48 protein-coding genes are annotated in these 51,033 nt (G+C 67.2%); 22 read left to right on the forward strand and 26 right to left on the reverse strand.

What is annotated here, in order from left to right; genetic code table 11:
- Positions 1-175: 175 nt before the first annotated feature.
- Positions 176-3,433, reverse strand: a complete 3,258-nt coding sequence (locus G4G00_RS18690) for an Rne/Rng family ribonuclease (protein ID WP_164275672.1) — start codon at positions 3,431-3,433, stop codon at positions 176-178.
- Positions 3,434-3,841: 408 nt separating this feature from the next.
- Between G4G00_RS18690 and G4G00_RS18695 the strand changes: the two genes are divergently transcribed.
- The gene (locus G4G00_RS18695; protein ID WP_164275675.1) at positions 3,842-4,816 is read left to right on the forward strand and encodes an RluA family pseudouridine synthase; all 975 of its coding nucleotides are present in this window, start codon (positions 3,842-3,844) and stop codon (positions 4,814-4,816) included.
- Positions 4,817-4,945: 129 nt separating this feature from the next.
- Here the strand turns inward: G4G00_RS18695 and zupT are convergent, their stop codons facing one another.
- The 3 genes from zupT to G4G00_RS18710 form a co-directional block, all read right to left on the reverse strand.
- Positions 4,946-5,755, reverse strand: a complete 810-nt coding sequence (zupT, locus tag G4G00_RS18700) for a zinc transporter ZupT (RefSeq protein ID WP_108750087.1) — start codon at positions 5,753-5,755, stop codon at positions 4,946-4,948.
- A 98-nt stretch (positions 5,756-5,853) separates the two neighbouring features.
- The gene (locus G4G00_RS18705; protein WP_164275677.1) at positions 5,854-6,270 is read right to left on the reverse strand and encodes an energy transducer TonB; all 417 of its coding nucleotides are present in this window, start codon (positions 6,268-6,270) and stop codon (positions 5,854-5,856) included.
- Positions 6,270-6,617, reverse strand: a complete 348-nt coding sequence (locus G4G00_RS18710; protein WP_108750085.1) for a 4a-hydroxytetrahydrobiopterin dehydratase — start codon at positions 6,615-6,617, stop codon at positions 6,270-6,272. The genes G4G00_RS18705 and G4G00_RS18710 overlap by 1 nt, the downstream gene beginning before the upstream one ends.
- A gap of 90 nt (positions 6,618-6,707) precedes the next feature.
- On the opposite strand from G4G00_RS18710, the gene G4G00_RS18715 reads away from it, so the two are divergent.
- Entirely contained in the window at positions 6,708-7,307 is a 600-nt protein-coding gene (locus G4G00_RS18715; RefSeq protein ID WP_108753590.1) for an NfuA family Fe-S biogenesis protein, read from the forward strand.
- A gap of 10 nt (positions 7,308-7,317) precedes the next feature.
- Entirely contained in the window at positions 7,318-9,096 is a 1,779-nt protein-coding gene (locus G4G00_RS18720; protein ID WP_164275680.1) for a hypothetical protein, read from the forward strand.
- A 65-nt stretch (positions 9,097-9,161) separates the two neighbouring features.
- Here G4G00_RS18720 and G4G00_RS18725 read toward each other — a convergent pair whose 3' ends face one another.
- Positions 9,162-9,575 (reverse strand): barstar family protein, encoded by a 414-nt coding sequence (locus tag G4G00_RS18725; protein ID WP_164275683.1) that lies wholly within the window; start codon positions 9,573-9,575, stop codon positions 9,162-9,164.
- Positions 9,572-10,021: a ribonuclease domain-containing protein gene (locus tag G4G00_RS18730; RefSeq protein WP_108753587.1), complete on the reverse strand. Its 450-nt coding sequence runs from the start codon at positions 10,019-10,021 to the stop codon at positions 9,572-9,574. Before G4G00_RS18730 ends, G4G00_RS18725 begins: the two co-directional genes overlap by 4 nt.
- Positions 10,022-10,243: 222 nt before the next feature.
- On the opposite strand from G4G00_RS18730, the gene G4G00_RS18735 reads away from it, so the two are divergent.
- Positions 10,244-10,855 (forward strand): superoxide dismutase, encoded by a 612-nt coding sequence (locus G4G00_RS18735; RefSeq protein ID WP_108750080.1) that lies wholly within the window; start codon positions 10,244-10,246, stop codon positions 10,853-10,855.
- Positions 10,856-10,934: 79 nt separating this feature from the next.
- Here G4G00_RS18735 and G4G00_RS18740 read toward each other — a convergent pair whose 3' ends face one another.
- Positions 10,935-11,783, reverse strand: coding sequence for an endonuclease/exonuclease/phosphatase family protein (locus G4G00_RS18740; protein ID WP_108753586.1), 849 nt, complete (start codon positions 11,781-11,783; stop codon positions 10,935-10,937).
- 162 nt (positions 11,784-11,945) lie between these two features.
- Here G4G00_RS18740 and G4G00_RS18745 point away from each other — a divergent pair, with 162 nt between their 5' ends.
- Together G4G00_RS18745 and G4G00_RS18750 are read left to right on the forward strand one after the other, a co-directional pair.
- Positions 11,946-13,511 carry an oligopeptide:H+ symporter gene (locus G4G00_RS18745; RefSeq protein ID WP_108753585.1) on the forward strand — a complete coding sequence of 522 codons (1,566 nt, stop codon included), beginning with the start codon at positions 11,946-11,948 and terminating at the stop codon, positions 13,509-13,511.
- A gap of 12 nt (positions 13,512-13,523) precedes the next feature.
- Complete coding sequence (locus tag G4G00_RS18750; RefSeq protein ID WP_108750077.1) at positions 13,524-14,147, forward strand: rhomboid family intramembrane serine protease; 624 nt, start codon at positions 13,524-13,526, stop codon at positions 14,145-14,147.
- 49 nt (positions 14,148-14,196) lie between these two features.
- On the opposite strand, the gene G4G00_RS21855 is transcribed toward G4G00_RS18750, so the two are convergent.
- Complete coding sequence (locus G4G00_RS21855) at positions 14,197-14,358, reverse strand: hypothetical protein (RefSeq protein ID WP_199911370.1); 162 nt, start codon at positions 14,356-14,358, stop codon at positions 14,197-14,199.
- 210 nt (positions 14,359-14,568) lie between these two features.
- Here G4G00_RS21855 and G4G00_RS18755 point away from each other — a divergent pair, with 210 nt between their 5' ends.
- The 3 genes from G4G00_RS18755 to cfa are packed head-to-tail and all read left to right on the forward strand — an operon-like array spanning position 14,569 to position 16,933.
- A complete protein-coding gene (locus G4G00_RS18755; protein ID WP_108750076.1) occupies positions 14,569-14,871 on the forward strand; it encodes a GNAT family N-acetyltransferase in 303 nt (100 codons plus the stop codon).
- A gap of 36 nt (positions 14,872-14,907) precedes the next feature.
- Positions 14,908-15,795: a DUF3298 and DUF4163 domain-containing protein gene (locus tag G4G00_RS18760; protein WP_164275686.1), complete on the forward strand. Its 888-nt coding sequence runs from the start codon at positions 14,908-14,910 to the stop codon at positions 15,793-15,795.
- Positions 15,796-15,814: 19 nt separating this feature from the next.
- Positions 15,815-16,933, forward strand: a complete 1,119-nt coding sequence (gene cfa, locus G4G00_RS18765) for a cyclopropane fatty acyl phospholipid synthase (RefSeq protein WP_164275689.1) — start codon at positions 15,815-15,817, stop codon at positions 16,931-16,933.
- Between the two features lie 163 nt (positions 16,934-17,096).
- Here the strand turns inward: cfa and G4G00_RS18770 are convergent, their stop codons facing one another.
- A complete protein-coding gene (locus G4G00_RS18770; RefSeq protein WP_164275692.1) occupies positions 17,097-19,265 on the reverse strand; it encodes a M3 family metallopeptidase in 2,169 nt (722 codons plus the stop codon).
- A gap of 140 nt (positions 19,266-19,405) precedes the next feature.
- Here G4G00_RS18770 and G4G00_RS18775 point away from each other — a divergent pair, with 140 nt between their 5' ends.
- The gene (locus tag G4G00_RS18775; RefSeq protein ID WP_164275695.1) at positions 19,406-19,885 is read left to right on the forward strand and encodes a glutathione peroxidase; all 480 of its coding nucleotides are present in this window, start codon (positions 19,406-19,408) and stop codon (positions 19,883-19,885) included.
- A 36-nt stretch (positions 19,886-19,921) separates the two neighbouring features.
- On the opposite strand, the gene G4G00_RS18780 is transcribed toward G4G00_RS18775, so the two are convergent.
- From G4G00_RS18780 to G4G00_RS18800, 5 genes are all read right to left on the reverse strand, one after another.
- Positions 19,922-20,488 (reverse strand): TlpA disulfide reductase family protein, encoded by a 567-nt coding sequence (locus tag G4G00_RS18780; RefSeq protein WP_240336189.1) that lies wholly within the window; start codon positions 20,486-20,488, stop codon positions 19,922-19,924.
- A gap of 84 nt (positions 20,489-20,572) precedes the next feature.
- Positions 20,573-21,352 carry a ferredoxin--NADP reductase gene (locus G4G00_RS18785; RefSeq protein WP_108753581.1) on the reverse strand — a complete coding sequence of 260 codons (780 nt, stop codon included), beginning with the start codon at positions 21,350-21,352 and terminating at the stop codon, positions 20,573-20,575.
- Between the two features lie 100 nt (positions 21,353-21,452).
- Positions 21,453-23,306, reverse strand: coding sequence for an ABC transporter ATP-binding protein (locus G4G00_RS18790; protein WP_164275697.1), 1,854 nt, complete (start codon positions 23,304-23,306; stop codon positions 21,453-21,455).
- Between the two features lie 217 nt (positions 23,307-23,523).
- Complete coding sequence (locus G4G00_RS18795; RefSeq protein WP_053443831.1) at positions 23,524-23,973, reverse strand: carboxymuconolactone decarboxylase family protein; 450 nt, start codon at positions 23,971-23,973, stop codon at positions 23,524-23,526.
- Positions 23,974-24,009: 36 nt separating this feature from the next.
- On the reverse strand, positions 24,010-24,906 hold the full coding sequence (locus G4G00_RS18800) for an RNA polymerase sigma-70 factor (RefSeq protein WP_108753579.1): 897 nt from the start codon (positions 24,904-24,906) through the stop codon (positions 24,010-24,012).
- Positions 24,907-25,065: 159 nt separating this feature from the next.
- Between G4G00_RS18800 and G4G00_RS18805 the strand changes: the two genes are divergently transcribed.
- The gene (locus tag G4G00_RS18805; RefSeq protein WP_164275700.1) at positions 25,066-26,583 is read left to right on the forward strand and encodes a fumarate hydratase; all 1,518 of its coding nucleotides are present in this window, start codon (positions 25,066-25,068) and stop codon (positions 26,581-26,583) included.
- A 220-nt stretch (positions 26,584-26,803) separates the two neighbouring features.
- Here G4G00_RS18805 and arsC read toward each other — a convergent pair whose 3' ends face one another.
- The 3 genes from arsC to G4G00_RS18820 all read right to left on the reverse strand — a co-directional run bounded on the left by arsC (position 26,804) and on the right by G4G00_RS18820 (position 28,905).
- The gene (gene arsC, locus G4G00_RS18810) at positions 26,804-27,145 is read right to left on the reverse strand and encodes an arsenate reductase (glutaredoxin) (protein ID WP_164275703.1); all 342 of its coding nucleotides are present in this window, start codon (positions 27,143-27,145) and stop codon (positions 26,804-26,806) included.
- Positions 27,145-28,299, reverse strand: a complete 1,155-nt coding sequence (locus G4G00_RS18815) for a phospholipase A (protein ID WP_164275706.1) — start codon at positions 28,297-28,299, stop codon at positions 27,145-27,147. Before G4G00_RS18815 ends, arsC begins: the two co-directional genes overlap by 1 nt.
- Before the next feature lie 120 nt (positions 28,300-28,419).
- The gene (locus G4G00_RS18820; protein WP_164275709.1) at positions 28,420-28,905 is read right to left on the reverse strand and encodes a DUF456 domain-containing protein; all 486 of its coding nucleotides are present in this window, start codon (positions 28,903-28,905) and stop codon (positions 28,420-28,422) included.
- A gap of 237 nt (positions 28,906-29,142) precedes the next feature.
- Here G4G00_RS18820 and G4G00_RS18825 point away from each other — a divergent pair, with 237 nt between their 5' ends.
- A complete protein-coding gene (locus tag G4G00_RS18825) occupies positions 29,143-29,352 on the forward strand; it encodes a cold-shock protein (protein WP_065197592.1) in 210 nt (69 codons plus the stop codon).
- Between the two features lie 73 nt (positions 29,353-29,425).
- On the opposite strand, the gene G4G00_RS18830 is transcribed toward G4G00_RS18825, so the two are convergent.
- Positions 29,426-29,920 (reverse strand): glycine zipper 2TM domain-containing protein, encoded by a 495-nt coding sequence (locus G4G00_RS18830; RefSeq protein ID WP_164275712.1) that lies wholly within the window; start codon positions 29,918-29,920, stop codon positions 29,426-29,428.
- Positions 29,921-30,048: 128 nt separating this feature from the next.
- Complete coding sequence (locus G4G00_RS18835) at positions 30,049-30,483, reverse strand: cytochrome c (protein WP_164275714.1); 435 nt, start codon at positions 30,481-30,483, stop codon at positions 30,049-30,051.
- Between the two features lie 79 nt (positions 30,484-30,562).
- Here G4G00_RS18835 and G4G00_RS18840 point away from each other — a divergent pair, with 79 nt between their 5' ends.
- Positions 30,563-31,378, forward strand: coding sequence for a tRNA threonylcarbamoyladenosine dehydratase (locus tag G4G00_RS18840; RefSeq protein ID WP_164275719.1), 816 nt, complete (start codon positions 30,563-30,565; stop codon positions 31,376-31,378).
- 33 nt (positions 31,379-31,411) lie between these two features.
- On the opposite strand, the gene G4G00_RS18845 is transcribed toward G4G00_RS18840, so the two are convergent.
- Together G4G00_RS18845 and G4G00_RS18850 are read right to left on the reverse strand one after the other, a co-directional pair.
- On the reverse strand, positions 31,412-32,185 hold the full coding sequence (locus G4G00_RS18845; protein WP_164275722.1) for a TatD family hydrolase: 774 nt from the start codon (positions 32,183-32,185) through the stop codon (positions 31,412-31,414).
- The gene (locus tag G4G00_RS18850; protein WP_108753571.1) at positions 32,182-32,397 is read right to left on the reverse strand and encodes a DUF6116 family protein; all 216 of its coding nucleotides are present in this window, start codon (positions 32,395-32,397) and stop codon (positions 32,182-32,184) included. The genes G4G00_RS18845 and G4G00_RS18850 overlap by 4 nt, the downstream gene beginning before the upstream one ends.
- Before the next feature lie 163 nt (positions 32,398-32,560).
- On the opposite strand from G4G00_RS18850, the gene G4G00_RS18855 reads away from it, so the two are divergent.
- The 9 genes from G4G00_RS18855 to G4G00_RS18895 all read left to right on the forward strand — a co-directional run bounded on the left by G4G00_RS18855 (position 32,561) and on the right by G4G00_RS18895 (position 42,101).
- Positions 32,561-33,400: a glycine zipper 2TM domain-containing protein gene (locus tag G4G00_RS18855; protein ID WP_108753570.1), complete on the forward strand. Its 840-nt coding sequence runs from the start codon at positions 32,561-32,563 to the stop codon at positions 33,398-33,400.
- Between the two features lie 120 nt (positions 33,401-33,520).
- Positions 33,521-34,063 carry a GNAT family N-acetyltransferase gene (locus tag G4G00_RS18860; protein ID WP_108753569.1) on the forward strand — a complete coding sequence of 181 codons (543 nt, stop codon included), beginning with the start codon at positions 33,521-33,523 and terminating at the stop codon, positions 34,061-34,063.
- 107 nt (positions 34,064-34,170) lie between these two features.
- Positions 34,171-34,830: a glutathione S-transferase family protein gene (locus G4G00_RS18865; protein WP_164275725.1), complete on the forward strand. Its 660-nt coding sequence runs from the start codon at positions 34,171-34,173 to the stop codon at positions 34,828-34,830.
- Positions 34,831-34,940: 110 nt separating this feature from the next.
- Entirely contained in the window at positions 34,941-37,220 is a 2,280-nt protein-coding gene (locus tag G4G00_RS18870) for a thiamine pyrophosphate-dependent enzyme (protein WP_108753567.1), read from the forward strand.
- Positions 37,221-37,223: 3 nt separating this feature from the next.
- Positions 37,224-39,167 (forward strand): asparagine synthase (glutamine-hydrolyzing), encoded by a 1,944-nt coding sequence (asnB, locus tag G4G00_RS18875; RefSeq protein WP_108753566.1) that lies wholly within the window; start codon positions 37,224-37,226, stop codon positions 39,165-39,167.
- A gap of 64 nt (positions 39,168-39,231) precedes the next feature.
- Positions 39,232-39,792 (forward strand): NADPH-dependent FMN reductase, encoded by a 561-nt coding sequence (locus tag G4G00_RS18880; RefSeq protein WP_108753565.1) that lies wholly within the window; start codon positions 39,232-39,234, stop codon positions 39,790-39,792.
- A 249-nt stretch (positions 39,793-40,041) separates the two neighbouring features.
- A complete protein-coding gene (locus G4G00_RS18885) occupies positions 40,042-41,472 on the forward strand; it encodes a replicative DNA helicase (RefSeq protein WP_108753564.1) in 1,431 nt (476 codons plus the stop codon).
- A gap of 156 nt (positions 41,473-41,628) precedes the next feature.
- Positions 41,629-41,841 carry a hypothetical protein gene (locus G4G00_RS18890; protein ID WP_108753563.1) on the forward strand — a complete coding sequence of 71 codons (213 nt, stop codon included), beginning with the start codon at positions 41,629-41,631 and terminating at the stop codon, positions 41,839-41,841.
- A complete protein-coding gene (locus tag G4G00_RS18895) occupies positions 41,838-42,101 on the forward strand; it encodes a hypothetical protein (RefSeq protein ID WP_164275727.1) in 264 nt (87 codons plus the stop codon). Before G4G00_RS18890 ends, G4G00_RS18895 begins: the two co-directional genes overlap by 4 nt.
- Positions 42,102-42,220: 119 nt before the next feature.
- On the opposite strand, the gene lpdA is transcribed toward G4G00_RS18895, so the two are convergent.
- From lpdA to G4G00_RS18920, 5 genes are all read right to left on the reverse strand, one after another.
- Positions 42,221-43,657 carry a dihydrolipoyl dehydrogenase gene (gene lpdA, locus G4G00_RS18900; protein ID WP_108753561.1) on the reverse strand — a complete coding sequence of 479 codons (1,437 nt, stop codon included), beginning with the start codon at positions 43,655-43,657 and terminating at the stop codon, positions 42,221-42,223.
- A gap of 63 nt (positions 43,658-43,720) precedes the next feature.
- The gene (gene sucB, locus G4G00_RS18905; RefSeq protein ID WP_164275729.1) at positions 43,721-44,923 is read right to left on the reverse strand and encodes a dihydrolipoyllysine-residue succinyltransferase; all 1,203 of its coding nucleotides are present in this window, start codon (positions 44,921-44,923) and stop codon (positions 43,721-43,723) included.
- A gap of 41 nt (positions 44,924-44,964) precedes the next feature.
- Positions 44,965-47,796 (reverse strand): 2-oxoglutarate dehydrogenase E1 component, encoded by a 2,832-nt coding sequence (locus tag G4G00_RS18910; RefSeq protein WP_108753560.1) that lies wholly within the window; start codon positions 47,794-47,796, stop codon positions 44,965-44,967.
- 186 nt (positions 47,797-47,982) lie between these two features.
- Entirely contained in the window at positions 47,983-48,879 is an 897-nt protein-coding gene (locus G4G00_RS18915; protein WP_164275732.1) for a GNAT family N-acetyltransferase, read from the reverse strand.
- Positions 48,880-48,888: 9 nt separating this feature from the next.
- Positions 48,889-50,307, reverse strand: a complete 1,419-nt coding sequence (locus G4G00_RS18920; protein WP_108753559.1) for a cupin domain-containing protein — start codon at positions 50,305-50,307, stop codon at positions 48,889-48,891.
- Positions 50,308-51,033 lie beyond the last annotated feature (726 nt).

The raw sequence follows: 51,033 nt of genomic DNA on the forward strand, positions 1-51,033 counted from the left end.
GAATCAAAGTGCCAACCAAGGTTGGCACCTACCAAGCAAGCACGGACGCACCTGCGCGCGGTGAAGCAAAGTGCCAATCACGGTTGGCAGCGACCAAGGCCGTACGGGCCGCACAAACAAAAACGGCGGGGATCATCGATCCCCGCCGTTTCGCTTTCACGCGATCAAACAACGATCAGTTCGCCGGCGGCGTGCGCTTGGCGGCTTCTTCGTCTTCGTCCGACGCCGGGGCCTCGGCAGCCTGGCTGGCCGAATCGGCGTGGCCATCGGCCACCGGGTCGATCGACGGCGTCACCACGGCTTCGACCGGCGCGGCGGCTTCGACCGGAGCGGCCTCCAGCACGACCGGGGCGACCGGCTGTTCAACAACCGGCTGAACGTCCACGACCGGCGCAGCTTCAACGACCGGAGTAGCGATCGGGGCGGCTTCGACAACCGGAGTCGGTTCAACGACCACCGGGGTGGCGGCGGTCACGACCGGAGCGGCTTCCACCACCGGAGCGGCTTCAACCACGGCCGGGGCCGCTTGGGCCACCGGGGTGGCTTCAACCACGACCGGCTTCACCTCGGCCACGGGGGCGGCGGCGACCGGCTGCACCGGGGTGGCCGCATCGATGGCATCCAGCATGCTGGTCTGCACCGGGGTCGGCTTCGCCTGTTCCGGCTGCGGGGCGGCTTCGCGGGCCACCGGCACGTCCACGGACTGCACTTCGGTAACGGCTTCCAGTACGGCGCTGCTGACCGCAGCCACCGGTGCGGCAGCGGCAACAGCGGCCGGTGCGCGCGCGGGCTTTTCGGCCTCTACGCTGGCCGGCTCGATCTCATCGTCGAAATCGAACTCGGGCTGCGAACGCGCCGGCTGCTGGGTAGCCACCGCAGCGGGCGCGCTGCTGTCGCGGTTCGGTTCGACCACGTCCTGGTCTTCGCCTTCGTCACCTTCGTCCTGGTCATCGCCCAGCACGTCGGCGCCATTGGCGTTCTCGGCGCCACCGCGACGACGACGACGGCCACCGCGACGGCCGCGGCGACGGCGGGTTGCGCCTTCGCCGGCCTGCTCGCCGTTGGCCGCATCGGCTGCATCGGCCGTAGCGTCTTCATCGCCGGCAACCACGCCTTCGGCCTCAACGGCCGGGGTCGGGGTCGTGTCAGCGGGGGGCGCGACCTGCGCTGCCGGAGCGGCAACCGGGGTCGCCACCGGTGCGGTGGCTTCCTGCGCGGTGACCACGTTGGCGGCCACGGCAGTGGCGGCGACCGCGGCGGCCGGCACGGCGTCCACGGCCTCTTCGGCGGCGTTGCGCTGCGGCTTGTCGGTCGGCTTCTCGCCATCCTGCGGACGCGGCTGGCGCGGCTGCTTCAGCTTCGGCTGCTGCTGGCCCTGGCCCGGGTTGGGGTTCTGGCCCTGCTGCTCGTTGCGCGGCTTGTTCTGCTGCGGCTGCTGCGGCTGGGCAGCGTCCTTCTGCTGCTTGCCCTGCTGCGGCTGCTGCGCGTTGCCGTTGTTGTTGTTGTTGTTGCGGCCGTCCTTGCGCTGTTCGTTGCGGTCCTTGCGGTTGCCGCCATCCTTCTGCGCGTTGCCATTGCCGCCGTTGCCACGGTTCTCGTCGCGACGGTCCTTGTTACGGTCCTTGTTGCGATCCTTGTTACGGTCCTTGCGCTGGCCGCCGTCGTGTTGCGGCTGGCGCGCGGCCGGGGCCGGGGCAGCGGCCGGGGCCGGTTCGCCACCAAAGATGCGCTTGAGCCAACCGACCACGCCGCCGCTGGCAGCGGCCGGGGCAGCCGCAGCCACCGGGGCCAGGGCCGGCGCAGCGGCCGGTTCGGCTTCGGCACGCACCGGGGCCGGCGCAGTGTGCTTGACCTGAGTGACCGCCGGCGGCGGGATGTTCAGCTGGCCCTTGGTGAGGGCATGCACCGGCAGCTTGCGCGGGGTGCCGCGCTGATAGCTGGGCTTGTTGCTCTCTTCACCCAGCTCGTTCTCGCGCAGGCGGGTAACGGTGTAGTGCGGGGTGTGCAGCTGCTCGTCGGCAACGATCACGATCGGCGCTTCGTGGCGGCGTTCGATCTCGCGCAGCGCGCTGCGCTTCTCGTTCAGCAGGTAATTGGCGATCTCCACCGGGGCCTGGACCAGCACCTGCCCGGTGTTCTCCTTCATCGCATGCTCTTCGGCCACGCGGATGATCGACAGCGACAGCGACTCGACGCTGCGCATGCGGCCATGGCCATCGCAGCGCGGGCAGACGATCTGGCTGGATTCGCCCAGGCTCGGGCGCAGGCGCTGGCGGCTCATTTCAAGCAGGCCGAAGCGCGAGATGCGGCCGACCTGCACGCGCGCACGGTCGTACTTCAGCGCGTTGGCCAGGCGGTTCTCGACCTCGCGCTGGTGCTTGTTGGACGCCATGTCGATGAAATCGATCACCACCAGGCCGCCCAGGTCGCGCAGGCGCAGCTGGCGGGCCACTTCCTCGGCCGCTTCCAGGTTGGTCTGGAAGGCGGTGTCTTCGATGTCGCTGCCCTTGGTAGCGCGCGAGGAGTTCACGTCCACGGCGGTCAGCGCTTCGGTCTGGTCGACCACGATCGAGCCGCCCGACGGCAGGCGCACGTTGCGCTCGTAGGCACCTTCGATCTGCGATTCGATCTGGAAGCGGTTGAACAGCGGGATGTCGTCCTTGTAGTGCTTGAGCTTGCGCAGGGTCTGCGGCATCACCTGCTGCATGAACTCCTTGGCGTGCTCGTACATCTCCTCGGTGTCCACCAGGATCTCGCCGATGTCGGCGCGCAGGTAGTCACGCAGGGCGCGCACGATCAGGCGCGATTCCTGGTAGATCAGGAACGGGGCCGGCTTGCTCAGGGCGGCTTCGGCAATGGCGCGCCAGACGCTCAGCAGGTAGTCCAGGTCCCACTGCAGCTCTTCGGCATCGCGGCCGACGCCGGCGGTGCGGATGATCACGCCCATGTCGTCGGGGATGTTCAGCTTGTCCAGGGCGTCTTTCAACGCGGCCCGGTCTTCGCCCTCGATGCGACGGGAGACACCGCCGGCGCTGGGCGAATTGGGCATCAGCACCATGTAGCGGCCGGCCAGGGAGATGAACGTGGTCAGGGCGGCGCCCTTGTTGCCACGCTCTTCCTTGTCGACCTGCACGACCACTTCCTGGCCTTCCTTCAGCAGTTCGCGGATGCCGGCCTTGTTGTGGTCGACGCCGGCCTGGAAGTAGTCGCGGGAGATTTCCTTCAGCGGCAGGAAGCCATGGCGACCGCCGCCGTATTCGACGAAGGCCGCTTCCAGCGAGGGCTCGATGCGGAAGATCCGGCCCTTGTAGATGTTGGACTTCTTCTGTTCCTTGGACGGCTGCTCGATATCGATGTCATACAACGACTGGCCATCGACGATGGCAACACGCAGCTCTTCGGCCTGCGTGGCGTTGATCAGCATTCGCTTCATTCTTGCGTTCCTCGCAAGCGGCTACCGCGCGGAACGCCATGGGGTTTCGCCTCTGGATACGGCTCGCCGCCCATTCGCGCATGCGCGGGGAGGGCAGCTTCGGTTTCCAGCGCTACGACACCACGGCAGGCCGCGGGAGCGCTTCACTCTTATGGGTTTTGGGGTGTTGCAGGGCCGCAGGCAGCTGTCAGCCAGGCTGGAGCGCCACGCGGGACATGTTCAGCTCGGTTGCGTGTCAGGCATCCGGCGATGGCCGGGAAGGCCGGTGAGCCGCTAACATGGCCGCCCCGCGGGCGGTGGTCGCGCACTGTGCCGGATTCGTCGGAAGCTGGGCTTCTGGCCCTGAGTAACTTCCAACGAAATCAATCCCTTATCTCGCCCCCCGAGTGTAACAGAATAAACAGCCCGATGACTGCATCAGACCCCACCAAGCCGGCCGGCGACAAGCCTTCCGTGCGCATGATCACCGTTCCCGAGGACCGCGCCGGCCAGCGGCTGGACAACTTCCTGCTGGGCCAGCTGAAGGGCGCCCCGCGCAGCCTGGTCTACAAGCTGGTGCGCAGCGGCCAGGTGCGTGTGAATGGCGGCCGCGCCAAGGCCGAACGCAAGCTGGAGGCGGGCGACGAGGTGCGTGTGCCACCGGTTCGTCTCACCGAGGAAGGAGACAAGGCCGGCCCGCCCGAGGCGTTCATGCGCCGGCTGGAGCAGGCGATCGTGTTCGAGGACGCGCGCCTGCTGGCCCTGAACAAGCCCACCGGCGTGGCCAGCCACGGCGGCAGCGGCATCAGCTTCGGCGCCATTGAAACCCTGCGTGCGCTGCGCCCGGGGCAGAGCCTGGAGCTGGTCCACCGGTTGGATCGCGACACGTCGGGCCTGCTGATCGTGGCCAAGAAGCGTTCGGCGCTGAGCGAGCTGCAGGCCCTGCTGCGTGAAGACCACGGTGCCGGCATCCGCAAGCGCTACCTGACCCTGCTGGCCGGGCGCATGCCCGACGGTGTGATGACGGTGGACGCCCCGCTGCACGTGGGCCTGCGCCAGGGCGGCGAGCGCCATGTGCAGGTGAACGCGATCGGCAAGGAATCGATCAGCCACTTCCGCGTTCTTGAACGGCGCGGTGGGCACTCCTACTGCGAGGTGCGCATCGAAACCGGCCGTACCCACCAGATCCGCGTGCATGCCCAGCACCTGGGGCACCCGGTGGCTGGTGACGATAAGTACGGCGATCCTGCCGTCAACAAGCGGCTTCGTGAGCAGATTGGGCTGAAGCGCCTGTTCCTGCACGCGGCCTCGCTGGAGTTTGCGCTGGACGCGGGCAAAACCCCGTACGTGCTGAACGCGCCGCTGGCCGAAGAACTGGTGGAAGCGCTGGACCGCCTGAAGTAGCCCGTGTAGCGTCGAGCCATGCTCGACGGCTCTTCGGCCGGTTGCGCGGCAAGCCAGTCGAGCAAGCTCGACGCTACGGGGCCGGGGCGGTAGATCCACGCCATGCGTGGATGCGCCGTGCGGAGGCCGTCACCACTTGAACAGCACCAGGCTGATCGCCAGCGTGCCCATGCCGGCCACCAGCCCGTACACGGTCTCGTGGCCCTTGGCATAGCGTTTGGCCGCCGGCAGCAGCTCGTCCAGCGCCAGGAACACCATCACCCCGGCAATCAGGCCGAACACCCAGCCGAACGTGGCGTGCGACAGCGCGCCCTTCAGCAGGAAATAACCGATCACCGCACCCACCGGCTCGGCCAGGCCCGACAGCAGGCTGGCGGCGAAGGCGTGCAGCTTGTTCTGCGTGGCGAAGTACACCGGCACCGCGATCGCGATGCCTTCGGGAATGTTGTGGATGGCGATGGCAAACGCCAGCGGCATGCCCACCGACGGGCTTTCCAGGGTGGCAAAGAACGTGGCCAGCCCTTCCGGGAAGTTGTGCGCGGTGATGGCGATGGCCGTCAGCAGGCCGACCCGCTTGATATACGCCTTGTTGTTGTCGCGGAACGCCGGGTCCTGCTTGTCCAGCGTCTCATGCGGGTTGGGGATCAAGTGGTCGATCACCACGATCGCCAGCATGCCCAGCAGGAAGGCTGCCGTGCCGTAGGTGAAGCCGCTGCGCTCGCCGTAGGCCAGCGAGAACGAGTCGATGGCCTTGTTCAGGATTTCCGACAGCGAGACATAGACCATCGCGCCGCCGGCGAAGGCCAGGCCGAAGGCCAGCAGGCGCGGGTTGGGCCGGCGCGAGAACAGCACCAGCAGGCTGCCGATGGCCGTGGCCAAGCCGGCCGCCAGGGTGACGGCCAGCGCCATCCAGATGTTTTCAGGGGGGATCTGCAGCATGTGCCGACGCGTTCCAGGGGGTCAGTCGACCGCCCCGGCACGGGCCGGGGCGGCAGGGGCGAGGCGGGCGTCGGCTGGCCTCGTCGCAGTCAGCGCGATCAGCCGCCGCGGCGGGCGCGCTCTTCAATGGCAAAGCACTGGTCGGGCTTGGGCTGCGGCGGGTTGAAGCTGACCGGCACCTGGATCGTGGCCGGCACCGCCGCGCCATTGCGGGTGGCGGCCTTGAACTGCCAGCCCTGCACGGCGGTGCGGGCCAGTTCGTCCAGCTGCGGGTTGCCCGCGCCGGTCAGCAGGGCCACGTCGCTGGGCTTGCCGTCGGTGCCGATCACTACCCTGAAGGTGCTGGTGCCGCCCACGCCCAGGCAGGCCAGTTCCAGCGGGTACTGCGGCGGCGGCGTCTTCACCGCGGCCACTTCGGTGGGCGGCGCGGCCGGCGCCGCCGGCGGTTCTGCGCCGCCGCAGCCGGCCAGGCCGGTGGCAGCCAACAGGGAAAGGGTCAGCAGTCGCACATTCATCACTTTTGCTCCGTCAGGGCCGAAGTCTTGGCCGCGCAGATGAAGTCGTTTTCGCTCAGACCGCCCACGTCGTGGGTGGAATAGCGCACGACGGCACGGTCGTAGTGCACGCCCAGGTCCGGGTGGTGGTCCTCGTGGTGGGCGATCCAGGCCAGCGCGTTCACGAAGGCCATGGTTTCGTAGTAGTTCTTGAAGCGGAAGGTACGCAGCAGGGCCTGGCCGGCCTCGGCCAGCTCCCAGCCCGGCACCTGCGGCAGCAGCTCGGCCAGGCGGGCCTCGCCCAGCTTGTGGTCGCTGCCCTTTCGCGGCACGCAGTGCGCCTGTGCCAGCGGAATCAGGTCGGACATGGGTTCCTCCACCTCGTGTTGACTGAACAATGCGCCGGACAGTGTATAAATCGAATGAGCGGCCGACGCTGACTTGGCTAGAATAGCCTGATGATCCAGATCTCCGACACTGCCCAGACCCATTTCCGCAAGCTGATCGAACGTGAGGGCGTGCCCGGCATGGGCGTGCGCCTGAGCGCCGTCGATCCCGGCACCCCGCGCGCCGATGCGCGCCTGGAGTTCGCCGAGCCGACCGATCTGCTGGGCGACGAATGGGCCGTGGATTGCGACGGCTTCACTCTGTACGTCGACGCCACCAGCGTCGGCTGGCTCGATGGCGCGGAAATCGACATCGTGCCCGGCACCGCCGGTACCCAGCAGCTGACCATCAAGGCGCCGCGCATCAAGGGCGAAGCGCCCGGCGAAGCGGCTTCGCTGGTGGAGCGCGTGCATTGGGTGGTGGAAAACGAGGTGAACCCGCAGCTGGCCTCGCACGGCGGCAAGGTGGCCGTGCAGGAAGTTTCGGCCGACGGCGTGGTGCTGCTGCGCTTCGGTGGCGGCTGCCAGGGCTGCGGTATGGCCGATGTCACCCTGAAGCAGGGCATTGAAAAGACCCTGATGGGCCGGGTGCCGGGCGTGACGGCGGTGCGTGACGCCACCGACCACGACAGCGGCCACGCGCCGTACATTCCCCGCGGCAACGCCGCCTGACCGGCACCGCGTGCCTCTGCCCAGGGCTGAGCAACTTGTCGATGTGCTGCTGGCACGCCAGCAGCAGCGTCTCATTCTCGAAAAGCACACCCGCCTGCCGTATGGCTGGGCGATCTGGCTGCGCTCGCTGAAACCCCTGCCACGCCTGTTCCATGCCCGCGATGTGATTGCGGTGCTGCTGCCGCGGCCGCTGCCGGGGCGTCCGGGACGACTGCCGGCACTGTCGCCGTGGAATGCGGCGCGCCGCCTGTTCTGGCAGGACTGGGAGCCGGCGCCGCGTGACCAGCGCTGGATGCGCTGGACCTCGGCCGTGCTCAGTGCCTTGCTGCACCTGCTGTTCTTCCTGCTGCTGCTGTGGGTGGCGGTGATCCGCACCACCGAGCCCGATGCGGACGGCGCCGAAGGCGAGCGGGTACGGATTGAATTCATCGGTGCCGGCGCGCAGGAGGGCGGTGGCGACCAGGCCGGTGCCGAAGCCGCCGCTGCGGCAGCGCCAGCCGGTTCCAGCGCCGCCAGCGGTGCGCCCGGCGGTGCTGCCACTGCACCGCAGCCGCAACCGCAGCCCGTTCCGCCCGCACCTGCAACGCCCGCCGCGGCGGCTGCGGCGAGTGCGCCGCCGGTGGCAGAGCCGGCGCCCGCGGTAGAGACCGCGCCGCCGCCTTCACCGGTGCAGGCCACCGAGGTCGCTGAGGTCACGTCCGATTTCGTGGTGCCGCCAGTGACCGTGCCGCGTACCGAAGTGAGCGTGGTGCCGCGCAGTGTCACCCCCAGCGTGACCGAGCGCAGCGTGCCGCTGCTGCAGGCGCCGGCCACCCCTACGCCCGTGGCACCGACGCAGGTGGTGGTGCAGACGCCTGCACCGCGCGATATCCAGGTGCGCGAGCGCGAAGTGGCCGTGGTGGATGCACCCGTGCTGTCGCCGCAGCCGATGCGCAGCGTGGAAGTGCCGGTGTCGATGCCGCAGCGCGAAGTGCAGGTGCGCGAACGCGAAGTGCAGGCGGTAGTTGATCCGCAGGTGCGCATGGCGACCGTGGCCGGCCGCGAGCCGACCGTGCGTGCGCCACAGGGCCGTGACGTGCAGGTGCGCGAGCGTGCGGTCGCCCCGGCACCGGCTGCCGCGCCGTCGTCGGCCACCGGTAGTGGCGCTGCGCAGGCCGCGGCAGACTCAGCCCAGAGCGCGGCGGCGCAGAGCGCGGCCAGCACGGCGGCCAATGCTGCGCCCGCTGCCGCAGCGAAACCGGCACAGTCCGGTGCGCGGCCGGCGCCGACACCGGGCAACTGGGCCACGCCGGCGCGCGGCGACGATTGGGGTGCATCCAGCCGCAATCGTGACGGTGCCACGCAGGGCAGCAGCCAGGCCAGCCGCAGTGGCCAGGGCGAGGGCCTGTTCAACGCCGACGGCAGCGTGCGCGTGCCCGGCCAGGAGGGCACGGGCGCGGCCGAGCGCGGCGCCCCGGGCGGGGCCAATGATGGTTGGAGCAAGGAGCGCATCGCCCAGTCCGGCACCTGGCTCAAGCGGCCGCCGTACGACTACACGCCCACCTCGTTCGACAAGTACTGGGTGCCGCAGGAATCACTGCTGGCCGAATGGGTGCGCAAGGGCATCAAGGCCATGGAGATTCCATTGCCGGGCACCAGCACGAAGATTTCCTGCGTGATCTCGATCCTGCAGGCCGGTGGCGGCTGCGGCCTGAGCGACCCGAACATGCAGGACCAGCCGGCGATCGCGCGACCGCCGCCGGATATCCCGTTCAAGAAAGAACTACAGGAAGATAACGGCAGCCGGTAACGGGGCTGCCGCGCTGGTAGATCCACGCCATGCGTGGATGACTCGCCGAGGCCGCTGCGTGACCCTCACTCGCTCTGCGAGAGAAACACCCAGAACGGCACATCACGCCCGACCCAGTCGCGGCAGGCTTCATCCATCACGTCCAGCAGCGTGTCGAACTCCTTGCCCGCCTCGGCACGCAGGGTATCCACGTCGGCCAGGAACAGTGCATAGCCCGGCGCCGGCAGCCACTGCAGGTCGCGCAGATTGTCCGAAAGGGCATCCCAGTTGCCACCGAAACCGGCGGGGAAGTCGAGCTGCGCCGACAGCCGTGCCAGCAGCGTGCGCTTGTCGGCCACGCCCTGCAGGTCGATGCGGATCACCTTCAGCTGCGCATCGCGCATGGCAGCCGACAGTGCGGCGATATCGCCGGTGTCGATGGCATAGACGCCAGCATTGTTGATGTCGTGCAGGCCGAGGCCGAAATCATCGTGGCTCATGGGCGGTCTCCGGAAGCGGGTACGGTGAAACTGCGGAACGATTCGTAGTGGTCATCGGTGTAGTACCAGGCCTGGGCCGGGTCGCCGCCGGTAACGATGCGGCGCGCACCGCGGTTGCGGGCGCCCGGAGTGTCGACGGTGTATTCGCGGTAATAGCCACGGTCACGCGGCGGCAGCCGCTGTTCGCGGTTGCCGAAGGTGCTGCCATCCTGGCGGTGCGGGAACGGGCCGCCGCGCTGGATGAGGGCGATGGTCTGCCGCGCCTCGGCCGGCAGGAAGGTGGGCAGGGCATCGTTGCGGGCGCTGGCCGTGGGTGCTGCCACGGCCGGTTGGCCGGCAAGGCTGGGCGCGAACTGTGGCGGCGCCGGCCGCTGCAGGAAATGGTTGGCCAGCAGGCCCAGCAACAGCAGGGCGATGGCGGTGATCAGCAGCCGGGGGTTGCGCATGGGCGGGCGGGGCAGGGAAGGTGCATGCACTGTAGCGCCTGCGCGCTGCATCGCGCATGAGGACAGCGGCAGCGTCACCGCTGCGTAACAATTGCCGGAGGGCTCACGGGCAGGACGCAATTTCCTTTACATCCCCCTTGGTAATCTTCGCGTCTGTCCCCATCATTCAACGCGCACTGCCCGGCGACACCGCCGGGTGCCCTCGCTATCAGGAGATGCATCATGGCCTACACCCTGCCCAAGCTGTCCTACGCCTACGACGCTCTGGAACCGCATATCGATGCGGCGACGATGGAAATCCATCACACCAAGCACCACCAGACCTACATCAACAACGTCAACGCAGCGCTGGAAGGCACCGAGTACGCCGACCTGCCGGTGGACGAACTGGTGAAGAAGCTGAAGTCGCTGCCGGAAAACCTGCAGGGTCCGGTGCGCAACAACGGTGGTGGCCATGCCAACCACTCGCTGTTCTGGACCGTGATGGCCCCCAACGCCGGCGGCAACCCGGTGGGCGACGTGGCCAAGGCCATCGACAAGGACCTGGGCGGCTTCGACAAGTTCAAGGATGCCTTCACCAAGGCTGCGCTGACCCGCTTCGGCAGCGGCTGGGCCTGGCTGAGCGTCACCCCGGACAAGAAGGTCGTGGTTGAAAGCACCGGCAACCAGGACAGCCCGCTGATGGAAGGCAACACGCCGATCCTGGGCCTGGACGTGTGGGAACACGCGTACTACCTGAAGTACCAGAACCGCCGTCCGGAATACATCGGCGCGTTCTTCAACGTGATCGACTGGAACGAAGTCGAGCGTCGTTACCAGGAAGCGATCGCCTGATCGCGGCACTGGGATGAAACGAAGAGGCCGGGGCAAACCCCGGCCTTTTTGTTTGCGTGCGGTGGGTGCAACGCGGCGATCATTCGCTGGACGCCGGTACACCCTGCAGGCGCAGCGTGGCCATCACCCCCAGCCGCACGCCGGGTGCATCCCCTGCGGCCGGCAGGTCGATGGCCTGCTGGCGGATGCCGCCGAAATGCTTGACCTGGAACAGCACGTCCAGGCCGTGCCCGCTGGCACCGCCACCATTGGCGGCCGCCGTGTCCGGGCGTCCGCCGGGATTGCGCCGGGCCGGCTGGAAGCCCGGCGTGCTGCGCACCAGTTCGGTGGTGGGCGCGGCAAAGTCGCCGGCAATCAGGCTGGGCAGGCCTTCGGCGGTGGCGCCGATCCAAGCCATCAGGTCGCTGGTCTGGTGCTGGCGCGCGCTGGCCTCGTCCGCCTCCGGGCGCAGGCGCGCCACATAGACATTCAGCAGCGCCTCGCCCAGCCGCAGCCGCAGCATGCCCGCCGCACTGAAGGTGCCCGGCGGATGCAGCAGGGTCACCCCGTCCTCGCTTATCGGCAGTCGGGTCAGCATGGCGTTGCCGTGGCGCAGCGGCTGGCTTGGCGGGTCGGCGGTGACGAAGTCGCAGCTGTAACGCAGGCGGCTGGCCAGCCAGCACGCCGGGTTGCGGCCCTGTTCCTGCAGCACCTGCTGCACGGAAATCACATCGGGCTGCAGCTCGGTCAGCAGCTGCAGCACCTGTTCGCGCCGCTGCTTCCACTGCGCGTCATCGCGGCTGGGCAGTTCCAGCGCCGCCACGGTCAGCTGCCGCACGTCGCCGGTCGCGCCGGGCGCCGGCGGCAGCTGCGGGCGCGCCAGGGCAGGCAGGACCATCAGCAGCGCAAGGCTGCCGAGCAGGAAGCGGGCGGGGGCGAGGGGGCGCATAACGATAAGTTTACGCTTTCGCCGTGCAGGTGCCGTGACTTCCGGCACGGTGCGGCGCGCCTGCCATGGATCGGCGGCGCTGTCATGCAGCCCTGCAGCGTGCTTCGCGGGCGCAGGTTCCGGTAACCTTCACCCTTTCGCTTTGCAGGAATGCCTTACAGGATGAGCCACGACGCAGTCGCCCCCATCGCCGGCCAGGGAAAGATGCCGCGCCAGATTCCGTACATCATCGGCAATGAGGCCTGCGAACGGTTCAGTTTCTACGGGATGCGCAACATCCTGGTGCAGTTCCTGATCACCTCGCTGCTGCTGCAGGAAATCACTGCAGAAGGCCGCGCCGGTGAAGCCAAGGACATCATGCACAGCTTCATGATCGGCGTGTATTTCTTCCCGCTGCTCGGTGGCTGGCTGGCTGACAAGTTCTTCGGCAAGTACCACACCATCCTGTGGTTCAGCCTGGTCTACTGCGCCGGCCACCTGTGCCTGGCGCTGTTCGAGAACAGCCGCGAAGGCTTCTTCCTGGGCCTGGGCCTGATCGCGCTGGGCGCCGGTGGCATCAAGCCGCTGGTGGCCTCGTTCATGGGCGACCAGTTCGACCAGAGCAACAAGCACCTGGCCAAGATCGTCTTCGACGCCTTCTACTGGATCATCAACTTCGGCTCGCTGTTCGCCTCGCTGCTGATCCCGCTGGTGCTGAAGAACTGGGGCCCGCAGTGGGCCTTCGGTATTCCCGGCATCCTGATGTTCATCGCCACCTTCGTGTTCTGGCTGGGCCGCAAGCGCTACGTGCTGGTGCCGCTGCCGCCGAAGGATCCGCATTCGTTCGCCAACGTGGTGCGTACCGCGCTGACCGCGCGCGTGGCCGGCCAGGGCCGTCCGGGCCTGGTGATGGCCATTGCCGGTCTGGTGCTGGCCGCCGCCTCGTTCGGCCTGGTCGGTTCGCTGGGCATCGTGATCTGCCTGTGCCTGGCGCTGGTGGCCATCCTGGCCGGCATCGGCGGCGGAACCTGGCTGCAGCTGGACCGCGCCCGCGCGCAGCATCCGGCCGAAGCCGTGGAAGGCGTGCGCGCCGTGCTGCGCGTGCTGGTCATCTTCGCCCTGACCACGCCGTTCTTCTCGCTGTTCGACCAGAAGGCCTCCACCTGGGTGCTGCAGGGCCAGCAGATGCAGATGCCGAGCTGGTTCACCGCTTCGCAGATGCAGGCGCTGAACCCGCTGCTGGTGATGATCCTGATCCCGTTCAACAATCTGGTGCTGTACCCGGCGCTGCGCCGCTTCGGCTTCGAGCCGACCGCGCTGCGCCGCATGACCGCCGGTATTGCTTTCAGCGGCCTGGCCTGGATCGTGGTGGGCGGCATCCAGGTGGTGATGGACGGTGGCAATGCCATGTCGATCTTCTGGCAGATGCTGCCGTATGCGCTGCTGACCTTCGGTGAAGTGCTGGTCTCGGCCACCGGCCTGGAGTTCGCCTACAGCCAGGCGCCGCAGGCCATGAAGGGCGTGGTGATGAGCTTCTGGAACCTGACCACCACCATCGGCAACCTGTGGGTGCTGCTGTCCAACGCAGCGGTGCGCAACGAGGCGGTGACCCACAAGATTGCCAGCACGGGCCTGAGCGAGGCGGCGTTCCTGATGTTCTTCTTCGCCGGCTTCGCCTTCATTGCGGCGTTCGCCTTCGGTTGGTATGCACGACGCTATCGTATGGTCGACAACTACCGCAGCGCCTGAGCCTGACCTGACATGACCCCCGTCAATCTCCTGTTGATCGCCATCACCGCCGTGCTGTCCTGGATGGCGTTCAACAACCGCAAGCTGGCTGACCGCCTGATCCTGTGGCCGCCGGCGGTGGACCGCCACCGCCAGTACGACCGACTGGTCACCTACGGCTTCATCCACGCCGACTGGCCGCACCTGATCTTCAACATGTTCACCCTGTTCTTCTTCGGGGGGTACATCGAGAGCGTGATGGTGCAGCTGACCGGCAGCTTCCTGACCTATCCGGCGTTCTACCTGGGCGCACTGCTGGTGTCGATCCTGCCCAGCTACCTGAAGAACCAGAAGAATCCGAACTACCTCAGCCTGGGCGCGTCCGGTGCGGTGTCGGCGGTGCTGTTCGCCTACATCCTGCTGAACCCCTGGAAGATCATCCTGGTGTTCTTCATTCCGGCGCCGGCGATCGTGTATGCCGCGTTCTACGTCGGCTACAGCATCTGGATGGACAAGCGCGGCGGCGATCGCATCAACCACAGCGCGCATCTGGCGGGCGCAGCGTTCGGCATCATCTTCATGCTGGCCATGCAGCCGGCCATCTTCAGCCACTTCCTGCGCGAGCTGTCCAACCCCACCTTCAGCCTGGGCGGCTGAAGCGTGCCTGGGGTCGGATCCGATGGATCCGACCCCGGTCTACCCGGTTTCAGGCCTGGCTGGTCTGGCCGTAGGTATCCAGCAGCCGCGAATACACTTCCTCGCCGATGCGCTGGAAGTCCTGCTCTTCGGTCTGCCCTTCCACAGCCAGCTGCAGGAGGCCTTCCAGCAGGGCGCGGTCGGTATCGGATGGGGACGGGTTGGGGTGCATGACGGGCCTCCACGGCAGAGTACGGGGACATCGTTCGCAAGGGCCGTGCCAGCGCGGCCGTACCCCTGCGAAGGGGTTAGCGGCCGCCCGCGCTGCAGCTTGAGGGGCACAAACTGACGCAGCCCGGCAGTCCTTGCCCCTGTTCAGGCTTCACGCGATCATGGCGCCCGGCTGCGCACCATCCACGCAGTCGCCGCAGGAGACAGTCCCATGGCTTCGGTCACACCCCCCGGTCTGGCCTATGAGGTCGCGCATGACCAGGCCAACCACCGTTTCACCGCCCGCGTGCGTGGGCATGTGGCGGTGCTGGACTACCAGCTCAAGCGCAAGCGGATGGTGATCACCCACACCGAAGTGCCCGAGCCGATTGCCGGCCGTGGTGTTGCCGGCGAGTTGACGCGGGTGGCGCTACGCTTCGCCCGTGAGCACAAGTACAAAGTGGTGCCGGCCTGCGCGTATGCCGAGGCATTCCTGCAGCGGCACGAGGAGTTCCACGACCTGCTGGTGGGGTGATGCCGGCGGGCCACGCTTCAGCCACCGCGGGCGATGATGTACGAACATGAACAGGGGATCCCGATGAAGAACGGAAACAACCGGCCGTTGCGCGCAAGCGTGCTGGCCGGGGCAATGGGCGTGCTGCTGCTGGGCGGTTGCCAGCGCGGCGACGATGCAGCACCGGTCACCGATACCGCACCCAGCGCGGATGCCGCCGCGCCGGCCGCGGCCGAGGCGCCTGCCGCCGAAGCGCCGCTGGACCTGCGCGATGTGATCGAGAACAACGAACGCGAGGTGGTGGGAATCAGTTACCCGGCCGGCATCGACCGCTACCCGGGCCTGGCCCGCGCGCTGCAGGACTATGCGACCTCGGCCCGCGGCGATCTGCAGCAGGCGCTCGATGGCCTGGGCAATGACAAGCCGACCATGCCCTACGAGCTGTCGCTGAGCTTCGAGAAAGTGCTGGAAACCCCGCAGCTGGTGGTGGTCAGTGCCGATGGCAGCCGCTACACCGGTGGCGCCCACGGCGAACCGCTGGTGGCACGTTTCGTGTGGCTGCCGCAGCAGCAGCAGATGCTGAGCGCCGACAAGCTGGTGGCCGACAGCAAGGGCTGGAAGGCGGTCAGTGATTTCGTGGCCGACCAGTTGCGCGAGCGCGTGGCCACGCGCCTGAGCGGCGAAGACATGGAACCGGCCGAACTGCAGGAATCGCTGCGCAATGCCTCGCGCATGATTGCCGAAGGCACCGGGCCGCAGGCCGACAACTTCAGCCAGTTCCAGCCGCTGACCGATGACAAGGGCCAGATCACCGCCCTGCGTTTCGTGTTCCCGCCCTACCAGGTGGGGCCGTATTCGGATGGCACGCAGACCGCCGATGTACCGGCCGCCGTGCTGCTGCCGCACGTGGCCAAGGACTACGTGGAACTGTTCGCCCGCGGTTGACCGCCCAGCAGGAGGTGTCGTGGATACAGGGTTGCAGGAGCGGGTGACCGGCCTGCTCCACGAAGCCGGGGTCCGCATTGGCGGCACCCAGCCACAGGACATCCAGGTACATGACCCGCGCTTCTTCGCGCGGGTCATGGGCCAGGGCTCGCTCGGCCTGGGCGAAAGCTACATGGATGGCTGGTGGGACGCCAATGTGCTGGATGAATTCCTGGTGCAGCTGATGCAGGCGCACCTGGATGAGCGCGTGCACGGCTGGCGCGAAGTAGCCGATGCCTTGAAAGCGCGCCTGTTCAACCTGCAGGCCGGGCAGGGCAGCTACGAGGTGGGCCGGCGCCATTACGACCTGGGCAACGATCTCTACCAGGCCATGCTGGGCCAGTACATGGTCTACAGCTGTGGCTACTGGTGCAACGCGGTGGACCTGGATGCGGCGCAGGAGGCCAAGCTGGACCTGGTCTGCCGCAAGCTGGGCCTGCGCCCGGGCCAGCGGGTGCTGGACATCGGCTGCGGCTGGGGCGAAGCGCTGAAGTACGCGGCCGAGCGCTACGGCGTCAGCGGTGTGGGCGTGACCATTTCCCAGGAGCAGGCCGCATTCGCCCGTGAGCGCTGTGCCGGGTTGCCCATCGAGATCCGCCTGCAGGACTACCGCGAACTGGACGAACCGTTCGATGCGATTTTCTCGATCGGCATGTTCGAACACGTGGGCGACAAGAACTACGGCAGTTTCTTCGAGGTGGCACGGCGCTGCCTGTCGCCACGTGGCCTGCTGCTGCTGCACACCATCGGCAGCAACATTTCCCGCCACCGCACCGACCCGTGGATCGCCCGCTACATCTTCCCCAATTCGATGCTGCCCTCGGCGGTGCAGATCAGCCGCGCGTTCGAAGGGCGGTTCGTGCTGGAGGACTGGCACAACTTCGGCACCGACTACGACCTGACCCTGCAGGCGTGGCGGCGGAATGTGGAAGCGGCCTGGCCGACCCTGGACGCGCAGCGCTACGACGAGCGCTTCCGCCGCATGTGGCGGTTCTACCTGGCCGGTTCGATGGCCAGCTTCCGCTGTCGCCATGCGCAGCTGTGGCAGCTGGTGCTGTCGCCCGGGGGCGTGCCGGGTGGATACGTCGCGCCACGTTGAAGGCAGGCCTGGGGTCCAGGCATGGGGTCAGAGCCCTTTCCTGTGGAAAGGGATCCGACCCCGGGGTCGGATCCCATTTCGCAGAAATGGGCTCTGACCCCGGCCAACAAAAAAACCGCCCGGTCTCCCGGGCGGTTTTCGTTTCAGGCTACCAGGCGGGCGATCAGTTGCCGGCGCCGGTCAGGCCACGCTTTTCCAGCAGCGGTTCGATCTGCGGCTCGTGGCCGGCGAAATCGCGGAACAGCTGCATGGCATCCACGCTGCCGCCCTTGGACAGCAGGGTGGCGCGGAAGTGGTCGCCATTCTTGCGGCTCAGGCCGCCGTTGTCGCGGAACCACTTCTGGGTGTTGGCGTCCAGCACTTCCGACCAGATGTAGGCGTAGTAGCCGGCCGAGTAGCCGCCCATGATGTGGCTGAAGTACGGGGTCTTGTAGCGCGGCGGCACCGGCGCGTAGTAGATGCCGTCCTTTTCCAGGGCCGCACGTTCGAAGGCCATCACGTCCTTGGCCGCCGGCACCTGGTCAGCGCCGATCTGGTGCCAGCGCTGGTCCAGCATGGCCGCACCCAGGTATTCGGTGGTGGCAAAGCCCTGGTTGAACTTGGCGGCGGCCAGCACCTTGTCCAGCAGCGCCTGCGGCATGGCCGAACCGTTCTGGTAGTGCTTGGCGTAGTTCTTCAGGATGGCCGGGTTGTCCGACCACATCTCGTTCACCTGCGAGGGGAACTCGACGAAGTCACGCGGCACCGCGGTGCCCGAGAAGTACGGGTACTTCACGTTGGAGAACATACCGTGCAGGGCGTGGCCGAACTCGTGGAAGGTGGTGGTCACTTCATCCCAGGTCAGCAGGGTCGGCTGGCCGGCCGGCGGCTTGGGGATGTTCAGGTGGTTGGCCACCACCGGCTTGAAGCCGGTCAGCTCGGACTGCGAAACGTAGGAGTTCATCCACGCACCGCCACGCTTGGACGCGCGCGCGTACGGGTCGAAGATGAAGATCGCCAGCTGGCTGCCATCGGCATCGAACACGTCGTAGACGGTCACGTCATCGTGGTAGACCGGCAGGTCGGTGCGCTGCTTGAAGGTCAGGCCGAATTCCTGGTTGGCGGCGAAGAACACGCCGTTTTCCAGCACGTTCTTCATTTCGAAGTACGGCTTCAGCTGCGACTCGTCGAAGTTGTACTTGGCCTGGCGCACCTTCTCGCTGTAGAACGCCCAGTCCCACGGTTCCAGTGCGAAGGTCGGCTTGCCGGCGGCCTTCTGTTCCTTGTCGATCATCGCCTGCAGGTCGGCGGCTTCGCGCTTGGCGTTGGCCACCGCGGCCGGGGCCAGCTTGCCCAGCATGGCGTTGACCGCTTCGGGGGTCTTGGCGGTCTGGTTGGTCAGGTTGTAGGCGGCGAAGTTGGCAAAGCCCATCAGCTTGGCCTTGTCGGCACGCAGCTGCATGATGCGCGAGACCAGTGCGGTGTTGTCGAACTCACCGCCACGGCTGCCGCGGCTGATCGACGCTTCGTAGATCTTCTGGCGCAGCGCGCGGTTGGCCAGGTTGGTCAGCGGCGGCTGGCCGGTGGTGTTGAGCAGGGTGATCACGTACTTGCCGTCCAGGCCACGGGCCTTGGCGGCTTCGGCAGCGGCGGCGATCTGTTCCTGCGACAGCCCGTCCAGTTCCTTCACGTCGTTGACGGTGATCGCCGAAGCATTCACTTCCGACTGCACGTTCTGGCTGAACTTGGTGCCCAGGTTGGCCAGTTCGGCATTCATCTTCTTCAGCGTGGCCTTGTCGGCCTCGGACAGCTTGGCGCCGGCGCGCACGTAGTTGTCGTAGTACTTCTCGACCAGGCGCACGCCTTCGGCATCCAGGCCCAGCTGGGTGCGGGTGTCATACAGCGCCTGGATGCGCGCGAACAGCTTGCCGTTCAGGGCGATCGCATCGCTGTGTGCGGCGAACTTCGCCGAGTAGTCGGCCTGCAGCTTCTTGCGCGCGTCGTTGGTGTCGGCGCCGACCAGGCTGAAGAACACGGTGGTCGCGCGGTCCAGCACGTCGCCGCTCTTTTCCAGGGCGATGATGGTGTTGTCGAAGGTCGGCTTGGCCTTGTTGTTGGCGATCACCTCCACTTCCTTCAGCTGCTGCGCCATGCCGGCGTCAAAGGCCGGGGCGAAGTCGCTGTCCTTGATCTTGTCGAACTGCGGGAAGTGCAGCGGCAGCGGGCTGTCGGCGAAGAACGGGTTGGCCTGCTGGGCGTTGGCGGCAGCTGCCGGGGTGGCAGCGCTGGCCGAATAGGCGGGCAGGGCAAGGCCGAGGGTCATGGCCACGGCAAGGGCAAGGCGGGTGGTCAAGGCGGAACTCCGGTAAGACAGACAAGGGCCCGAGCGTAACCTGCGCAGCGGGCTGGGCACTTGTGTCGAAAGGCATGGACGCCACCGGCGCGGGCGGGTCGCTGCGATTACCATGGGGTTTTCCTGTCGGGAACGCTGCCATGGCCGCTGCCTTCGATTTCACCTTCGTAGACCTGGACGGCCAGCCGCAGGCCCTGGCCCAGTACGCCGGTCGCCCGCTGCTGCTGGTGAACGTGGCCAGCCGCTGCGGCTTCACCCCGCAGTACACCGGGCTGGAACAGCTATGGCAGGACTACCGCGAACGCGGTCTTGTGGTGATCGGCTTCCCCTGCAACCAGTTCGGCGCGCAGGAGCCGGGCGATGCGGCGCAGATCCGCCAGTTCTGCTCGCTGGATTACCCGGTCAGCTTCCCCCTGTCGCAGAAGATCGAGGTCAATGGCGAGGGAGCCGACCCGTTGTGGGCGTGGCTGTCGCAGCAGAAGCGCGGGCTGCTGGGCAGTGCGCGCATCAAGTGGAACTTCAGCAAGTTCCTGGTCGATCGGCAGGGCAACGTGGTGGACCGCTTCGCGCCCACCACCAAGCCCGAGCAGTTGCGTGGGGCCATCGAAGCGCTGCTGTAACCGCCCACGCCCCGCGTCGCGCGCGCTTGCCGCTGCTCAGTCTGCTGCTGCGGCGCCCGCCTGCGATGGGCGATTGCGCACGTCTTCGGGCAGCGCAGCGATGATTTCCTCCAGGATGCCCGGCAGGCTCGCTTCGCTGTAGCCGCGATGGGCATGGGCGACCTGTCCGTCGCGGCCGATGATGAACATGTGTGGCACCGCGGCGATGCCGTACTGCTCGGCCAAGGCGCCACGCGGATCGTGCAGGTAGTCCAGCTTCGGCCAGTCGCGGTGGCGCACCAGCCGGTTGACGTCGTTGCGCGGCTCGCCCCAGTTGATCGCGTAGACCTTCATCGCGTCTTCGCCGACCACCTTCTGCAGGTGCGCCAGGATCGGCAGCTCCTTGCGGCAGGGGCCGCACCAGGACGCCCAGAAGGTCACGATGACCACCTTGCCGCGCTGGTCGGCCAGGTTGACCGGCTTGCCTTGGCGGTCATTGCCCAATGCCTGCGGCGGCACCTCACCGGGGGCGGGCGATGCGGCCAGGGCCGGAACGGCCATGACCGCAACTGCGGCCGCAAACACCCACGCCCGCATCGCCTGCGGGAACCGCTTGTTCGTCATCCTTGAGCCCCTGTTCGGGCCGGCGGCCCGTGCAGCGCAGACGATGCCGGGAAGGCGGCATCCACGCAAGGGGCAGGGCAGGGCTTATTTTTCGACGAACGCGCGCTCGAACACGTAGTGGCCCGGCTGGCCGATGCGCGGCGAGACCTGGAAGCCGCGTGCATCGAGCACGGCGCGCAGGTCGGCCAGCATCTGCGGGCTGCCGCAGATCATCGCGCGGTCGTTTTCCGGATTCAGTTCCGGCAGGCCCAGGGTGCGCTGCATCTCGCCGCTTTCCATCAGCGAGGTCAGGCGGCCCTGGTTGGCGAACGGTTCGCGGGTCACGGCCGGGTAGTACAGCAGCTTGTCGCCGATCATCTCGCCCAGGAACTCGTGCTCACGCAGTTCCTTTTCGAAGTAATCGCGGTAGGCCAGGTCCTTTTCGTAGCGCACGCCGTGGCACAGGATCACCTTGTCGAAGCGCTCGTAGGTTTCCGGGTCCTTGATGACCGACAGCCACGGCGCCATGCCGGTGCCGGTGCCCAGCAGGTACAGGTTCTTGCCCGGGTGCAGGTCGCTGATCAGCAGGGTGCCGGTGGGCTTCTTGCCTACCAGTACCTTGTCGCCCGGCTTGATGTGCTGCAGGCGCGAGGTCAGCGGGCCGTCCTGCACCTTGATGCTGAAGAACTCCAGATGCTCTTCCCAGTTCGCGCTGGCGATGGAATAGGCACGCAGCAGCGGCCGCGCCTCGGTTTCCAGGCCGATCATCACGAACTGGCCGTTTTCGAAACGGAAACCGCTGTCGCGGGTCAGGGTGAAGCTGAAGTAGGCGTCGGTCCAGTGGCGGACCTCAAGCACCGTTTCGGCGCCGAAAGCAGAAGACATGGGGGTAGTCGGGGCATGGTTTCGTCCCCTCCATTCTACCCCAAATGAGAGAAGTTCTCATTGGCCGGAACGAGAGGCGTTCTCAGGCCGCCAGCACGGTTCAGCGATAGCCCGCCGCCTGCAGTTCGAACAGCTCGGCATAGCGCCCGCCCTGGGCCATCAGGTCGGCGTGGGTGCCGCTGGCCTCCAGCCGGCCTTCGGCCAGCACCAGGATGCGATCGGCCATGCGCACCGAAGAGAAACGGTGCGAAATAAGCACCGCGGTGCGCTGCTCGGCCAGTTCGCGGAAGCGCTGGAACACTTCGAACTCGGCGCGGGCATCCAGTGCCGCGGTGGGCTCGTCCAGGATCATCACCTGCGCATCGCGCATCCACGCGCGGGCGATGGCGATCTTCTGCCACTGCCCCCCGGACAGGTCCACGCCCTGCTTGAAGCGCCGACCGATCAACTGCTGGTAGCCGCCGGGCAGGGCATCGATCACTTCTTCGGCCATACCGCGGCGTGCCGCATCGGCAATGCGCGCTTGGTCGGCCATGGCCTCCACCTGGCCCACGCCGATGTTCTCGGCGGCGGTCAGGTTGTAGCGCACGAAATCCTGGAAGATCACGCCCAGGTTGGCGCGCAGGTCGTCCAGGTCGTAGTCGCGCAGATCGCGGCCATCCAGCAGGATGCGCCCTTCATCCGGCTCGTACAGGCGTGCCAGCAGCTTCACCAGAGTGGTCTTGCCGGCGCCGTTCTCGCCCACCAGGGCCAGCACTTCGCCGGCGTGCAGCTGGAAGTCCAGGTGGCGCACCGCCCACTGCTCGGCATCGGGGTAGCGGAAGCCCACGTTCTCGAACACGAATCCCTGCTGGATCGGGCGCGGCACCGGCAACGCGTCGGCGCGCGAATGGATTTCCGGCTGGATCTGGAAGAACGAATACAGATCGTCCAGGTACAGCGCTTGGCTGGCCACCTGCGAGAAGCCGATCAGCAGGCCTTCCAGCAGCTGGCGCAGGCGCAGGAAACTGCCGGCCAGGAAGGTCAGGTCACCGATGCTGAAATCCCCGCGCACGGTGCGCCAGGCGATATAGGCGTAGGCTGTGTAGTAACCCAGCGTGCCCAGTGCCGCCAGCAGCGTGCCCCAGAACGCGCGGCGCCGCGCCAGCGAACGGTTGGCCAGGAACAGCGCCGCCGACAGCCGCCGGTAGCGCTCCACCAGAAAGCGGTGCAGGTTGAAGATCTTCACTTCCTTGGCTGTTTCCACGCTGGCGCCAAGCTGGCGCAGGTAGTCCAGCTGGCGGCGCTCGGGCGTCCACAGGAAGTTGAGGCTGTAGCCGGCCGCGTTGAAGTGCGATTCGCCGATGAAGGCGGGCACCAGGGCCAGCGCCAGCAGCACGATCAGCCACGGCGCGTAGACCAGCAGACCCACGGCCAGGCTGACCACGGTGATCGCATCCTGCACCTGGCCGAACAACTGGCTCATCAGGTTCATCCGGCCCATGGTCTGGCGCCGGGCGCGGTCCAGCTTGTCCTGCAGGTCGGGGTCTTCGAAGTCTTCCAGGTCCAGCGTGGCGGCATGTTCCATCAAGCGCACGCTGGTGGCGTTGGCGAACAGTTCCGACAGCAGCGCGTCGGCGTAGCTGACCAGCCGCCCCAGCAGGTCCGAGGCGATGGCCAGGCCGAATTCCAGCGCCAGCAATCCCAGCAGCGGGTTCAACAGGCCGCTGGACAGCGCTTCGCCCAGCGGCGGGAAGCCGGCACCGTGCTGGCTCAGGTGCAGGGCGGTGTCGATGATCAGCTTGCCCACGTACAGCATCGCCACCGGCAGCAGGGCGCGGATGATGCGCAGGCCGAGGCTGGCCAGGGTCAATGCCGGGCTGGTCTGCCACACCTGGCGCAGGAACGGCGGCAGGTTGCGCATGGCCTTGAAGCGCTGGCGCAGGCTGGGTTTCTTTTCGTTGGCAGCAGGCATACCGCCATTGTGCGCGCGCACGGCGTGCAGATGGGGTCAGATCCCTTTGCAGCGCAAAGGGCTCTGACCCCTCGACCCATCGTGTCGACCAAGGTCGACACCTACCAACTGCGACCTGACCCGCCCCGCCATCCCACAGAACCCCAGCTGTTGACGTTGCCCTTGCTCTGGCCGTTGCCTCGGCGGGTGCCGGGCGCAGCCCGGCCAGAAAAGCCCCTTACGGCAGCGGCGGCAGCAGGCCGGCGCCCAGCCGGTTCCAGGCATTGATCACCGCGATGCCCATGCTCAGGTCGCTGATGCCCTTTTCGTCGAAGTGCGGCGCCAGTGCATCGAACGCGGCCTGCGACGGTGCGCCATCGGTCAGCCTTGTCAGCGCCTCGGCCCAGCCCAGCGCCGCGCGCTCGCGTGCATCGAAGAAGCGGCTTTCGTGCCATGCGGGCAGGGTATCCAGCTTGCGTGGCTCGATGCCGCCCTTGCGCAGCGCGGTGCCGTGCATGTCCATGCAGTAGCCACAGCCGTTGAGCTGGGACACGCGCAGGAACACCAGTTCCATCAACGTCGGGTCGATCGAGCTGTCATGCACCGCCTTGCTGGTGGCCAGCAGGCCCTTGAAGGCCTCGGCGGCCAGGCGGGTGTAGGGAACGCGGGGAGATGCGTGGTCGGACATGTTCGGCTCCACGGCGGCCACGATGGCCGCCTTTCACTACCAGGACGCCGCCGCGTCCGCCGCCGTGACAACCGCCGACAATTTTTCCGGATTCAGCACGCTGTAGACCTCGGCGATGCGCCCGTCCACCACCTGCACCGTGGTGACCGAATGCAGGCGCTGGCCATCGAAGCGCAGGATCGCCGGTTCGCCGTTCACATAGCCCAGTTGCGCGGTGTGGCCCAGTCCGCGCTGGGCAATGGCCCAGAACAGCCGGCCGATGCGCTCGGCGCCCAGCAGCGGCCGGATCGCGGCGGTCACCACACCGCCGCCATCGGAGACCAGGCGCGCGTTGGCATGCAGCAGGGCCTGCACGGCCTGGCTGTCGCCCTGCTGGGTGGCGTGCATGAAGCGCGCCAGCAGTTCGCGGTGCTGGCTGGCATCGGCGTTGAAGCGCGGGCGCCCGGCCTGCAGGCGCTGCCTGGCCCGATGCACCAGCTGGCGGCAGTTGGCCTGGCTGTGGCCGATCAGCTCGGCGATCTCGGCATAGTCGTGGTCGAACACCTCTTTCAGCAGGAACGCGGCGCGCTCTTCCGGTCCCAACTGTTCCAGCAGGGTCAGGAAGGCCACCGACACGTCGTCGGCCAGCGCATGGCACTGCGCCGGGCCAGGCGCCGGGTCGGGTTCCAGGCTGATCGCCAGCGGTTCGGCCAGCCACGGGCCCACGTAGTGCGCGCGCTCGCGCCGGGCCGCGCGCAGGCGGTCCAGGCCCAGCCGCGTGGTGGCGGTCACCAGCCAGGCCTCGGCATCGCGCACGCTGGCCGGGTCGGCGCCGGACCAGCGCAGCCAGGCGTCCTGCACCACGTCCTCGGCGTCGGCGCGGCTGCCCAGCAGGCGGTAAGCCAGCGCCATCAGGCGCGGGCGGTGGGTCTGGAAGGTCGATTCAGCGTTCATGTTGGCAAGGACGCCAGAGAGGGCGGGGGCGTGACAAGGGGGCGGGGTCAGAGCCCTTTCCCGCGGAAAGGGATCTGACCCCTGCGAATCTACGCGCAGTCGGCGGAGGGGGTAAAATGGGCGGATTACCCCCGCCAGCCTTGAGCAAGCGAGCAAGCCGTGACATCGATCAAGCAGGAAGACCTCATCCAGTCCATCGCCGACGCGCTGCAGTACATCTCGTACTACCACCCGGTCGACTACATCAAGAACCTCGCCGCTGCCTACGAGCGCGAAGAGTCGCCGGCCGCGAAGGAAGCGATGGCCCAGATCCTGATCAATTCGCGGATGTGCGCCGAAGGCCACCGTCCGATCTGCCAGGACACCGGCATCGTCACCGTGTTCCTGGAAATCGGCATGGACGTGCGTTGGGACGACGCCACCATGGGCGTGGAAGACATGGCCAATGAAGGCGTGCGCCGCGCCTACCTGCACCCGGACAACAAGCTGCGTGCCTCCGTGCTGGCCGATCCGGCCGGCAAGCGCATCAACACCAAGGACAACACCCCGGGCGTGGTGAACGTGAAGGTGGTGCCGGGCAATACGGTCGATGTGATCGTGGCCGCCAAGGGCGGTGGTTCGGAAGCCAAGACCAAGTTCGCCATGCTCAACCCGTCCGACTCCATCGTCGACTGGGTGCTGAAGACCGTGCCGACCATGGGCGCTGGCTGGTGCCCGCCGGGCATGCTCGGCATCGGCATTGGCGGCACCGCCGAAAAGGCGATGCTGCTGGCCAAGGAAGCGCTGATGGAGCCGATCGACATCACCGAGCTGCAGGCCCGTGGTGCATCCAACCGCATCGAAGAGCTGCGCCTGGAACTGTACGAAAAGGTCAATGCGCTGGGCATCGGCGCGCAGGGCCTGGGCGGCCTGACCACCGTGCTGGACATCAAGATCAACGACTACCCGACCCACGCGGCCAACCTGCCGGTGGCGATGATTCCGAACTGCGCGGCTACCCGGCATGCGCACTTCACCCTGAATGGCAGCGGCCCGGTGATGCTGGACCCGCCGTCGCTGGAAGACTGGCCGAAGCTGACCTACGACGCGTCCAAGGGCACCCGCGTGGACCTGGACACGATCACTCCCGAAGACGTAGCCAACTGGAAGCCGGGCCAGACCCTGCTGCTCAACGGCAAGCTGCTGACCGGCCGCGACGCCGCGCACAAGCGCATGGTCGACATGCTCAACAAGGGTGAGGAACTGCCGGTCGACCTGAAGGGTCGCTTCATCTACTACGTTGGCCCGGTCGATCCGGTGCGCGACGAAGTGGTGGGCCCGGCCGGCCCGACCACCGCCACCCGCATGGACAAGTTCACCGAACAGGTGCTGGCGCAGACCGGCCTGCTGGGCATGGTCGGCAAGGCCGAGCGCGGCCCGGCCGCCATCGAGGCAATCAAGAAGCACAAGTCGGCCTACCTGATGGCCGTCGGTGGTTCGGCCTACCTGGTGTCCAAGGCGATCAAGGCGGCCAAGGTGGTCGGTTTTGCAGATCTGGGCATGGAAGCGATCTACGAATTCACCGTGCAGGACATGCCGGTGACCGTGGCGGTCGATTCCACCGGCGAATCGGTGCACAAGACCGGCCCGCGCGAATGGCAGGCCCGCATCGGCAAGATTCCGGTGGTGGTGGAGTAATCCGCAACGGAATTACGGAAAACGGCGCCGCAGGGCGCCGTTTTTCGTTGACCGCCCATGATCGCCCGCGACACGACGGGGTAGAGTCGACTGTCAGTCGACTATCGCGCGCAGCGCGGGGTTTTCGTGGCCTGCGCGAAGGGCAGTCGACTGACAGTCGACTCTACCGAGCGTGCACGGTCGCCGGATCGGACGTGCATCGTCGCGCGATTGCCCGCTGCTACAGCAGCTCCAGCACGGTTTCCGGCGGGCGGCACAGCCGCGTGCCCTTGGGCGTGCGCACAACGGGCCGATTGATTAGCCGCGGGTGTTCGGCCATGGCGGCCAACAGCGTGGCGTCATCCGCGTCGGCCAGGCCCAGTCCGGTGAACTGCGCCTCCTTGCTGCGCACCAGCTCAGCGGCGCTCAGGCCGGATTCGGCCAGCACCGCACGCAGGCTTGCGATGTCAGGCGGGGTGCCCAGGTAATCGACCACCACCGGTTCGATGCCAGCGTCGCGGATCAGGGCCAGGGCCCCGCGCGAATTGCTGCACGCCGGGTTGTGCCAGATCGTCACGGTCATCAGAACCACTCCAGCAGCGACACGCCCACGCCCACGTAGGTGGCCTTGTGGTTGTAGTCGATCAGGCTTTCGCCGTAGCCGTCGAAGATCTGCACGTGGCCGCGCAGCAGGTTGCTGATCGGGAAGCCGTAATCGAGCTGCAGCGCGCCGTGCGAGCGGTCGCCGGTGCGCAGTGAATGGCGTGCCATCAGCGAGACCTCGTGGCCGTTGCGGTTCCAGATGAGAGTGGCATCGCCACGGCCCATGTAGTCTTCAATGTCCGGGTTGTTGTCGTCGCTGCGCGTTTCCGGAATGCGGTACCAGGGCCGCAGCACCAGCGCCCAGTTCTCGCGGTCCAGGCCGATGTTGAGCATCACCCGGTTCCAGCTGCGCGACAGCGGGTCGGCGCGGCCGTTGGACTGGTGGTTCAGGCTGATGCCGGTCATGCGCCCGCGCCAGCCGCCGATCGAATAGCCGTTGCGGAACACCATCATCACTTCCGGCTCGTAGTTCGTTTCGCGGAAGGGGCGGGAATTCTCGGCGTTGTAGGCCTGCCAGCGCGAACTCTGGGTATAGCCAGCCCAGATATCGCCGTTGTCGCCGAACAGGTTCTCGGCGATCTTGGTCTTGAAGCTGATCTGGAACTTCAGCTCGGTGCTGTCCAGCACCTGCGGCGTGGTCACGCTGTTGGCCGGGTTCGGCGACTGCGGCATCTGGTTCTTGTCGCTGGTCCAGAACGCGGGCAGCAGGTACACCGGCTTGTAGGCGCGCAGCTGGAACGGGCCCAGCTTGGAGTCTTCGGCCAGTTCCCAGCGGCTGTCCAGCAGCGAGCCACGGCCGGCGTTGGCCAGCGCGCTGTCATCCGGGGCAGGGCGGAAGATGTCACCCACGCGGGCACGCAGGTTCTCTTCGCCCTGGCTCAGGCGTGCGGCGCGGCGTTGCTCGCGCAGGGCCTGTGCGGCCTGCTGGGCGGCCGCATCGGCGGCGGCGGTGGCCTCGGCACTGCGGCCGAACAGCCGGTCGTAGCAGGCCAGGCGGGCGGCATCGGTGTCGATGGCGGCGCAGCCGGCCGGTGTGGTGGTGGCGGTCGGTACGATCTCCTGCGCGGCCACGGGCGCGGCGGCCAGGGCCAGCGCCAGCGGAGCAAGGCGGGGGAGCAGAGCGGGGAGGGTCATTGCAGCAGGCCCTTCAAAATGAATACGGTGGATGCACAGTGTGGCGGCTGCCCGCACCTGCGGCCAGCCCCTTCGGTTTATGCCCGGCACCGGCGTGCGTGGGGTGTGAAGACGGAGGCGTCAGAAGAACCAGGCAAAGGCGAACAGCCCCAGCATGGCGATGACCAGCGCCAGCTTCAGCGCCAGCCCCAGCAGGATGCCCAGCCAGGTGGCCAGGCCCACCTTGGTGGAACGGCCCAGCTCGCGGCTGTGCCAGTACTCGCCCAGCAGGGCGCCCACCAGCGGACCGGCGAACAGGCCGATGGGCATGAAGAACAGGCCCACGATGCTGCCCACGAAGGTGCCCCACAGCGCCTTGCGGCTGGCGCCGACCCGTTGCGCCCCCACCACCGTGGCCAGCACGTCGACCAGCAGCGACAGCACGGTCAACACGGCCAGGATCACCAGCGTGGGCCATCCCACATGCACGAAACCGTCAGCCCAGGCCGCCAGCAGCAGGCCCAGGAACACCAGCGGTACCCCCGGAAGGGCCGGCAGCACGATGCCGGCCAGGCCGACCAGGACAGAAATGACCGCTAGCAGATACAAGATGAATGAGAGGTCCATGCTGTTCCGTATGGTTGGCTTTTTGGGGTTGACAGTGAAAGATTTTGCCAGTTGCTTTTTCGTTTTGGTCGGGTTAAGTTGCAGTCGCTGAGCTTGGCAAGGTCACCGTGGATCGTGGCCTGATGAAGCAAGATCTCACCGATCCGCTGCATCGTTGCACCTCGCTTCCCCCTTGCTTGTCAGCCGCCCAACCAGGCGTATCCAACAACAAGAGAGAGTCACCAGGGAGTTAGTGAGATGTCTGATCGCGAGAGCGGTACCGTCAAGTGGTTCAACGATGCGAAGGGCTTCGGCTTCATCAGCCGTGAAAACGGCGAAGATGTGTTCGTGCACTTCCGTGCCATCCAGACCCAGGGCTTCAAGAGCCTGAAGGAAGGCCAGAAGGTCACCTTCACCGTCGTGCAGGGCCAGAAGGGCCTGCAGGCCGATGCCGTGCAGCCGGTCTGACCGGAACGCATCGCGTTGAACGAAAAAGGCCCGCGCAAGCGGGCCTTTTTCTTTGCCAGTGGCCCGGGGCAGGTCAGCGCAGGATCACCCGGCCGTTGACCACGCGCACGTAGGTGTTCTCGCGGATACCGGCCAGGTCGCGCTGGTTCACCACCACGGTGCGGCCATCATCCATGCGTACGGTGATGTCGTAGGTATCGCTGGTCACGTTCTTCTGGATCTGGTTGCCGGCCAGCGCGCCACCCACCGCGCCTGCGGCGGCGGCGATGTTCTTGTTGCCGCGGCTACCGCCGGTGTGGTCGGAAATCTCATGGCCGGCAACGGCGCCGACCAGACCGCCCAGGATCGCGCCGGTGGCGGCCGGTGCGGTGCGGCCCGAGGCCACGGTGTTGATGCGGGTGACGATGCCGCAGTCCGCGCAACGGCCCTGGTTGTAGCCGGAGTTGTTGCCGTAGCCGCCGTTGTTGTAGGCATTGTTGTAACCACCGCCGCCGTAACCGGGCGAGGTGGCGCAGCCGGCCAGCGCGAGGGTGGCGATGGTGGCGGCAGCGATAAGCTGGATCTTCATGGGGCGTCTCCTGGCCGTGAAGGCGGGTGCGGGTGGTACTGCGTCATGCAGCAGGGTGGCTGGAATCGTCCGCTTTCACACGTGAACAAGGTGCCAACCGCGACAGCGCATTCCGGCTGGAAGATGAATCAGCGGAAATCCTGGTGGCAGGCGCGGCAATCGTCCTGCACGGCCTGCACCAGTGTTGCCAGTGCCGTGCAGTCGGCCGGCGGCGCGGCCAGCGCGTCGTTGAGCCTGCCGCGGTAGGCACTGGCATGGGCCTGGAAGCGGCGGTCGTGCTGCAGCTGCGGGAAGGCCAGGTCCAGGTCGTTGGACAGCAGGCGTAACAACTGCAGCCGCGGCACGCTGTCGGCCAGGCTGCAGCGGTTCTGCTGGTGGGCCTGCTGCAGCAGTTGCGACTGCCGCTGCATCACCTGCATCAGACTGTCGGGAAACGGATCGCGACGGGCCTGCAGGGCACGCCCCACCATTACCGTGGCCACCAGGCCGATCAGCAGGCCCAGCGCCAGCACGAACAGATAGCGGTAGGCCGTGGTCCGGCGGGGGGAGGGGCTGGCATTCATGCGGGCACTCCGGGCATGCAACGGTGGGTTCGGTTGCGGCGCGCTGTGGCGACCGCCGCCTGCACGTTAAAATAGCCGCATGAACGAACAGGTCAAAGAACGCTTCGCCGGCATTGAACGGCTGTATGGCGTGGGTGCGCTCGAGCGCCTGCAGGGCAGCCGCGTGGCGGTGGTGGGCATGGGCGGCGTCGGCTCGTGGGTGGTCGAAGCGCTGGCGCGTTCGGCGGTGGGGCACCTGACCCTGATCGATGCCGACGATATCTGCGTGTCCAACACCAACCGCCAGTTGCCGGCCATGGAAGGCAACTACGGGCGCAACAAGTCGGTGGCGATGGCCGAGCGCTGCCGTGCCATCAATCCGCAGATCGAGGTGGATGCAGTGGAGGCGTTCCTGACCACCGGCAACATGGCCGAACTGCTGGACCGCGGCTTCGATCTGGTCATCGACGCCTGCGACAGCTTCCGGGTGAAGGTGGAAACCATTGCCTGGTGCCGCCGCCGCAAGCTGCCGCTGTTGACCGTGGGCGCAGCCGGTGGCCGCACCGACCCCACCCTGGTGCGCATCCGCGATGTCTCGCGCACCGAACATGACGCCATGCTGGCGCTGATCCGCAAGAAGCTGCGCAGCGAGTTCAACTTCCCCAAGAACGCCAAGCGCTACTTCGGTGTGCCGGCGGTGTATTCGCTGGAAAACGTGAAGTACCCGCAGGCCGATGGCAGCGTCTGTGGCCTGCGCCCGAACCTGGGTGCCGATGCGGCGCTGAAGCTGGATTGCGGTGCCGGCCTGGGTGCGGCCACGCACATCACCGGCGCCTTCGCGTTCGCAGCCGTGGGCAAGGCGCTGGAGATGCTGCTGGAGTCGAAGAAGGTGAAGGCCGAAGCAGACGCCGCGTAGGACCGGTAGCGCCGGGCCACGCCCGGCGACGTGTCACACCGCGGGCAGGTTGAACAACCGCCGGGCGTTGTCGGCGGTCGCCTGGGCCACCGCGTCCACCGCCACCCCGCGCAGCGCGGCCACGTGGCGGGCAATCACCGCCAACCGCGCCGGCTCGTTGCGCTGGCCGCGAATGCCGGCATCGGGCTGGTCGGGCGCATCGGTTTCCAACAGCAGCTGTTCCAGCGGCATGTCGCGCACCAGACGGTGCAGGCGCTGGGCGCGCTCATGGGTCAGCGGACCGCCCAGGCCCAGCAGAAAGCCCTGCTTGTGCAGCAGCACGGCCTGTTCCGGGCTGCCGGAATAGCTGTGCACCACCCCGCGCAGCCCGCCGATGCGGCGTATCGCGGCGATCACCGCATCCACTGCCTTGCGCGCGTGCACGATCACCGGCAGGTCGAATTCCCGCGCCAGCTGCAACTGGCCGAGGAAGTAATCCTGCTGGGCCTGCATATCCAGATCGCCCGCGAAGAAATCCAGGCCGCATTCGCCGATCGCACACGGGCGCTCGCGCTCGATCCAGTCGCGCAGCTGCTGCAGATGCTCGGGCCGGTGCTCGGCCAGGAACATCGGGTGCAGGCCGTACGCCGGGTACAGCCCCGGCGCCTGCTGGCAGACCTGGCGCAGCTTGGGCCAGCTGGCGGCAGTAACTGCCGGCACCACCTGGGCCTGCACGCCGGCCGCCTGGGCGCGCGCGATCACCGCATCGCGGTCGGGGTCGAATTCGCTGGCATCCAGGTGGCAATGGCTGTCGATCAGCACGCTCAACCCTGCTGCAACGGCGGTGGCACGGCCGCGCCGCGCTGCTTCCAGTTGGCCAGCAGCAGCGTGCCCAGGCCCAGCAGCAGCTCATCCACGAACGGAATCGGGTCGGGGATGAAGAGGGTGATGGCAAACAGGCCGGCGGTCAGCTTGAACAGGGTGGGGTAGCGCAGCCGGCGTGCCCATTGCAGAACCGGCAGTAGCATCGGGTTGGCCATGGTGGAAATCCATGCGGGGAATGTGCAAACGCTACCACGGGCACAGCATTTCCAGATGCTGAATGGGTTACGGCCATGAGCAGGAAATGTGGAGATTCCGTTCAGGCGGACCATGCTGCAATCTGTCCCAAGAACGTTGCGGATCGTCCGCAGGGAGCAGGTCATGAAAAGCACAACTACAACGGTCCTGGTCGCAGCAGGCGCACTGCTGGTCGGTGGTATCGCTACCGCCGCCTTCATGAAGAGCGGCTCGTCGGCCGACGTGGCCGGTTCGGCCCAGCCCTCGGCGGAATCCCGCCTGGCCGATGGCAACGCGGCCGATGACGGTGCGCGCACCGATACGCTCGACCCGAGCGCGCCGCGTGGGCTGGAATACGCCGATGTGCTGAAGGTCGATCCGATCACTGAAAAGCAGAAGGCCTACGCCACGGTCATCGGCACCGATGCGGTGCGCGAGACCTCCACCACCCAGACCCCGCACGAAGTCTGCCAGGACGTGGTGGTGCAGGAGCGCCTGCCCGAGCGTGATGGCAATGTCGGTGGCACCGTGGTCGGCGCCGTGGTCGGTGGCCTGCTGGGCAACCAGGTCGGTGGCGGCAACGGCAAGAAGGCCGCTACCGCTGCCGGTGCCGTGGCCGGTGGCTTCATCGGCAACCAGGTGGACAAGCGCCACGTGGGCGGCCGCGTGGTGAACCGCACCGAGCGTCAGTGCCACACCGAAACGGCCACCTCGGAATCCAGCCGCGTGACCGGCTACAACGTGACCTACCGCAACGAAGACGGCACCACCGGCACCATGCGCATGGCCAGCAAGCCGGGCAACCGCATCGCCATGGGCACCAACGACGTGGTGAAGGGTTACAACGTGACCTACCGCTACGACGGCGCCGAAAAGACCGTGCGCCTGGACAACAAGCCGGCCAGCGATCGCCTGCCGGTGGTCGACGGCCAGCTGGTCACCCAGACCGCGGCAGCGGGCGATACGGCCGCCAATCGCCAGTAACGCACGCAGTGCAGCGGGTATCGGACAGGCCGGCATTTGCCGGCCTGTTTCGTTTGCGGGTCTGGATTCCGGGCCGGTATCGACGATGATGTCCGGCCATGGTCTGGCAGAGGAACCGGCATGAGCATCTTCGATCTGCGCATCGAAACCGAGCGGCTGATCCTGCGTCCGCCGCAGGCGCAGGACCTGCAGCCTTACTTGGCCTTCTGTGCCGATGAAGAAACGATGCGCAGCCTGGGCGGGGTGCAGCCACCCTCGGTGGCCTGGCGCAGCTTCTGCAGCCTGGCCGGTGCCTGGCAGTTGTTCGGCTATTCGATGTTCAGCGTGATCGAGAAAGCCAGCGGCGAGTGGGTCGGCCGCATGGGCCCCTGGCAGCCGCTGGGCTGGCCCGGCCCGGAGGTGGGCTGGAGCATCCGCCGCGGCAGTTGGGGCCAGGGCTATGCGCCGGAAGCGGCGGTGGCGGCCATCGACTGGGCCTTCGCCACGCAGGACTGGCAGGAAGTGATCCATACCATTGCCGAGGACAACGAAAAATCCAGGGCCGTGGCGCGCAAGCTGGGCAGCCAGCTGCTGCGCACGGGCCAGTTGCCGCCGCCCTACCAGGGCCCGCCGCTGCAGATCTGGGGGCAGTCGCGCGCGCAGTGGCAGCAGCGCCCGCGCTGATTGTGTGACGGCCTGCGCGCCGATGCTGCATCCGCGCTTGGCAGCGCTGCCGGCAGTTGCCAGACTGCACCCAGGCGGCCGTCGGCCGGGTTTCGCTGGAGCAGGCAATGGTGGAAGAACGCGTTCCGTTGACGGTGCATGGCATGTCGGTGTCCGGCAACTGCCACAAGGTGCGGCTGCTGCTGGAACAGGTGGGCAGCCGCTACCGCTGGGTGGAAGTGGACAGTGCGCATGGCCAGACCCACACGCCTGAATTCCTGGCGCTCAATCCCAATGCCAAAGTGCCGTTGATCGTGCGCGATGACGGCCGCGTACTCACCGAATCCAATGCGATCCTGTTCTGGCTGGCCGAAGGTACCCCGTACCTGCCGGCCGATGGCTGGGAGCGCGCGCAGGCCCTGAGCTGGATGTTCTTCGAGCAGTACACCCATGAGCCCTGCATCGCGGTGGCACGCTTCATCCGCGGTTGGACCGAGCAGGATTCGCCGCGCCGGGCCGAGCTGCCGCGCCTGCACGAACGTGCGCAGCACGCGCTGGCGGTGATGGAGCAGCACCTGCGGCAGGCGATGTGGTTCACCGGCAGCCAGTATGGAATTGCCGATATCGCGCTGTTTGCCTACACCCATGTGGCCGAAGACGGTGGCATCAGCCTGCAGCCGTTCCCGGAAGTACGCGGCTGGCTGCAGCGGGTACGCGAACAACCGCGCTTCGTGCCCATGCCGGCGGTCACCGCCGAGGTGCAGGCACGCCTGGATGCAGGCGCGTAGCGTCGAGCTTGCTCGACTGGTTTCCAGCGTAGTCGAGCAAGCTCGACTCTACGAAAGCTGGGCCGCGTGCCATGCCCGGCGGAATGCAGCAACGACACGGAGGGTGTTCGATGTTTGCAGTCGTTCCAGATCCGATTCCCGCACGCATGCGCGCGCTGAACCGCGCCGAGGTGTGTGACGTCAATTTCCTTGAAGCGGTGCGTGGATGGGACGGGGTGCCGCGACAGCGCCCGGCACCGGATGCACCGATCCTGCCCGGCAGCGGTCTGGGCGCCGCTGCGTTCGGCGAGCTGTTCGAATCACAGCTGGCCAGCCGCCAGCTGGACCTGATGGCCCGTGTGCTGCGGGTGCAGAACAAGGTCTTCTACACCATCGGTTCGTCCGGGCATGAAGGCAACGCGCTGCTGGCGCGGGCCTGTCGCCACACCGATCCGGCCTTCCTGCACTATCGCTCCGGGGCGTTCATGATCGAGCGTTCGCGGCATGTGCCCGGCTTGGACCCGCTGCGCGATGCGGCGCTGTCCTTCGCCGCCAGCGCCGAAGACCCGGCCAGCGGGGGGCGGCACAAGGTCTGGGGCAGCCGCCCGCTGTGGGTGCTGCCGCAGACATCGACCATCGCTTCGCACCTGCCCAAGGCGGTCGGCACCGCCTTGGCCATCGAGAGCGGCAAGCGCCTGGGGCAGCCACTGCCCATTCCGGCCGACAGCCTGGTGCTGTGTTCCTTTGGCGATGCCTCGGCCAACCATGCCACCGCGCAGACCGCCTTCAACACCGCCATGTGGGCCGCCTACCAGAAGCTGCCGGTGCCGGTGCTGTTCGTCTGCGAAGACAACGGCCTGGGCATTTCGGTGAAGACGCCCGAAGGCTGGATCGCCGAACGCTTCAGCCGCCAGCCGGGCCTGGACTACTTCTTTGCCGATGGCCTGGACCTGGCCGCCGGCCACAGCCAGGTGCAGGCCGCGGTGGAGCACTGCCGGCGCACGCGGCGGCCCACCTTCCTGCACCTGCGCACCACGCGGCTGATGGGCCACGCCGGCACCGATTTCGAAGTGGAATGGCGCGCGCTGGCCGACCTGTGCGCGGCCGAGGCGCAGGACCCGCTGCTGCGCTCGGCGCAGATTGCGCTGGAATCGGGCTGGATGACCGCTGCGCAGATCGAGCAGGCCTACGAAGACCTGCGCGCGCGCTGCCTGGCAGCCGCCCACCAGGCCGATGCACGGCCCAAGCTGCAGTCGCTGGACGAAGTGCTGGCGCCGCTGGCGCCGTACTCGCCGGCCGCGGTGCAGGCCGAAGCGGAGCGGGTGCTGGCGCCGGCACTGCGTGAATCGATGTACGGCGGCGCCGACCATCTACCCGAGGTACAGCCGCCACGGCATCTGGCGGTGCAGATCAACCAGGCCCTGCAGGAGCTGCTGGGCAAGTACCCGCAGGCGGTGCTGTTCGGCGAAGACGTCGCGCAGAAAGGCGGGGTCTACACCGTCACCCGCGACCTGCTGCGCCGCTTCGGTCCACGCCGGGTGTTCAACACCCTGCTGGATGAAACCATGATCCTGGGCATGGCCCAGGGCCTGGCCAACCTGGGCCTGCTGCCGATACCGGAAATCCAGTACCTGGCCTACCTGCACAACGCCATCGACCAGCTGCGCGGCGAGGCCTGCTCGCTGCAGTTCTTCTCCAACGACCAGTTCCGCAACCCGATGCTGGTGCGGGTGGCCGGCCTGGGCTACCAGAAAGGCTTCGGCGGCCACTTCCACAACGACAACTCCATTACCGCCCTGCGCGATATTCCCGGGCTGGTGGTCGGGTGCCCCTCGCGCGGCGACGATGCGGTGATGATGCTGCGCACGCTGGCCGCGCTGGCGCGGGTGGATGGGCGGGTGTCGGTGTTCCTGGAGCCGATCGCGCTGTACATGACCAAGGACCTGCATGCGCCGGGCGATGGCCAGTGGCTGTTCGACTATCCGCCGCCGGGGCAGGCACTGGTGCCCGGCGAAGGGCGCGTCTATGCGCCCGAGGCGCAGGACCTGCTGGTGATCACCTATGGCAATGGCGTGCCGATGGCCCTGCGCGCGGCACGCAGTATCGAGCAGCAGCTGGGCTGGCAGGTGCGCGTGCTCGACCTGCGCTGGCTGGTGCCGCTGCCGACGGCGTTCATTGCCGCCCAGGCCGCCGACGCTCGGCGGGTGCTGGTGCTGGACGAGGGCCGCCACAGCGGCGGGGTGGGCGAGGGCGTGGTGACCGCCTTGGTCGAGGCCGGGCTGGGCCACCTGCCGCTGCGCCGGGTCTGCGGCGCCGATACCTATACGCCGCTGGCGGGGGCAGCAATGTTCGGGCTTCCAAGCGACAATGCTGTGGTTGGCGCCGCCCTGGACCTGGCGCAGGAAACCTGATGCATGTGTGGATTGGCGGGAATGTTGTTGCCGGCGGCGCAGGCCCCGGCCGAGCAGCTGCAGGCGCAGGCGCTGGCCATGGGCCAGGCGCTGCACCACCGTGGGCCCGATGACGGTGGCACCTGGGTGGACGCGGCCGCCGGCATTGCCCTGGCCCACCGGCGGCTGAGCATCCTCGACCTGTCGCCGCTGGGGCATCAACCGATGGCGTCCAGCGATGGCCGTTACGTGATGGCCTACAACGGCGAGGTCTACAACTTCGCCACGCTGCGTGCCGAGCTGGAACCGTTGGGGCACAGCTTCCGCGGCCATTCCGATACCGAAGTGCTGCTGGCGGCGGTGCTGCAATGGGGCGTGGAAGACACCCTGCAGCGCGCCAACGGTATGTTCGCCATCGCCCTGTGGGACCGCCAGCAGCAGTGCCTGTGGCTGGCCCGCGACCGGGTGGGCAAGAAACCGCTGTATTACGGCTGGGCCGGCGACACCCTGGTGTTCGGTTCGGAACTGAAGGCGCTGTGGCAGCACCCGGAATTCGACAACGAGATCGACCGCGATGCGCTGACCCTGCTGCTGCGCCTGGATTACATTCCCGCCCCGCACAGCATCCACCAGCGCTGCTTCAAGCTGATGCCCGGCCGGGTGCTGCGGCTGGATGCGGCCACGGTGGCCGCCGGTGCGGGCGCACACCGCCCCGAGCAGGCGCAGCGGCCGTACTGGGATGCGCGTGCGCGCATGCAGTCGGCGCTGGCCGCGCCGTTCCAGGGCAGCATCGAGGAGGCCGAAGAACAGCTCGACGGCCTGCTGCGCGATGCGGTATCGCTGCGCATGGTGGCCGACGTACCGGTGGGCGTGTTCCTGTCCGGCGGCACCGACTCCTCGCTGGTGGCCGCGCTGATGCAGGCGCAGAGCGCCACGCCGGTGCACAGCTTCAGCATCGGCTTTACCGGTTCGCACCACGACGAGGCGCCGCTGGCGCGGGAACTGGCCACCCACCTGGGCTGCGACCACACCGAGCTGTATGTGAGCGGCGCCGATGCGCTGGCGGTGGTGCCGCAGTTGCCGGCCATGTTCGATGAACCCTTCGCCGATGCCTCGCAGGTGCCGACCGCACTGGTCGCGCGGCTGGCGCGGCAGGGCGTGACCGTGGCGCTGTCTGGCGACGGTGGCGACGAACTGTTCTTTGGCTACATGCGCTACGTGCGCGCGCTGCGCAACTGGCAGATGCTGGGGCGCGTGCCGGCGCCGCTGCGGCGCTGGATGGGCGCGCGTGCGCACCAGCAGGGCGAGGCCTCGCGTACCGGTGGGCTGGCCGCGCTGCTGGCCGAAACCGGCGCGCGCGGTATCGGCGATGTGTACCGCAACCGCATTTCGCGCTGGCGCGACCCGGCGGCGGCGGTGATCGGTGCACGCGAGGCGGGCAGCTTCTACGACCTGGCCGACCCGCTGCACGGGGCCGGCACCCCGGCCGACGCGATGATGCTGGCCGATTTCGTGTCCTACCTGCCCGATGATCTGCTGTGCAAGGTCGACCGCACCTCAATGGCGGTCAGCCTGGAGGCGCGGGCACCGCTGCTGGATTGGCGGGTGGCCGAATTTGCCTGGTCGCTGCCGCTGGCGTTCAAGCGCAGCCAGGACACCAGCAAGGTGCTGCTCAAGCGGGTGCTTGGCCGTTACGTGCCGCAGAACATGGTGCATCGACCGAAGCGCGGCTTTGGCGCACCGGTGAGCGACTGGCTGAAGGGCGACCTGCGCCCGTGGGCCGACGATCTGCTGCAACCGGCGCGGCTGGAGCGCGAAGGCGTGCTGTCGGCGGCGGCGGTGCAGCCGCTGTGGCAGCAGTTCCTGGGCGGCCAGCGCAAGTGGCATACCCATCTGTGGAACGTGCTGATGTTCCAGGCCTGGCAGGACCACTGGCGGCAGGTGCGCGCAGGCGTCACCCGCGGCTGATCTTCACCGGGGCACATCGGGCCGGCCGCTAGGCTGGTCCTTTCCCCGTCAGGAGTGTGCCGCCATGCCTGTACCCACCATCGCCGTGTTCGTTGGCAGCCTGCGCAAGGAATCGTGCAACCGCCGGCTGGCCCTGGCCCTGGAGAAGTTGGCCGGTTCGCGCGCGCGGTTCCAGTACGTGCGCATCGACGATCTACCGCTGTACAACCAGGATTTCGATGGCAGCTACCCGGCCCAGGGCACCCGTCTGAAGGATGAGGTGCGCGGCGCCGACGCGGTGCTGTTCGTCACCCCCGAATACAACCGCTCGGTGCCGGGCGTGCTGAAGAACGCCATCGACATCGGCTCGCGGCCGTATGGCGACAGCGCGTTCGGCGGCAAGCCGGCGGCGGTGATCGGTGCCTCCATCGGCCAGATCGGCACGGCCGTGGCCCAGCAGCACCTGCGCAACAGCCTGGCGTTCCTGGACATGCACGTGCTCGGCCAGCCCGAAGCGTTCATCCACTTCAAGGATGAGCTGATCGGCGCCGATGGCACGATCCACAACGAGGGCACGCAGAAGTTCCTGCAGGGCTATGTGGACCGCTTCCTGCAGTTGATCGCGGTGCACGCCAAGGGCGACTGAGGTCGCCATCGGGGTCAGAGCCCTCTGCTGTGCAGAGGGATCTGACCCCTCGCTGCCGGGGTCGGATCCCGGCGCGCAGCGCCGGGCTCCGACCCCATGCGATAATGACCGTCTCAGGTTGGGCAACCGCGCTGTGTCGCGGCAGCCATCCCCCGTTCGTCCACGACTTATCCACAGAGTTGTCCATGGCCGCCGGTGTGGGTGCATGCCTACACTGGCCCCGGCCACTTTCGCAGGAAACACCGCAGCATGTCCGCCCGTCCCGGCTTCCGTTCCAACCGCAAAGACCGCGGCGATGGCTTTGATCGTGATCGTGACGATTCGCGCATCGACCAGTTGCGCGTGCCCCCGCATTCGGTGGAAGCCGAACAGGCGGTGCTGGGCGGCCTGATGCTGGCCCCGGAAGCCTACGACCGGGTCAACGACCAGCTGAACGAAACCGACTTCTATCGTCGCGATCACCAGATGATCTACCGGGCGATCCGCGAGCTGTCCGAGCGCGAGCGTCCGTTCGATGCGGTCACCTTGGGCGAGTGGTTCGAATCGCAGGGCAAGATGGAGCTGGTGGGCGATGGCGCTTACCTGATCGAGCTGGCCAGCACCACGCCGTCGGCCGCCAACATCGTGGCCTATGCCGAGATCGTGCGCGACAAGGCGGTGCTGCGGCAGCTGATCCAGGTCGGCACGGACATCGTCAACGACGGTTTCCAGCCCGAAGGGCGCGACAGCAGTGAACTGCTGGCGTCGGCGGAAAAGAGCGTGTTCGCCATTGCCGAACAGGGCGCGCGCGGCCGTACCGATTTCGTGGCGATGCCCGGCGCACTGAAGGACGCCTTCGAAGAGCTGCGCAACCGCTTCGAGAACGGCGGCAACATCACCGGCCTGCCCACCGGCTACACCGATTTCGATGCGATGACCGCCGGCCTGCAGCCGACCGATCTGATCATCCTGGCCGCGCGCCCGGCGATGGGCAAGACCACCTTCGCGCTGAACATCGCCGAGTATGCGGCGATCAAATCGAAGAAGGGCGTGGCGGTGTTTTCGATGGAAATGTCCGCATCGCAGCTGGCGATGCGCCTGATTTCCTCAAACGGCCGCATCAACGCGCAGCGCCTGCGTACCGGCCAGCTGGAAGACGAGGACTGGAGCCGGGTCACCAGCGCGATCAAGATGCTGAAGGAAACCAAGATCTTCATTGACGATACGCCGGGCGTGTCGCCGGAGATCCTGCGTTCCAAGTGCCGCCGCCTGAAGCGCGAGCACGACCTGGGCCTGATCGTGATCGACTACCTGCAGCTGATGAGCGTGCCGGGCAACAGCGAAAACCGCGCGACCGAAATCTCGGAAATCTCGCGTTCGCTGAAGGGCCTGGCCAAGGAACTGAACGTGCCGGTGATCGCGCTTTCGCAGCTGAACCGCTCGCTGGAAACGCGTACCGACAAGCGCCCGGTGATGGCCGACCTTCGCGAATCGGGCGCAATCGAGCAGGACGCGGACATGATCGTGTTCATCTACCGCGACGATTACTACAACAAGGAAAATTCGCCTGACAAGGGCCTGGCCGAGATCATCATCGGCAAGCACCGTGGTGGTCCCACCGGTTCGTGCAAGTTGAAGTTCTTCGGCGAATACACCCGCTTCGACAACCTGGCCCACGATTCGGTCGGTTCGTTCGAATAACGCCTGCGGGCGTTACCGTGGCGCCGGGCCATGCCCGGCCGATTCCCACGGTTTCGTCAGCCCCAGCCCGGTTTCGTCGCAAACCGTTTGCGGCCGGGCGGGCAGGGCGCCAAGGTGATCCCAGGCGGCAGGGTGCCGCCGCAAGGGAGACCTGTCATGAAGACGCTGTTCGCGCTGGGCGTGTGGTGCCTGCTGTTCGTGCTGTGCTGGCCGCTGGCGATCCTGGCCCTGCTGCTGTGGCCAGTGGTCTGGCTGCTGAGCCTGCCGTTCCGCCTGGTCGGCATCACCTTCTCGGCCCTGTTTGCCTTCCTGCGTGCGCTGTTCATGCTGCCGGCACGGCTGCTGGGTGGCCGGGCGGTGGCGGCATGAGGGCGCGGCTGATGCTCGGCCTCGCCCTGCTGGCAGGCCCGGCGCTGGCCGAACCGCCGGCCCCGGCCCCGACCTCGGCATGGCTGGAGCGGCAGCAGGTCGCTGCCGCAGACGAAGCGAACGCCGCGGCGGCCACGCCGTCGAAGAAGCCCGAGGCCAAGGAACGCTGCCGGGTCACGAAGGAATGGAAGGTCGGCCAGACGCTGGTGCAGCACAAGGTCTGCGAAGATCCGCCAAAGAAGCCGGCTGGAAAGGTGTAGCGCCGAGCCCATGCCCGGCTCTGAACGAAAGCGGATAACAAAAAACCCCGCCGAAGCGGGGTTTTCCGTTTGCGGTTCAGTGCCGACCAACCGTCGGCACCCACCCCGAAGACGAACGATCAGTTCGCCTTGTGGATGGCGCGCTTGCTGACCGCCATGGCCGCGTCGTGAATCACTTCCGACAGCGACGGGTGGGCGTGGCAGATGCGGGCCAGGTCATCGGCCGAACCGCTGAACTCCATGGTCAGCACGCCTTCGTGCACCAGCTCGGAGACGTTGGCGCCGACCAGGTGCATGCCGAGGATGCGATCGGTTTCGGCATGGGCCAGGATCTTCACGAAGCCCGCCGGCTCGATCATCGCCACGGCACGGCCGTTGGCGGCGAACGGGAAGCTGCCAGCCTTGTACGGAATGCCTTCGGCCTTCAGCTGGGCTTCGGTCTTGCCAACCCAGGCCAGTTCCGGCTCGGTGTAGATGACCCACGGGATGGTGTCGAAGTTGACGTGGCCCGGCAGGCCAGCGATCAGTTCGGCCACCGCGATGCCTTCCTCGAAGCCCTTGTGCGCCAGCATCGGGCCGCGCACGCAGTCACCGACCGCCCACACGCCGTCAACGCCGGTGTGGCAGTGCGCATCGACTTCGATCTGGCCACGGTCGTTGATCTTCACGCCGGTGCCTTCGGCCAGCAGGCCCTTGGTGGCGGCGCGACGGCCAACGGCCACCAGCAGCTTGTCCACGGTCAGGGTCTTTTCGCCTTCGCTGTCGGTATAGGTGACAACGACTTCCTTCTTCTTGCCCTTGCCGGTGATCTCGGTCTTGGAGACCTTGGCACCCAGGCGGATATCCAGGCCCTGCTTCTTGAATTCCTTGGCAGCGGTCTTGGCCACTTCGGCGTCGGCCACGGCCAGGAACTCCGGCAGTGCTTCCAGGATGGTGACTTCAGCGCCCAGGCGCTTCCACACGCTGCCCAGTTCCAGGCCGATCACGCCGGCGCCGATCACGGCCAGGCGGTTCGGCACTTCGGTGAAGTCCAGGCCGCCGACGTTGTCGACGATGGTCTCGCCGTCGAACTTGGCGAACGGCAGTTCGATCGAATCCGAACCGGCAGCGATGATCACGTTGGTGCCCTTCAGCTCGACGATGGAACCGTCATGCTGGGTGACCTTGACCACGTTGCCCGGCTGCAGTTCGCCGAAGCCGTAATAGGCGGCGACCTTGTTGGCCTTGAACAGCATGCCGATGCCGCCGGTGAACTGCTTGACGATCTTGTCCTTGCGGCCAACCATCGCTTCGACGTCGATCTTGGCGTCCTTGAAGCTGATGCCGTGGTCGCCAAAGATGTGGCCCATGTTCCAGAACTGGCGCGAGGAATCCAGCAGCGCCTTGGACGGGATGCAGCCCACGCGCAGGCAGGTGCCGCCCAGGGCCGGCTTGCCGTCCTTGCCCAGCGCTGCGTCGATGCAGGCGGTCTTCAGGCCCAGCTGTGCGGCGCGGATGGCCGCGTGGTAACCGGCCGGGCCGGCACCGATGACGACGACGTCGAATTGTTCAGCCATTGAATTATTCCTTGTTGCTATACCAGAACCCCTCCGCGCGGACGCGGAGGGGCGGGAGGTCTCTTACAGGCCGAACAGCATGCGGCCCGGGTTTTCCAGCTGGTTCTTGATGTCCACCAGGAACTGCACCGAGTCCTTGCCATCGATGATGCGGTGGTCGTAGGACAGCGCCAGGTACATCATCGGCGCGATCACGACCTGGCCGTTCTGGGCGATCGGACGCTCCTTGATGGCGTGCATGCCCAGGATGGCGCTCTGCGGCGGGTTGATGATCGGGGTCGACAGCAGCGAACCGAAAGTGCCGCCGTTGGTGACGGTGAAGGTGCCGCCCTGCAGTTCGTCCAGGCCCAGCTTGCCGTCACGCGCCTTCTTGGCGTAGTCGGCAATGGTCTTTTCGATGTCGGCGAAGGACATGCGCTCGACGTTGCGCAGCACCGGGGTCACCAGACCCTTCTCGGTCGACACGGCGATCGAGATGTCCGAGTAGCCGTGGTAGATGATGTCGTCGCCGTCGATGGAGGCGTTGACCAGCGGGAAGCGCTGCAGGGCGTTGGCAGCGGCCTTCACGAAGAAGCTCATGAAGCCCAGCTTGATGCCGTGGGCCTTGACGAACTCGTCCTGCAGTTCCTTGCGCGCAGCCGAGACCTTGGACAGGTCGACTTCGTTGAAGGTGGTCAGCATGGCGGTGGAGTTCTTCGACTCCATCAGGCGTTCGGCAATGCGCTTGCGGATGCGGGTCATCGGCACGCGTTCTTCCGGACGTGCGCCACCGGCCTTGCCGGCGCCGCCATTGCGGGCGAAGTTGACGATGTCTTCCTTGGTGACCGCGCCGCGACGGCCGGTGCCGTCCACGTCGGCCGGGTTCACGCCTTCGGTGAGGGCGGTGAAGCGGGCGCCCGGGGGCAGGCTGTCGGCAGCCGACTTGGCAGCCGGGGCCGGTGCAGCAGCGGCGGCCGGAGCGGCAGCAGCCGGGGCAGCGGCGGCAGCCGGAGCGGCTTCAGCGGCCGGGGCCGGGGCAGCAGCCACGGCGCCTTCTTCGATGATCGCCACGACCTGGCTGGAGGTGACGGTGTCGCCTTCCTTGAACTTGATTTCCTTGATCACACCATCGACCGGCGACGGCACTTCCAGGACGACCTTGTCGGTTTCCAGGTCAAGCAGGTTTTCGTCGCGCTTGACGGCGTCGCCCACCTTCTTGTGCCAGGTGGCGATGGTGCCGTCGGCGACGGATTCGGGCAGTACCGGGGCTTTGACTTCGGTGGCCATTGCGGGAGCTTCCTGGTTTGTCTTCTAAATAGGGGGAGGAGTTATTCAGCGACCTGGTCGTTGAACGGGTTGACCAGTGCGTCGGCGACCAGCTGCTGCTGTTCACGCACGTGGTCAGCCATGTGGCCGGCAGCCGGCGAAGCCGAACGCGCACGACCGGCGTAGTGCAGGTTCTGGCCATCGGCCAGGCAGAACTGCAGGTGGTGGCGGATCTGGTACCACGCGCCCTGGTTCTGCGGTTCTTCCTGCGTCCACACCACGTCGGTGGCGTTGCCGTACTTCTTCAGCTCGGCGGCCAGCAGCGCGCGCGGGAACGGGTACAGCTGTTCCACGCGGATGATGGCCACGTCGTCCTGGCCACGCTTGGTCTGGTCTTCCAGCAGGTCGTAGTAGACCTTGCCCGAGCACAGCACCACGCGCTTGACCTTCTTGGCGTCTGCGTTGGCGTCGCCGATCAGGTGCTGGAACTCGCCATTGGCCAGTTCGTCCAGGGTCGACACGGCCAGCTTGTGGCGCAGCAGCGACTTGGGCGACATCACCACCAGCGGCTTGCGGGTGGTCAGGTGCAGCTGGCGGCGCAGCATGTGGAAGGCCTGGGCCGGGGTGGACGGCACCACGACCAGCATGTTTTCCAGTGCGCACAGCTGCAGGAAGCGCTCCAGGCGCGCCGAGCTGTGTTCCGGGCCCTGACCTTCGTAGCCGTGCGGCAGCAGCAGGGTCAGGCCGGAAATGCGGCCCCACTTGGCTTCACCGGCGGCGATGAACTGGTCGATGACCACCTGCGCGCCGTTGGCGAAGTCACCGAACTGGCCTTCCCAGATGCACAGGGTGTTGGGGTCGGTGGTGGAGAAGCCGTACTCGTAGGCCATCACCGCTTCTTCGCTCAGCAGCGAATCGATGACGGTGGCCTTTTCCGGCGAATCCACCAGCTGCCGCAGCGGCAGGTAGTAGTTGTCGGTGGCCTGGTCGTGCAGGATCGCGTGGCGGTGGGTGAAGGTGCCGCGGCCCACGTCCTGACCGACCAGGCGCAGGGCATTGCCCTCGTCCAGCAGGGTGGCGTAGGCCAGGTTCTCGGCAAAGCCCCAGTCACCCGGGATCTCGCCGGCGGCCATCTTGCGGCGGTCGTCGTACACCTTGGCCACGCGCGAGTGCAGCTGCACTTCTTCGGGCACGGTGTTGATCAGCTTGGCCAGCTCCAGCAGCTTGGCCTTGTCGACCTTGGTCGAGATCGGATCGGACAGCTTGCCTTCCAGCAGCTTCGGCCAATCGACGAACAGCGGGCTGGTCGGCGGGGTCTTTTCAACCTTGGCCAGCTCGGTGGTCACTTCGCCGCCGTCCAGCTTGTCGCGGTACGCATCGACCATCGCCTTGCCGGCGCCGGCCGCGATCACGCCTGCCTTCTCCAGCTGTTCGGCGTACATCTCGCGGGTGGTCGGGTGCTTGCGGATCACCTGGTACATCAGCGGCTGGGTGATCGCCGGTTCGTCGGCCTCGTTGTGGCCCCAACGGCGGTAGCACATCAGGTCGATGACCACGTCCTTGGCGAACTTCTGGCGGAACTCGAAGGCCAGCTGTGCAGCGAACACCACCGCTTCCGGGTCATCGCCGTTCACGTGCAGCACCGGGGCGGCGATCATCTTCGCCACGTCGGTGGCATAGCGCGTGGAGCGCGTGTCCTGCGGGTTGGAGGTGGTGAAACCGACCTGGTTGTTGACCACGATGTGCACGGTGCCGCCAACGGCGAAGCCGCGGGCCTGCGACATCTGGAACAGTTCCATGACCACGCCTTGGCCGGAGAAGGCCGCGTCGCCGTGGATCAGGATCGGCATGACCTGCTTGCGCGCGGTGTCCTTGCGGCGCTCCTGGCGCGAACGCACGGAACCGGCCACGACCGGGTCAGCGATTTCCAGGTGCGACGGGTTGAACGCCAGCGCCAGGTGCACCGGGCCGCCTTCGGTGGCCACGTCGGCCGAGAAGCCCATGTGGTACTTCACGTCGCCGGCCGAAGCGTGCTCGTCGTGCTCGAACTTGCCTTCGAATTCGTCGAACAGCTTGCGCGGGTTCTTGCCCAGGGTGTTGACCAGCACGTTCAGGCGGCCACGGTGGGCCATGCCGACCACCACGTCCTTGACGCCATCCTTGCCGGCGCTGCGAATGATGGTGTCCATCATCGGGATCAGCGAGTCGCCGCCTTCCAGCGAGAAGCGCTTCTGGCCGACGTACTTGGTGTGCAGGTAGCGTTCCAGGCCTTCGGCAGCGGTCAGGCGCTCCAGGGTGCGGCGCTGGGTGTCAGCGTCCAGCTGGTAGTTGCCACCGGCCAGTTCCAGCTTCTTGTAGATCCACTGGCGCTGCTCGACCTCGGAGATGTGCATGAACTCCGCACCGATCGAACCGGTGTAGGTCGCCTTCAGGCGTGCCAGCAGGTCGCGCAGCTTCATGCGCGGCTGGCCGCCCACGCCGCCGGTGCTGAACTCGCTGTTCAGATCGCCATCGGACAGGCTGTGGAAGGGCAGGCCCAGGTCCGGGGTGTTGACCGGCTTGGTCAGGCCCAGAGGGTCCAGGCGGGCATCGAGGTGGCCGCGCGAACGGTAGGCGGTGATCAGACGACCGACATTGCGCTCACGCTCGTCGCCCGCACCGCTGCCGGTGCCGGCTTTCAGCGCATCCTTGGCCGCGTCCGCAATGTGGGAGATGACGGCCGAGTGCGGAATGTCGCCTGCTTCGCGGCCCTTGAAGCCGTCGAAGTAGGTCTTCCATTTGGGATCGACACTATCCGGGGAGACCAGGTACTGCTCGTACAGGTCCTCGACATAGGAGGCGTTGCCGCCGGCGAGTTGCGAAGATTGCGCAAACTGCTTCAGTTGATTGTCCACGATGGAGGGTGTTGATTCGCTTTGTGGGGTATGGCTTCAGAAGGACCCTGCAGGAAAATGAATAGCCCTGCACGGGCGCGTTCAAACAGCCAAATTGTACCCCCATCCGCACGGGATGGGGCAGCAACGGTGGCATTGCGCGCGCCGCGGTGTCGGTGCCAGACAGGTTTGTCCGCGTGGGCCGTGTCAGATGCCCAGGGCACGCAGTTCGCTGCATTCGCGCGAACGGTCCCAGACGCGCTGCAATTGCTGCTCGAACGGCTGTGAACGTGCAGGCAGGGCGATGCCGGCTTCACCGTCCAGGCGGTGGCCGATAAGACGAAAGTAGAAGTCGCCCGCATCGTTGACCAGGCAGGCCGAGGCCAGTGCGCGGTCGACCGGATCGCTCACTTCACGGAACTGGATCACGCTGGGCAGGCGCTGGTACAGCGCCAGCAGCGGCGCCCCGGCACTGGCAATCGCGGCGGCGTCGTGCACGATCACCCGCAGCTGCTTGTCGTGGCGGGCCGTGGCGAAGCGGCGCAGGGCGGCCTGCACCGGCGACGCATCCAGCAGCCCGGGGTCCAGCTGGCGGCTGTGCAGCCAGAGCTGGCGGCGGGCCCGGTGGATGATGGCGGTAGTGATGGCCACCGCCTCGGCCCGGCTGTCGATGGCGCTGGTCACGCCCAGCCGCCGTCGCATCTGCTGGTGGCCGATGCCGGCTTCCTCGAACACCTCGCCTTCGGGCAGGAAACCCAGGCGTGCGTAGAAGTCGCGCGCCGGCAGCTGCGCGTGCAGGTGCAGGTCGGCCAGCCCCAGGCGGCGACCGGCGTCCACCAGCGCCTCCAGCAGGGCCTCGCCAACGCCCTGGTTGCGGTGGCTGGCCAGCACGGCCATGCGGCCGATGCGGCCATCCGGGGCCAGGCGCCCGGTGCCGACGGGCTGGCCATCGGCGTCCAGGGCCAGCACATGGGCGCTGACCGGGTCCAGCGCGTCGCGCTCCAGTTCAGCGGCAATGCCCTGTTCCTGCACGAACACCCGCTGCCGCACGTCGTGGATGGCAACGTGGGCATCGGCGTGGCTGACCTGCTGGACCCGGATCATGGCCATGGCTCAGGCGCGACCGTCGTTGCTGTCGTCTTCGTCGTGGTCATCGAAGTTGACAATGACCTCGATCCCGTCGTCATGCACGGTCACGGTGTGGACATCGTCGGACACGACCTCGTCGTCCAGTTCGGCCACCTGGTCGCGGCCTTCCACCACCTCGCCCAGCACGTCGTGGTCGCCGGCTTCCTCGTCTTCGTCCTCGTCGGCGTAGACCTCGTTCGGGTCGATGAGCTGGAACACGCCGCCGACCAGCAGCTGCTGCAGCACCGCGCGGCCCTTGTCCGACAGCCCGCGATAGGCGTCGGCATCGAGCTGTTCGGCGCCGGCCAGGCGTTGCGCGTCCTTGGCGGGCAGGGCGAAATCCTGGCCGCTGACATACAGGCTGGCGCCGCGCTTGGCCCGGCGCCAGGCCAGGCGTGCCCACGGGTGGCGCTGCAGCAGCAGGCCCGAGGCCAGCGCCTGCACCACTTCTTCCGGCGCCGGCGCGGCCTGGTGGGCCATCACTTCGCCGGCGGCGCGGTAGGTGGTGATGAAGCGGCCGAACCAGTCGCCCAGCTTGTCCGGGTCGTTCATGCGGATGGCGTTGAGCGCGGTGATCACCCGGGCCATCGCCACCGTGTCGATTTCGTTCGGGTCGGCCGGCACCTTCAGGTCGGCATCCTGGTAGCGGATGTTCTCGTCGGCATCGGCGATCAGGGTATCCAGGTAGTCGCTGATCAGCTCGGCCGAGGACGGCGCGCGCATGCCGAAGGAGAAGGTCAGGCAGGGGTCTTCGGCCACGCCGTGGTGCGGCACGTTCGGCGGCAGGTACAGCATGTCACCCGGCGCCAGCACCCAGTCATGGGTGGGCTTGAACACCTGCAGCAGCTTCAGTTCCACATCCGGGCGGAAGCCCAGCGGCGGGCGCTTGCCCTTGATCGATTCGCTGGCATCGATCTGCCAGCGGCGGTGGCCGTGGGCCTGCAGCAGGAACACGTCGTACTGGTCGACATGGGCGCCGACCGAGCCGCCGGTGGCGGCGAAGCTGATCATCACATCGTCCATGCGCCAGCGCGGCAGGAAGCTGAAGTGCTCGATCAGCGCGCGCACGTCCTTGTCCCACTTGTCCACGTCCTGCACCAGCAGGGTCCAGTCGTGGTCGGGCAGGGCGGGGAACACGTCTTCCTGGAACGGGCCGCTGCGCACGCGCCAGCTGTCCTGGGCCTTGTCATGCTGGATCAGGCGCGCCAGCACGCCTTCTTCGCAGGCCAGCCCGGCCAGGTCTTCCGGCTGCACCGGGGTCTGGAAGTTGGCGAAGGCATTGCGGATCAGCAGCGGGCGCTTCTGCCAGAAGTCGCGCAGGAAGGTGGCCGGGGCCATGCCCAGCGGCTTGCCGGGGCGGGCGGTGACTTCAATGAGCGGAGCGGAGGACTTGCGGGCGGCCATGGGGGAATCCTTGCAGCGGAAAGCGGGAGGGGCGGCGCGGCGGGCCGCCAAGGTCTCCATTGTCCGCCGTTCGCTGGGATTGCGCACGTGCGATGGTTTGTCGCGGGGTTCCGGCCAACGGCGGAGCCCCTCGTGGCGGGTGGGGCTCCCAACGGCAGAATCGCGCTTGGCCGGGCGGGTGGGCTGCGCGGGGGACGCCGTCAACCCTTCCATGGGGGCTTGGCCGCCGCTTGCTCGTGTGCGCTGTCCTGCGCACACGGCAAGACCGGGGTTGGGCGTCCTGCCCAACCCGCCCGAGGCATGCCTCGGGCCCATGCGGCGGACACCCCCGCGCAGCCCACCCGCCCGGCCCCTGACAGTTTCCTGCGCGGCCCGCCACGGAAGGGAAGAAGAAAAGCAAAGGCAACAGCGGGTCGCGCGCTGCGCTTGCTCGCGTAGCGTCGAGCTTGCTCGACTGAGCAGAAGCAGTCGAACATGGCTCGACTCTACAAAGAGCCCAAAACAAAGAGGGACGCGGCGAAGCCGCGTCCCTCATTCAAATTCCGTCCCGACAACGTCATCCACGCATGGCGTGGATCTACTCATCCGTCACCGGAAATCTGTCAGGGGTGGGGCGGGTTGGGTTCGCGGGGGTGTCAGCCGCATGGATGCGGCTGCCAAGCCTTATCTGATGGAAATCTGGCAGCGTAGGTGTCGAGAGCCGGCGTGGGCCGCCGTGTAAGCCTG

The sequence above is a fragment of the Stenotrophomonas sp. B1-1 genome, assembly GCF_010894375.1.
Lineage (GTDB): Bacteria > Pseudomonadota > Gammaproteobacteria > Xanthomonadales > Xanthomonadaceae > Stenotrophomonas.

What these genes read in the sequence shown, in the direction of transcription:
- G4G00_RS18690 (WP_164275672.1), bottom strand. Translation starts at nt 3,433, where the DNA reads ATGAAGCGAATGCTGATCAACGCCACGCAGGCCGAAGAGCTGCGTGTT.
- G4G00_RS18695 (WP_164275675.1), top strand. Translation starts at nt 3,842, where the DNA reads ATGACTGCATCAGACCCCACCAAGCCGGCCGGCGACAAGCCTTCCGTG.
- zupT (WP_108750087.1), bottom strand. Translation starts at nt 5,755, where the DNA reads ATGCTGCAGATCCCCCCTGAAAACATCTGGATGGCGCTGGCCGTCACC.
- G4G00_RS18705 (WP_164275677.1), bottom strand. Translation starts at nt 6,270, where the DNA reads ATGAATGTGCGACTGCTGACCCTTTCCCTGTTGGCTGCCACCGGCCTG.
- G4G00_RS18710 (WP_108750085.1), bottom strand. Translation starts at nt 6,617, where the DNA reads ATGTCCGACCTGATTCCGCTGGCACAGGCGCACTGCGTGCCGCGAAAG.
- G4G00_RS18715 (WP_108753590.1), top strand. Translation starts at nt 6,708, where the DNA reads ATGATCCAGATCTCCGACACTGCCCAGACCCATTTCCGCAAGCTGATC.
- G4G00_RS18725 (WP_164275683.1), bottom strand. Translation starts at nt 9,575, where the DNA reads ATGAGCCACGATGATTTCGGCCTCGGCCTGCACGACATCAACAATGCT.
- G4G00_RS18730 (WP_108753587.1), bottom strand. Translation starts at nt 10,021, where the DNA reads ATGCGCAACCCCCGGCTGCTGATCACCGCCATCGCCCTGCTGTTGCTG.
- G4G00_RS18735 (WP_108750080.1), top strand. Translation starts at nt 10,244, where the DNA reads ATGGCCTACACCCTGCCCAAGCTGTCCTACGCCTACGACGCTCTGGAA.
- G4G00_RS18740 (WP_108753586.1), bottom strand. Translation starts at nt 11,783, where the DNA reads ATGCGCCCCCTCGCCCCCGCCCGCTTCCTGCTCGGCAGCCTTGCGCTG.
- G4G00_RS18745 (WP_108753585.1), top strand. Translation starts at nt 11,946, where the DNA reads ATGAGCCACGACGCAGTCGCCCCCATCGCCGGCCAGGGAAAGATGCCG.
- G4G00_RS18750 (WP_108750077.1), top strand. Translation starts at nt 13,524, where the DNA reads ATGACCCCCGTCAATCTCCTGTTGATCGCCATCACCGCCGTGCTGTCC.
- G4G00_RS21855 (WP_199911370.1), bottom strand. Translation starts at nt 14,358, where the DNA reads ATGCACCCCAACCCGTCCCCATCCGATACCGACCGCGCCCTGCTGGAA.
- G4G00_RS18755 (WP_108750076.1), top strand. Translation starts at nt 14,569, where the DNA reads ATGGCTTCGGTCACACCCCCCGGTCTGGCCTATGAGGTCGCGCATGAC.
- G4G00_RS18760 (WP_164275686.1), top strand. Translation starts at nt 14,908, where the DNA reads ATGTACGAACATGAACAGGGGATCCCGATGAAGAACGGAAACAACCGG.
- G4G00_RS18775 (WP_164275695.1), top strand. Translation starts at nt 19,406, where the DNA reads ATGGCCGCTGCCTTCGATTTCACCTTCGTAGACCTGGACGGCCAGCCG.
- G4G00_RS18780 (WP_240336189.1), bottom strand. Translation starts at nt 20,488, where the DNA reads ATGACGAACAAGCGGTTCCCGCAGGCGATGCGGGCGTGGGTGTTTGCG.
- G4G00_RS18785 (WP_108753581.1), bottom strand. Translation starts at nt 21,352, where the DNA reads ATGTCTTCTGCTTTCGGCGCCGAAACGGTGCTTGAGGTCCGCCACTGG.
- G4G00_RS18790 (WP_164275697.1), bottom strand. Translation starts at nt 23,306, where the DNA reads ATGCCTGCTGCCAACGAAAAGAAACCCAGCCTGCGCCAGCGCTTCAAG.
- G4G00_RS18795 (WP_053443831.1), bottom strand. Translation starts at nt 23,973, where the DNA reads ATGTCCGACCACGCATCTCCCCGCGTTCCCTACACCCGCCTGGCCGCC.
- G4G00_RS18800 (WP_108753579.1), bottom strand. Translation starts at nt 24,906, where the DNA reads ATGAACGCTGAATCGACCTTCCAGACCCACCGCCCGCGCCTGATGGCG.
- arsC (WP_164275703.1), bottom strand. Translation starts at nt 27,145, where the DNA reads ATGACCGTGACGATCTGGCACAACCCGGCGTGCAGCAATTCGCGCGGG.
- G4G00_RS18815 (WP_164275706.1), bottom strand. Translation starts at nt 28,299, where the DNA reads ATGACCCTCCCCGCTCTGCTCCCCCGCCTTGCTCCGCTGGCGCTGGCC.
- G4G00_RS18820 (WP_164275709.1), bottom strand. Translation starts at nt 28,905, where the DNA reads ATGGACCTCTCATTCATCTTGTATCTGCTAGCGGTCATTTCTGTCCTG.
- G4G00_RS18825 (WP_065197592.1), top strand. Translation starts at nt 29,143, where the DNA reads ATGTCTGATCGCGAGAGCGGTACCGTCAAGTGGTTCAACGATGCGAAG.
- G4G00_RS18830 (WP_164275712.1), bottom strand. Translation starts at nt 29,920, where the DNA reads ATGAAGATCCAGCTTATCGCTGCCGCCACCATCGCCACCCTCGCGCTG.
- G4G00_RS18835 (WP_164275714.1), bottom strand. Translation starts at nt 30,483, where the DNA reads ATGAATGCCAGCCCCTCCCCCCGCCGGACCACGGCCTACCGCTATCTG.
- G4G00_RS18840 (WP_164275719.1), top strand. Translation starts at nt 30,563, where the DNA reads ATGAACGAACAGGTCAAAGAACGCTTCGCCGGCATTGAACGGCTGTAT.
- G4G00_RS18850 (WP_108753571.1), bottom strand. Translation starts at nt 32,397, where the DNA reads ATGGCCAACCCGATGCTACTGCCGGTTCTGCAATGGGCACGCCGGCTG.
- G4G00_RS18855 (WP_108753570.1), top strand. Translation starts at nt 32,561, where the DNA reads ATGAAAAGCACAACTACAACGGTCCTGGTCGCAGCAGGCGCACTGCTG.
- G4G00_RS18860 (WP_108753569.1), top strand. Translation starts at nt 33,521, where the DNA reads ATGAGCATCTTCGATCTGCGCATCGAAACCGAGCGGCTGATCCTGCGT.
- G4G00_RS18865 (WP_164275725.1), top strand. Translation starts at nt 34,171, where the DNA reads ATGGTGGAAGAACGCGTTCCGTTGACGGTGCATGGCATGTCGGTGTCC.
- G4G00_RS18870 (WP_108753567.1), top strand. Translation starts at nt 34,941, where the DNA reads ATGTTTGCAGTCGTTCCAGATCCGATTCCCGCACGCATGCGCGCGCTG.
- asnB (WP_108753566.1), top strand. Translation starts at nt 37,224, where the DNA reads ATGTGTGGATTGGCGGGAATGTTGTTGCCGGCGGCGCAGGCCCCGGCC.
- G4G00_RS18880 (WP_108753565.1), top strand. Translation starts at nt 39,232, where the DNA reads ATGCCTGTACCCACCATCGCCGTGTTCGTTGGCAGCCTGCGCAAGGAA.
- G4G00_RS18885 (WP_108753564.1), top strand. Translation starts at nt 40,042, where the DNA reads ATGTCCGCCCGTCCCGGCTTCCGTTCCAACCGCAAAGACCGCGGCGAT.
- G4G00_RS18890 (WP_108753563.1), top strand. Translation starts at nt 41,629, where the DNA reads ATGAAGACGCTGTTCGCGCTGGGCGTGTGGTGCCTGCTGTTCGTGCTG.
- G4G00_RS18895 (WP_164275727.1), top strand. Translation starts at nt 41,838, where the DNA reads ATGAGGGCGCGGCTGATGCTCGGCCTCGCCCTGCTGGCAGGCCCGGCG.
- lpdA (WP_108753561.1), bottom strand. Translation starts at nt 43,657, where the DNA reads ATGGCTGAACAATTCGACGTCGTCGTCATCGGTGCCGGCCCGGCCGGT.
- sucB (WP_164275729.1), bottom strand. Translation starts at nt 44,923, where the DNA reads ATGGCCACCGAAGTCAAAGCCCCGGTACTGCCCGAATCCGTCGCCGAC.
- G4G00_RS18915 (WP_164275732.1), bottom strand. Translation starts at nt 48,879, where the DNA reads ATGATCCGGGTCCAGCAGGTCAGCCACGCCGATGCCCACGTTGCCATC.
- G4G00_RS18920 (WP_108753559.1), bottom strand. Translation starts at nt 50,307, where the DNA reads ATGGCCGCCCGCAAGTCCTCCGCTCCGCTCATTGAAGTCACCGCCCGC.